Source organism: Nocardia sp. NPDC051929, from assembly GCF_044548645.1.
In the GTDB taxonomy this organism is placed as follows: Bacteria; Actinomycetota; Actinomycetes; order Mycobacteriales; family Mycobacteriaceae; genus Nocardia; species Nocardia sichangensis.
Genome location: NZ_JBIUCG010000022.1, coordinates 1 through 56,172, shown reverse-complemented (window position 1 = coordinate 56,172; position 56,172 = coordinate 1). Strand labels below are relative to the sequence as shown.

General features: G+C 68.2%; 57 protein-coding genes (1 of these 57 only partly in view). 30 read left to right on the top strand and 27 right to left on the bottom strand.

Annotation, left to right across the window (positions count from 1 at the left end):
* The 12 genes from ACIHAX_RS27855 to hpf all read left to right on the top strand — a co-directional run.
* On the top strand, nt 1–837 hold the 3' portion of the coding sequence (locus ACIHAX_RS27855; RefSeq protein WP_355077149.1) for an alkane 1-monooxygenase. It extends 423 nt beyond the left edge of the window; only the last 837 of its 1,260 coding nucleotides appear in the window; its start codon lies beyond the left edge, outside the window; it ends in the stop codon at nt 835–837.
* A complete protein-coding gene (locus ACIHAX_RS27850; protein ID WP_355077148.1) occupies nt 834–1,007 on the top strand; it encodes a rubredoxin in 174 nt (57 codons plus the stop codon). Before ACIHAX_RS27855 ends, ACIHAX_RS27850 begins: the two co-directional genes overlap by 4 nt.
* Nucleotides 1,004–1,186 (top strand): rubredoxin, encoded by a 183-nt coding sequence (locus tag ACIHAX_RS27845; protein WP_355077147.1) that lies wholly within the window; start codon nt 1,004–1,006, stop codon nt 1,184–1,186. The genes ACIHAX_RS27850 and ACIHAX_RS27845 overlap by 4 nt, the downstream gene beginning before the upstream one ends.
* 40 nt (nt 1,187–1,226) lie before the next feature.
* Nucleotides 1,227–1,847 (top strand): TetR family transcriptional regulator, encoded by a 621-nt coding sequence (locus ACIHAX_RS27840; RefSeq protein WP_355077145.1) that lies wholly within the window; start codon nt 1,227–1,229, stop codon nt 1,845–1,847.
* A 190-nt stretch (nt 1,848–2,037) separates the two neighbouring features.
* Complete coding sequence (locus ACIHAX_RS27835; RefSeq protein WP_364432484.1) at nt 2,038–3,174, top strand: alkane 1-monooxygenase; 1,137 nt, start codon at nt 2,038–2,040, stop codon at nt 3,172–3,174.
* A gap of 105 nt (nt 3,175–3,279) precedes the next feature.
* A complete protein-coding gene (gene ahcY / locus ACIHAX_RS27830; RefSeq protein WP_355077141.1) occupies nt 3,280–4,758 on the top strand; it encodes an adenosylhomocysteinase in 1,479 nt (492 codons plus the stop codon).
* A gap of 136 nt (nt 4,759–4,894) precedes the next feature.
* The gene (locus ACIHAX_RS27825) at nt 4,895–5,542 is read left to right on the top strand and encodes a dTMP kinase (protein WP_364432479.1); all 648 of its coding nucleotides are present in this window, start codon (nt 4,895–4,897) and stop codon (nt 5,540–5,542) included.
* A gap of 78 nt (nt 5,543–5,620) precedes the next feature.
* Complete coding sequence (mtrA, locus tag ACIHAX_RS27820; RefSeq protein ID WP_039800350.1) at nt 5,621–6,298, top strand: MtrAB system response regulator MtrA; 678 nt, start codon at nt 5,621–5,623, stop codon at nt 6,296–6,298.
* The gene (gene mtrB / locus ACIHAX_RS27815) at nt 6,295–8,295 is read left to right on the top strand and encodes an MtrAB system histidine kinase MtrB (protein WP_364432476.1); all 2,001 of its coding nucleotides are present in this window, start codon (nt 6,295–6,297) and stop codon (nt 8,293–8,295) included. Before mtrA ends, mtrB begins: the two co-directional genes overlap by 4 nt.
* Nucleotides 8,292–10,115, top strand: coding sequence for an MtrAB system accessory lipoprotein LpqB (gene lpqB, locus ACIHAX_RS27810; RefSeq protein WP_356967352.1), 1,824 nt, complete (start codon nt 8,292–8,294; stop codon nt 10,113–10,115). The genes mtrB and lpqB overlap by 4 nt, the downstream gene beginning before the upstream one ends.
* Before the next feature lie 216 nt (nt 10,116–10,331).
* Nucleotides 10,332–10,976: a ComF family protein gene (locus ACIHAX_RS27805; protein WP_364432472.1), complete on the top strand. Its 645-nt coding sequence runs from the start codon at nt 10,332–10,334 to the stop codon at nt 10,974–10,976.
* A 300-nt stretch (nt 10,977–11,276) separates the two neighbouring features.
* Nucleotides 11,277–11,885 (top strand): ribosome hibernation-promoting factor, HPF/YfiA family, encoded by a 609-nt coding sequence (gene hpf / locus ACIHAX_RS27800; protein WP_397280485.1) that lies wholly within the window; start codon nt 11,277–11,279, stop codon nt 11,883–11,885.
* Here the strand turns inward: hpf and ACIHAX_RS27795 are convergent.
* The 4 genes from ACIHAX_RS27795 to ACIHAX_RS27780 are packed head-to-tail and all read right to left on the bottom strand — an operon-like array spanning nt 11,861 to nt 14,736.
* Nucleotides 11,861–13,018, bottom strand: a complete 1,158-nt coding sequence (locus ACIHAX_RS27795) for an MAB_1171c family putative transporter (RefSeq protein ID WP_397280398.1) — start codon at nt 13,016–13,018, stop codon at nt 11,861–11,863. The genes hpf and ACIHAX_RS27795 overlap by 25 nt on opposite strands.
* Entirely contained in the window at nt 13,015–13,539 is a 525-nt protein-coding gene (locus ACIHAX_RS27790; RefSeq protein ID WP_355077130.1) for a hypothetical protein, read from the bottom strand. Before ACIHAX_RS27790 ends, ACIHAX_RS27795 begins: the two co-directional genes overlap by 4 nt.
* Nucleotides 13,540–13,586: 47 nt before the next feature.
* A complete protein-coding gene (locus ACIHAX_RS27785; RefSeq protein ID WP_397280396.1) occupies nt 13,587–14,024 on the bottom strand; it encodes a hypothetical protein in 438 nt (145 codons plus the stop codon).
* A gap of 10 nt (nt 14,025–14,034) precedes the next feature.
* Nucleotides 14,035–14,736 (bottom strand): helix-turn-helix transcriptional regulator, encoded by a 702-nt coding sequence (locus ACIHAX_RS27780; RefSeq protein ID WP_355077127.1) that lies wholly within the window; start codon nt 14,734–14,736, stop codon nt 14,035–14,037.
* 305 nt (nt 14,737–15,041) lie between these two features.
* On the opposite strand from ACIHAX_RS27780, the gene ACIHAX_RS27775 reads away from it, so the two are divergent.
* On the top strand, nt 15,042–16,334 hold the full coding sequence (locus tag ACIHAX_RS27775) for an acetyl-CoA C-acyltransferase (protein ID WP_364432462.1): 1,293 nt from the start codon (nt 15,042–15,044) through the stop codon (nt 16,332–16,334).
* Nucleotides 16,335–16,365: 31 nt separating this feature from the next.
* On the opposite strand, the gene ACIHAX_RS27770 is transcribed toward ACIHAX_RS27775, so the two are convergent.
* The 7 genes from ACIHAX_RS27770 to ACIHAX_RS27740 all read right to left on the bottom strand — a co-directional run bounded on the left by ACIHAX_RS27770 (nt 16,366) and on the right by ACIHAX_RS27740 (nt 23,492).
* Nucleotides 16,366–16,536: a hypothetical protein gene (locus ACIHAX_RS27770; protein ID WP_356967360.1), complete on the bottom strand. Its 171-nt coding sequence runs from the start codon at nt 16,534–16,536 to the stop codon at nt 16,366–16,368.
* Nucleotides 16,537–16,672: 136 nt separating this feature from the next.
* On the bottom strand, nt 16,673–17,293 hold the full coding sequence (gene bluB / locus ACIHAX_RS27765; RefSeq protein ID WP_364432698.1) for a 5,6-dimethylbenzimidazole synthase: 621 nt from the start codon (nt 17,291–17,293) through the stop codon (nt 16,673–16,675).
* A gap of 103 nt (nt 17,294–17,396) precedes the next feature.
* Nucleotides 17,397–18,653 carry a fatty acid desaturase gene (locus ACIHAX_RS27760; RefSeq protein ID WP_364432458.1) on the bottom strand — a complete coding sequence of 419 codons (1,257 nt, stop codon included), beginning with the start codon at nt 18,651–18,653 and terminating at the stop codon, nt 17,397–17,399.
* 99 nt (nt 18,654–18,752) lie between these two features.
* Nucleotides 18,753–20,189 carry a fatty acid desaturase gene (locus ACIHAX_RS27755; protein ID WP_355077119.1) on the bottom strand — a complete coding sequence of 479 codons (1,437 nt, stop codon included), beginning with the start codon at nt 20,187–20,189 and terminating at the stop codon, nt 18,753–18,755.
* A gap of 45 nt (nt 20,190–20,234) precedes the next feature.
* Nucleotides 20,235–21,389: a ferredoxin reductase gene (locus ACIHAX_RS27750; RefSeq protein WP_397280393.1), complete on the bottom strand. Its 1,155-nt coding sequence runs from the start codon at nt 21,387–21,389 to the stop codon at nt 20,235–20,237.
* 125 nt (nt 21,390–21,514) lie between these two features.
* Complete coding sequence (locus tag ACIHAX_RS27745; RefSeq protein ID WP_379254974.1) at nt 21,515–22,060, bottom strand: DUF6912 family protein; 546 nt, start codon at nt 22,058–22,060, stop codon at nt 21,515–21,517.
* Between the two features lie 10 nt (nt 22,061–22,070).
* Nucleotides 22,071–23,492 carry a wax ester/triacylglycerol synthase family O-acyltransferase gene (locus ACIHAX_RS27740; protein ID WP_355077116.1) on the bottom strand — a complete coding sequence of 474 codons (1,422 nt, stop codon included), beginning with the start codon at nt 23,490–23,492 and terminating at the stop codon, nt 22,071–22,073.
* A 392-nt stretch (nt 23,493–23,884) separates the two neighbouring features.
* On the opposite strand from ACIHAX_RS27740, the gene secA reads away from it, so the two are divergent.
* On the top strand, nt 23,885–26,749 hold the full coding sequence (secA, locus tag ACIHAX_RS27735; RefSeq protein WP_364432450.1) for a preprotein translocase subunit SecA: 2,865 nt from the start codon (nt 23,885–23,887) through the stop codon (nt 26,747–26,749).
* A gap of 56 nt (nt 26,750–26,805) precedes the next feature.
* Nucleotides 26,806–27,276: an NUDIX domain-containing protein gene (locus ACIHAX_RS27730; RefSeq protein ID WP_397280390.1), complete on the top strand. Its 471-nt coding sequence runs from the start codon at nt 26,806–26,808 to the stop codon at nt 27,274–27,276.
* A 20-nt stretch (nt 27,277–27,296) separates the two neighbouring features.
* Here ACIHAX_RS27730 and rsgA read toward each other — a convergent pair whose 3' ends face one another.
* The 3 genes from rsgA to ACIHAX_RS27715 form a co-directional block, all read right to left on the bottom strand.
* On the bottom strand, nt 27,297–28,178 hold the full coding sequence (rsgA, locus tag ACIHAX_RS27725; RefSeq protein WP_379254937.1) for a ribosome small subunit-dependent GTPase A: 882 nt from the start codon (nt 28,176–28,178) through the stop codon (nt 27,297–27,299).
* A gap of 116 nt (nt 28,179–28,294) precedes the next feature.
* The gene (aroA, locus tag ACIHAX_RS27720; RefSeq protein WP_364432447.1) at nt 28,295–29,587 is read right to left on the bottom strand and encodes a 3-phosphoshikimate 1-carboxyvinyltransferase; all 1,293 of its coding nucleotides are present in this window, start codon (nt 29,585–29,587) and stop codon (nt 28,295–28,297) included.
* A 787-nt stretch (nt 29,588–30,374) separates the two neighbouring features.
* On the bottom strand, nt 30,375–31,883 hold the full coding sequence (locus tag ACIHAX_RS27715; RefSeq protein ID WP_355077108.1) for an aldehyde dehydrogenase family protein: 1,509 nt from the start codon (nt 31,881–31,883) through the stop codon (nt 30,375–30,377).
* Between the two features lie 165 nt (nt 31,884–32,048).
* Here ACIHAX_RS27715 and ACIHAX_RS27710 point away from each other — a divergent pair, with 165 nt between their 5' ends.
* On the top strand, nt 32,049–32,828 hold the full coding sequence (locus tag ACIHAX_RS27710) for an SOS response-associated peptidase (protein WP_397280386.1): 780 nt from the start codon (nt 32,049–32,051) through the stop codon (nt 32,826–32,828).
* 471 nt (nt 32,829–33,299) lie between these two features.
* On the opposite strand, the gene ACIHAX_RS27705 is transcribed toward ACIHAX_RS27710, so the two are convergent.
* Both ACIHAX_RS27705 and ybaK read right to left on the bottom strand, forming a co-directional pair.
* Nucleotides 33,300–33,599, bottom strand: coding sequence for a hypothetical protein (locus ACIHAX_RS27705; protein WP_356967379.1), 300 nt, complete (start codon nt 33,597–33,599; stop codon nt 33,300–33,302).
* A gap of 72 nt (nt 33,600–33,671) precedes the next feature.
* Nucleotides 33,672–34,166 carry a Cys-tRNA(Pro) deacylase gene (ybaK, locus tag ACIHAX_RS27700; protein WP_397280383.1) on the bottom strand — a complete coding sequence of 165 codons (495 nt, stop codon included), beginning with the start codon at nt 34,164–34,166 and terminating at the stop codon, nt 33,672–33,674.
* Nucleotides 34,167–34,463: 297 nt separating this feature from the next.
* Between ybaK and ACIHAX_RS27695 the strand changes: the two genes are divergently transcribed.
* Both ACIHAX_RS27695 and rsrA read left to right on the top strand, forming a co-directional pair.
* Nucleotides 34,464–35,096, top strand: a complete 633-nt coding sequence (locus tag ACIHAX_RS27695; RefSeq protein WP_051021205.1) for a sigma-70 family RNA polymerase sigma factor — start codon at nt 34,464–34,466, stop codon at nt 35,094–35,096.
* A 20-nt stretch (nt 35,097–35,116) separates the two neighbouring features.
* Complete coding sequence (rsrA, locus tag ACIHAX_RS27690; protein WP_355077366.1) at nt 35,117–35,383, top strand: mycothiol system anti-sigma-R factor; 267 nt, start codon at nt 35,117–35,119, stop codon at nt 35,381–35,383.
* Between the two features lie 142 nt (nt 35,384–35,525).
* Here rsrA and ACIHAX_RS27685 read toward each other — a convergent pair whose 3' ends face one another.
* On the bottom strand, nt 35,526–35,600 hold the full coding sequence (locus ACIHAX_RS27685) for a 50S ribosomal protein bL37 (protein WP_022597109.1): 75 nt from the start codon (nt 35,598–35,600) through the stop codon (nt 35,526–35,528).
* 90 nt (nt 35,601–35,690) lie between these two features.
* Here ACIHAX_RS27685 and ACIHAX_RS27680 point away from each other — a divergent pair, with 90 nt between their 5' ends.
* Both ACIHAX_RS27680 and ACIHAX_RS27675 read left to right on the top strand, forming a co-directional pair.
* Nucleotides 35,691–35,906 carry a biotin/lipoyl-binding carrier protein gene (locus tag ACIHAX_RS27680; RefSeq protein ID WP_355077100.1) on the top strand — a complete coding sequence of 72 codons (216 nt, stop codon included), beginning with the start codon at nt 35,691–35,693 and terminating at the stop codon, nt 35,904–35,906.
* A gap of 22 nt (nt 35,907–35,928) precedes the next feature.
* A complete protein-coding gene (locus tag ACIHAX_RS27675; protein ID WP_364439052.1) occupies nt 35,929–37,443 on the top strand; it encodes a histidine kinase N-terminal domain-containing protein in 1,515 nt (504 codons plus the stop codon).
* 529 nt (nt 37,444–37,972) lie between these two features.
* Here the strand turns inward: ACIHAX_RS27675 and ACIHAX_RS27670 are convergent.
* Together ACIHAX_RS27670 and ACIHAX_RS27665 are read right to left on the bottom strand one after the other, a co-directional pair.
* Nucleotides 37,973–38,227: a WhiB family transcriptional regulator gene (locus ACIHAX_RS27670; RefSeq protein WP_011211115.1), complete on the bottom strand. Its 255-nt coding sequence runs from the start codon at nt 38,225–38,227 to the stop codon at nt 37,973–37,975.
* Between the two features lie 256 nt (nt 38,228–38,483).
* Nucleotides 38,484–39,428, bottom strand: coding sequence for a diacylglycerol kinase family protein (locus tag ACIHAX_RS27665; protein WP_355077097.1), 945 nt, complete (start codon nt 39,426–39,428; stop codon nt 38,484–38,486).
* Nucleotides 39,429–39,621: 193 nt separating this feature from the next.
* On the opposite strand from ACIHAX_RS27665, the gene ACIHAX_RS27660 reads away from it, so the two are divergent.
* Nucleotides 39,622–40,041, top strand: a complete 420-nt coding sequence (locus ACIHAX_RS27660) for a hypothetical protein (RefSeq protein WP_039800324.1) — start codon at nt 39,622–39,624, stop codon at nt 40,039–40,041.
* Here the strand turns inward: ACIHAX_RS27660 and ACIHAX_RS27655 are convergent.
* The 5 genes from ACIHAX_RS27655 to ACIHAX_RS27635 form a co-directional block, all read right to left on the bottom strand.
* Complete coding sequence (locus ACIHAX_RS27655) at nt 40,020–40,727, bottom strand: endonuclease V (RefSeq protein WP_397280380.1); 708 nt, start codon at nt 40,725–40,727, stop codon at nt 40,020–40,022. The two genes, ACIHAX_RS27660 and ACIHAX_RS27655, sit on opposite strands and share 22 nt — an antisense overlap.
* A gap of 5 nt (nt 40,728–40,732) precedes the next feature.
* The gene (locus ACIHAX_RS27650) at nt 40,733–41,206 is read right to left on the bottom strand and encodes a GNAT family N-acetyltransferase (RefSeq protein ID WP_397280481.1); all 474 of its coding nucleotides are present in this window, start codon (nt 41,204–41,206) and stop codon (nt 40,733–40,735) included.
* Nucleotides 41,207–41,268: 62 nt separating this feature from the next.
* The gene (locus ACIHAX_RS27645; RefSeq protein WP_397280378.1) at nt 41,269–41,874 is read right to left on the bottom strand and encodes an acid phosphatase; all 606 of its coding nucleotides are present in this window, start codon (nt 41,872–41,874) and stop codon (nt 41,269–41,271) included.
* A 277-nt stretch (nt 41,875–42,151) separates the two neighbouring features.
* Nucleotides 42,152–43,378 carry a hypothetical protein gene (locus ACIHAX_RS27640; RefSeq protein ID WP_364439042.1) on the bottom strand — a complete coding sequence of 409 codons (1,227 nt, stop codon included), beginning with the start codon at nt 43,376–43,378 and terminating at the stop codon, nt 42,152–42,154.
* Between the two features lie 27 nt (nt 43,379–43,405).
* On the bottom strand, nt 43,406–45,157 hold the full coding sequence (locus tag ACIHAX_RS27635; RefSeq protein WP_397280478.1) for a DEAD/DEAH box helicase: 1,752 nt from the start codon (nt 45,155–45,157) through the stop codon (nt 43,406–43,408).
* Between the two features lie 408 nt (nt 45,158–45,565).
* Between ACIHAX_RS27635 and ACIHAX_RS27630 the strand changes: the two genes are divergently transcribed.
* The 3 genes from ACIHAX_RS27630 to ACIHAX_RS27620 are packed head-to-tail and all read left to right on the top strand — an operon-like array spanning nt 45,566 to nt 48,263.
* Nucleotides 45,566–46,423 (top strand): hypothetical protein, encoded by an 858-nt coding sequence (locus tag ACIHAX_RS27630; RefSeq protein ID WP_397280376.1) that lies wholly within the window; start codon nt 45,566–45,568, stop codon nt 46,421–46,423.
* Nucleotides 46,424–46,478: 55 nt separating this feature from the next.
* Entirely contained in the window at nt 46,479–47,534 is a 1,056-nt protein-coding gene (locus ACIHAX_RS27625) for an alpha/beta hydrolase (protein WP_397280374.1), read from the top strand.
* A gap of 27 nt (nt 47,535–47,561) precedes the next feature.
* The gene (locus ACIHAX_RS27620) at nt 47,562–48,263 is read left to right on the top strand and encodes a ferritin-like fold-containing protein (protein ID WP_355077085.1); all 702 of its coding nucleotides are present in this window, start codon (nt 47,562–47,564) and stop codon (nt 48,261–48,263) included.
* A 1-nt stretch (nt 48,264) separates the two neighbouring features.
* Here ACIHAX_RS27620 and ACIHAX_RS27615 read toward each other — a convergent pair whose 3' ends face one another.
* A complete protein-coding gene (locus ACIHAX_RS27615; RefSeq protein WP_355077084.1) occupies nt 48,265–49,104 on the bottom strand; it encodes a helix-turn-helix transcriptional regulator in 840 nt (279 codons plus the stop codon).
* A gap of 102 nt (nt 49,105–49,206) precedes the next feature.
* On the opposite strand from ACIHAX_RS27615, the gene ACIHAX_RS27610 reads away from it, so the two are divergent.
* Nucleotides 49,207–49,746, top strand: a complete 540-nt coding sequence (locus ACIHAX_RS27610; protein ID WP_355077082.1) for a YceI family protein — start codon at nt 49,207–49,209, stop codon at nt 49,744–49,746.
* 67 nt (nt 49,747–49,813) lie between these two features.
* A complete protein-coding gene (locus ACIHAX_RS27605; RefSeq protein ID WP_355077360.1) occupies nt 49,814–50,041 on the top strand; it encodes a DUF3107 domain-containing protein in 228 nt (75 codons plus the stop codon).
* 82 nt (nt 50,042–50,123) lie between these two features.
* On the opposite strand, the gene ACIHAX_RS27600 is transcribed toward ACIHAX_RS27605, so the two are convergent.
* Nucleotides 50,124–50,780, bottom strand: coding sequence for a TetR/AcrR family transcriptional regulator (locus ACIHAX_RS27600; RefSeq protein WP_039800303.1), 657 nt, complete (start codon nt 50,778–50,780; stop codon nt 50,124–50,126).
* A 437-nt stretch (nt 50,781–51,217) separates the two neighbouring features.
* On the opposite strand from ACIHAX_RS27600, the gene ACIHAX_RS27595 reads away from it, so the two are divergent.
* The 4 genes from ACIHAX_RS27595 (at nt 51,218) to ACIHAX_RS27580 (ending at nt 55,888) form a co-directional block, all read left to right on the top strand.
* Nucleotides 51,218–52,237 (top strand): DUF3152 domain-containing protein, encoded by a 1,020-nt coding sequence (locus ACIHAX_RS27595; protein ID WP_397280371.1) that lies wholly within the window; start codon nt 51,218–51,220, stop codon nt 52,235–52,237.
* 157 nt (nt 52,238–52,394) lie between these two features.
* Nucleotides 52,395–53,579: an adenylyltransferase/sulfurtransferase MoeZ gene (gene moeZ / locus ACIHAX_RS27590; RefSeq protein ID WP_364439028.1), complete on the top strand. Its 1,185-nt coding sequence runs from the start codon at nt 52,395–52,397 to the stop codon at nt 53,577–53,579.
* A gap of 51 nt (nt 53,580–53,630) precedes the next feature.
* Nucleotides 53,631–54,482, top strand: coding sequence for a TIGR02569 family protein (locus ACIHAX_RS27585; protein WP_364439025.1), 852 nt, complete (start codon nt 53,631–53,633; stop codon nt 54,480–54,482).
* A 236-nt stretch (nt 54,483–54,718) separates the two neighbouring features.
* A complete protein-coding gene (locus ACIHAX_RS27580) occupies nt 54,719–55,888 on the top strand; it encodes a CHAP domain-containing protein (protein WP_364439022.1) in 1,170 nt (389 codons plus the stop codon).
* 72 nt (nt 55,889–55,960) lie between these two features.
* Here the strand turns inward: ACIHAX_RS27580 and ACIHAX_RS27575 are convergent.
* Nucleotides 55,961–56,172, bottom strand: a 212-nt coding sequence (locus ACIHAX_RS27575; protein WP_356967402.1) for a hypothetical protein, incomplete at its 5' end; no start/stop codon positions are given.

Sequence of the window (56,172 nt, the reverse complement as noted above, 5' to 3'; positions counted from 1 at the left end):
CTGGCGATCACGGTCGGCATGATCGGCGGCATCGGCATCAACACCGCACACGAACTCGGCCACAAGAAGGTGGACCTGGAGCGCTGGCTGTCGCGGATCGCGCTGGCCCAGTCCTTCTACGGGCACTTCTACATCGAGCACAACCGCGGCCACCACGTGCGCGTCGCGACGCCCGAGGACCCGGCGAGTTCCCGTGTGGGCGAGACGTTCTGGGCCTTCTGGCCGCGCACGGTATGGGGCAGCCTGAAGTCGTCCTGGCAGCTGGAGAAGGCCCGGCTGGACCGGCTCGGCAAGAAGCCGTGGAGTCTGCGCAACGAAGTACTCAGCGCCTGGCTGATGTCGGCGGTGCTGTTCGCGACCTTGGTCGCGGTGTTCGGCATCGAGTTGCTGCCATACCTGATCCTGCAAGCCGTGGTGGGCTTCAGCCTGCTGGAGGCGGTCAACTACCTGGAGCACTACGGCCTGGTGCGGCAGCGCACGGCGAGCGGCAGGTATGAGCGGCCCGCCCCGGTGCACAGCTGGAACAGCGACCACATCGTCACCAATATCTTCCTGTACCACCTGCAGCGGCACAGCGATCATCACGCCTATCCGACCCGCCGCTACCAGACGCTGCGCAGCTGGGACGGCGCGCCCAACCTGCCGAGCGGCTATGCCAGCATGATCATGCTCGCCTACTTCCCGCCGCTGTGGCGTCGCGTCATGGACAAGCGCGTACTCGCGCACTACGACGGCGACATCACCCGGGCCAACATAGATCCCGGCAAGCGGGAGAAAGTGCTGGCGCGCTACGGCTCGGGTCGGGCGGAAAACGCTGCCGGAAAGGACGCGGCGTGAAAGCGTATCGCTGCCCCGTCTGTGACTACGTCTTCGACGAGGCGAAAGGTGAGCCGCACGAAGGTTTTCCGCCGGGCACCCGGTGGGAGACGGTGCCGGACGACTGGTGCTGCCCGGATTGCGGCGTGCGGGAGAAGATCGACTTCGAACCGATAGGGGCCACGAAATGAACGAGTACAAGCTTTATCAGTGCATCCAGTGCGGCTTCGAATACGACGAAGCCGAGGGCTGGCCGGAGGACGGCATCGCGCCGGGAACCCGCTGGGACGACATTCCCGACGACTGGACCTGTCCGGACTGCGGCGCCGCCAAGGCGGATTTCTTCATGGTCGAAATCGAGCGGTCGTGAGATTTTGACTGCGGCAGGCGCCCGTGACAGTGTCGCGGGTATGCCGCGCACCGGAACCAGGATTCCCTACCAGGAGGCCGCGCGGGACCTGCTGCGGACGTCGGTCCTTGACGCGATGCGCGAGCTGCTCACCGAGCGGGATTGGTCCAAGATCACGCTCGGCGACGTCGCGGCCAGGGCGGGCGTGAGCAGGCAGACCCTGTACAACGAGTTCGGTTCACGCGGCGGCCTCACCCAGGCCTACGCCCTGCGCCTGGCCGACTTCCTGGTCGATCACGTCGACGCCGCCATCAACGGCAACGTCGGTGACGTCCGCGCGGCGTTCCGCGACGGCATGGCGAACTTCTTCTTCGACGCGGCCTCCGACCCGCTGGTGCAGTCGCTGGTCGCGGGCGAGGTGAAGCTGGATCTGCTGCGCCTGATCACCCTGGACGCGGGGCCGTTGCTCGAGCACGCGACCGCGCGGCTGTCGCGCGCCTTCCAGTACAGCTGGGTGGCGTCGACGGCGGCCGAATCGGACGTCATCGCGCACGCGCTGGTGCGGATCGCCCTCAGTTACATCCCCACTCCGCCCGGTCCAGGGCGGGACGCGCCCGCGGAATTGAGCGCGCTGCTGAGTCCCTACGTCGAAGCGATCCTGGCCGCGCGGGTGCAGAGCTGAGCCCGCGCGGGCAACCGGCGCGCGACTGGCGCATATGCAGCACATTGAAAACCGACTGCGTAGCTTGTAATAGCGATCATGTCTCAACCCACCACTTGGTTGTAACAGACAACAACTCAAGAAGTATTCTCATGCGACGGTGTTCGGGTCTTCTTCGAGTGGGGCAAAAGTGCAAACGGTTGGCAAACCCGTGGGATCGCCCGATCCCAAACGCCATCTGTGGGTCCTCGGCTTGCTTCCGCCTGCGTCCGCGTTGCTGCCCTCGCAGTTGGTGCTGCACACCGGCGTCCCGATCTTCTGGTGGATCGGCCCGATCATCGTGCTGGTCGTGATCCCGGTGCTGGACTGGTCGATCGGCGTGGACGGCAACAATCCGAGGGACGAGGACTACGAGCGGCTCTCCAACGACCGGTACTACCGGTGGTGCACCTACCTGATGCTCCCCGTGCAGCTGATCGGCTTGGTGATCGCGAGCTACATGTGGGCCGGGGACGAACTGAGCGTGGTCGACAAGCTGGGTCTGGCCGCCACTCTCGGATTCGTCAGCGGTATCGGCATCAACGCCGCCCACGAGCTCGGGCACCGGGTCGAGCGCCTGGAGCGCTGGCTGGCCAAGATCGCGCTCGCCCAGTCCGGATACGGGCACTTCTTCGTCGAGCACAATCGCGGCCATCACGTGCGGGTGGCTACTCCGGAGGATCCGGCCAGCGCGCGCCTCGGCGAGTCGCTGTGGGAGTTCTTGCCGCGCAGCGTGTCCGGAAGTTTCCGCTCGGCGATCGTCTTGGAGCGCGAGCGGCTCGCACGCAAGGGCAAGGGTTGGTGGAGCGTGCAGAACCACATCCTGCAGGCCTGGTCGATGACGCTCGTGCTGTTCGGCGCCTTGGTCGCGGCGTTCGGCTACCAGGTGCTGCCCTGGCTGCTGCTGCAGGCCGTGATCGGCTTCGGCCTGCTGGAGACGGTGAACTACGTCGAGCACTACGGCCTGCTGCGGGCGCGCCGCCCGAACGGCATGTACGCCCGCTGCTCGCCGCGCGACAGCTGGAACAGCGACCATCTGGTCACCAACATCTTCCTGTTCCACCTGCAGCGGCACAGCGATCACCACGCCAACCCGGGCCGCCGCTACCAGACGCTGCGCACCTCCGAGCAGGCCCCGCAACTGCCCGCGGGCTACGCCGCCATGATCGTGCTGGCCGCCGTCCCGCCGCTGTGGCGGCGGATTATGGACGGCCGCGTGCTCGCCCACTACGGCGGCGACATCACACTGGCGAACATTCAGCCGCGTAAGCGGCGTCGCATCCTGGCGGCCCGCGGCGTCACGGCGTGAGCCGAATCCGAGGCCGGTCCGCCCGTCGGAGGGACGGCCGCGTAAACCGCACCCCGTCGTGAGCGACTAGCCTTGCCTCGGTACTTGCCGAACCAGGAGAGGCTGATGACCACCTCAGAACTTCGCACGTCGTTGACCGCCGATGTCCGCAACGGCATCGACTACAAGGTGGCGGATCTGTCGCTGGCCGATTTCGGCCGCAAAGAGATCCGTCTGGCCGAACACGAGATGCCCGGTCTGATGGCGCTGCGCCGTGAGTACGCCGAGGTGCGGCCGCTGCAGGGCGCGCGCATCTCCGGCTCGCTGCACATGACCGTGCAGACCGCGGTGCTGATCGAGACCCTGACCAGCCTCGGCGCCGAGGTCCGCTGGGCCTCCTGCAACATCTTCTCCACCCAGGACCACGCGGCGGCCGCCGTGGTCGTCGGCCCCAACGGCACCGTCGAGGAGCCGAAGGGCACCCCGGTGTTCGCCTGGAAGGGCGAGACCCTGGAGGAGTACTGGTGGGCCGCCGAGCAGATGCTCACCTGGCCGGGCGAGCCGGCCAACATGATCCTCGACGACGGCGGCGACGCCACCATGCTCGTGCTGCGCGGTGCGCAGTTCGAGAAGTCGGGCGTGGTGCCGCCGGAGGACGAGGACCACTCGGCCGAGTACAAGGTCTTCTTGAACCTGCTGCGCGAGCGCTTCGAGTCCGATCGCGGCAAGTGGAGCAAGATCGCCGAATCGGTGCGGGGCGTCACCGAGGAGACCACCACGGGCGTGCTGCGGCTCTACCAGTTCGCGGCGGCGGGCGAACTGGTGTTCCCCGCGATCAACGTCAACGACTCGGTCACCAAGAGCAAGTTCGACAACAAGTACGGCACCCGCCACTCGCTGATCGACGGCATCAACCGCGGCACCGACGTGCTCATCGGCGGCAAGAAGATATTGATCTGCGGCTACGGCGATGTCGGCAAGGGCTGCGCGGAATCGCTTGCCGGACAGGGCGCCCGGGTGCAGGTCACCGAGATCGACCCGATCAACGCGCTGCAGGCGCTGATGGACGGCTACGACGTGGTGACCGTGGAGAAGGCGATCGGCGAGGCCGACATCGTCATCACCGCGACCGGCAACAAGGACATCATCACCCTCGACCACATGAAGGCGATGAAGGACCAGGCCATCCTCGGCAACATCGGTCACTTCGACAACGAGATCGACATGGCGGCGCTGGAGCGTTCCGGCGCAACGAAATTGACGATCAAGCCGCAGGTCGACCTGTGGACGTTCAAGGAGACCGGCCGCTCGATCCTGGTGCTGTCGGAGGGGCGTCTGCTCAACCTCGGCAACGCGACCGGCCACCCGTCGTTCGTGATGTCGAACAGCTTCTCCAACCAGGTGATCGCGCAGATCGAGCTGTGGACCAAGCCGGAGGAGTACGACAACGAGGTCTACCGGCTGCCGAAGCACCTGGACGAAAAGGTCGCGCGCATCCACGTCGAAGCGCTCGGCGGCGAGCTGACCAAGCTCACCAAGGACCAGGCCGAGTACATCGGCGTCGACGTCGAGGGCCCGTACAAGCCGGATCACTACCGCTACTGAACGCGCTGCCGGTGTCCCCGCCGACGGTCGGCGGGGACACCGGCGCCCGTCACCTCGCGCCCGCCCGCAGCGCCCGGCATCCACGCTGGTCAGCCGCTGCGGGCGTCCGGTGTGCGGCGGGGTAGTGTGCCTGGTCATGGGAGTGCTGATAGCGGTCGAAGGGCTCGACGGCGCGGGTAAGCGGACGCTGATCGAGCGGGTGGTCGCCGATCTGCGTGGTCGCGGACTGCGCGTCGCGACGATGGCCTTCCCGCGCTACCGCGTCTCGGTGCACGCCGATCTGGCCGCCGAGGCGCTGCGCGGCGCGCACGGCGACCTCGCGGGCTCGGTCAGCGGCATGGCTCTGCTGTTCGCGCTGGACCGCGCGGACGCCGCGGACGGGCTGTCGAAACTGTTGGCCGACAACGACGTTGTGCTACTCGATCGCTATGTCGCTTCCAACGCCGCCTATTCGGCCGCCCGGCTGGGGCAGTCGGCGGACGGCGAAATCGTCACATGGGTGGGCGAATTGGAGTTCGGCAGATTCGCTCTGCCCGAGCCCGCGCTGCAAGTGTTGCTGGACGTGCCCACCGAGCTCGCCGCCGAGCGTGCCCGCAGGCGTGGCGAACTCGACGCCGAACGCGCGCTCGACGCCTACGAACGCGACGGCGGTCTGCAGCATCGCACCGGCGCGGTGTACCGTGAGCTGGCCGAACGCGACTGGCGCGGACCCTGGTGGACATACCGATCCGACGACGGTCCGGCGGCGCTGGCCGCGCGCATCGCCGAAATCGTTGGTCGATAAGGTTGGTTGTGCCGCGGGTTCACACCAGTGTTGGCGTGGCGGCCCGATCCTGGCCTGGGAGATGACAACATAGTAGTTATGAAGCCGAAGATTCTGGTCGTCGACGACGATATGGCACTCGCTGAGATGCTCACGATCGTCTTGCGCGGGGAAGGGTTCGACCCGCACGTGGTCGGCGACGGCACACAGGCCCTGGCGGCGGTTCGCGAGATCCGCCCCGATTTGGTGCTGCTGGACCTGATGCTGCCCGGCATGAACGGCATCGACGTGTGCCGTGTGCTGCGGGCCGATTCCGGAGTTCCGATCGTGATGCTCACGGCGAAGACCGACACGGTCGACGTCGTGCTCGGTCTGGAGTCCGGTGCCGACGATTACATCGTCAAGCCCTTCAAGCCGAAGGAGCTGGTCGCCCGGGTGCGGGCCCGTCTGCGCCGCACCGAGGAGGAGCCCGCCGAGCTGCTGTCGATCGCCGATATCGTGATCGATGTGCCCGCGCACAAGGTCAGCCGTGGTGGCGCGCAGATCTCTCTGACGCCGCTGGAGTTCGACCTGCTCGTCGCCCTGGCCCGCAAGCCGCGCCAGGTGTTCACCCGTGAGGTCCTGCTCGAGCAGGTCTGGGGTTACCGGCACGCCGCGGACACCCGCCTGGTGAACGTCCATGTGCAGCGGTTGCGGGCGAAGGTGGAGAAGGATCCCGAGAACCCGGAGATCGTGCTGACCGTCCGCGGTGTCGGTTACAAGGCCGGACCGCCGTGATCCATGGCGTCTTCGCGCGTCTGGAACGATCGCTGGCTCCGGTGGTGGCCTGGTTCCAAGCGGTCGGCATTGCCCTAGGCCACCTGTGGCGTCGTTCGCTGCAGTTGCGCGTCATCGTGTCAACGCTGACGCTGTCGCTGATCGTCATCACGATCCTCGGTGTGGTGCTGACCAGCCAGATCACCGACCGGCTGCTGGACGCCAAGATCAACGCGGCGGTCGAGGAGATGGACCGTGCGCGTAACACGGTCGAGAGCCAGCTGGCCGGTGTGCACGACATCGGTGCTCAACCGCAGCGACTGGAAGAGGCTCGCAACGCACTGTCCAATCGCGGCGGCAGCGGCCAGTCCACCGGCGCCGCGGGCAGCTTCGTCTCGGCGCTGAGCGTCATCGGCGGGATGCCGCCGCAGCAGATCCCTCGCGGCCCGATCCAGGAGGTGCCCGACGAGCTGCGCCGGTTCGTGCAGCGCAACCAGGTCAGCTACCAGTTCGCCACCGTCGAGGACGCGGATGGCTACAGCGGTCGCGCGCTGATCATCGGCAGCCCGAGCGCCGAGGTTCCGACCCTGGAGATCTACCTGATCTTCCCGCTGGCCAACGAGGAACGCAGCCTGTCGCTGATGCGCGGCACCATGCTGGTCGGCGGCATCGTGTTGCTGGTCCTGCTTGCCGCGATCACCGCGCTGGTCACCAGGCAGGTGGTGCTTCCGATCCGCTCCGCGGCCAGGATCGCCGGCCGGTTCGCCGACGGCAGGCTCAAGGAACGCATGCTGGTACGCGGCGAGGACGACATGGCTCGGCTGGCTCAGGCGTTCAACGAGATGGCCGAGAGCCTGTCCAACCAGATCACCCAGCTGGAGGAATTCGGCAATCTGCAGCGCCGGTTCACCTCCGACGTCAGCCACGAGTTGCGCACACCGCTCACCACCGTGCGCATGGCCGCCGACCTGATCCACGGCAGCAGCGACGACCTCGACCCCGCCTTGGCCCGCAGCGCCGAGTTGCTGGTCAACGAGCTGGACCGGTTCGAGGGCCTGCTCAACGACCTGCTGGAGATCAGCAGGCACGACGCGGGCGTCGCCGAACTCCAGGTCGAATCGCTGGACGTGCGGATGTGCGCGCGGGCCGCGATCTCGACCGTGCGCCACCTCGCCAAGGACGCCGGGGTGGAGATCATCAGCGACATGCCGGAGGATCCGCTCGTCGCCGAGGTCGATCCGCGCCGGGTGGAGCGGGTGCTGCGCAATCTGCTCGCCAACGCGATCGACCACAGCGAGGGCAAGCCGGTGCTGATCCGGATGCGGGGCGACGTCGAGAGCAACGCGGTCGCCGTCGTCGTGCGGGACCAGGGCGTCGGCCTGCGCCCCGGCGAGGAGAAGCTGGTCTTCAACCGGTTCTGGCGTTCGGACCCGTCGCGCATGCGCCGCTCCGGCGGCACCGGCCTCGGTCTGTCGATCAGCGTGGAGGACGCGAACCTGCACGAAGGCAGACTCGAAGCCTGGGGTGAGGTCGGGATCGGCGCCAGCTTCCGCCTGACGCTGCCGCTGGTGCGCGGTAAGAAGCTCGGCCCGAGCCCGCTGCCGCTGGAGCCCGCGCGCAAGACGATGCACGTGGTGGAGCCGGAACCGCCCGCCGATCGCGACACGACCGATACGGCGCTGCCGGTCGCCGCCGAGCCGGGCGCCGCGCAGGTGACCGACGCCGCGCCACAGGGCGCGCACGCGGGCACATCCGATCCGGTCGGCGTGCGTGCGGAGGGCGCGAGCGAGGCGGCCGAGACCGACAGCGATGAGCTGGACGGCACGGACGTCGAAGGCGGCGCGGCCGCGGAGCCGAGCGTGAGCGAGTCGTCCGGAGCGGCCGACGGTACGGCGACGCCCACCGACAGCGCCGCGGCCGAAGAGCCGCTCGCGTCCGGGGCGAACGGATCGCCCGCCTCGGAGTCGGCGCAGACCGGGGGCGGCGCGGCGCGCGAACCGGGGGACGTACAGTCATGAGAATGCGTGTCGGATCTGCGCGGATGCGGCGGCTGACCGTACTGACAGCGGCGGTCCTCGCGGTCGTGATGCCGCTCACCGCCTGTGCCAGCCTCCCCGAGTCCTCCGCGCCGGAGGCGCTCGGCACCATCAATCGTGAGCCCACCTCCGAGGGCCCGCCGGCCCCGCTGGCCAACCGCGATCCGGATCTGCTGCTGCGCGATTTCCTTCAGGCCACCGCCGATCCGGCCAACCGGCATCTGGCCGCAAGGCAATACATGACCCCTGCGGCCTCCACCCAGTGGGACGACGCGGCGGGCACGGTCATCGTCGAGAAACCGGACACCCTGCGGGAGTCGCGTTCCGGGGACAAGGCCAACTATCTGATCCGCGCGCGCAAGGTCGGCGAGCTGTCCGCGGACGGCGGGTACCGGCCCAACGACGACATTCCGTTCGTCGAGAACAAGATCGAGCTGACCAAGATCAACGGCGAGTGGCGCATCGACGAGTTGCCCGACGGCGTGGTCATGGACTCCACCGCGTTCTTCAAGTCCTACCGCCGCTACGCGCTGTACTTCATCGATCCGGGCGGCAATATGGCCGTGCCGGACCTGCGCTGGCTCGCGGTGCCGAAAGCGCAGCTGACCCAGCGATTGATCAGCTCGCTGCTGGAGGGGCCGCAGCCCGCGCTGGCGTCGGTGCTGCACAGTGAGCTGGCGCCGCCGATCGCGGTGCGCGGGGCGATCACCAAGGCCAACGGTGATCCCGACGGCGTCGGCATCGGGCTCGGCGGTGTCCGGATCGATTTCGCGGGCGCGTCGGCGCTGAATCCGCGCGAGCGCGAACTGCTGGCCGCGCAGGTGGTGCTCACCTTGTCCAGCGCCGACATCCTCGGGCCGTACATGCTGTTGGCCGACGGCAAGCCGCTGGACGAGCGCTTCGCCGCGAACGGCTGGAGCGTGGCGGACGTGCAGCAGTTCAATCCGGCGACCGCCGCGCGCAACCAGGTCGGGCTGCACGCTCTGCGCGGCGGCGGGCTGGTGCAGATCGCCGACAACGGCGGTATCACTCCCGCTCCGGGCTACTTCGGCGGAGTGAACAACCTGCAGTCGGCGACGCTGTCCGCGGACGGTCAGCTCGTCGCCGCGGTGGCGGAAGCCGGACGACCGCCGGGCGCGCCGTCGCGGATCTTGATGGTCGGCACTTACGGCGGCAACGCTTTTCCGGTGGCCGATGGCTTCACCATCACCCGGCCCTCGTGGACGGCGGACGGCAGCGCGGCATGGGCGGTGGTCGACGGTGACCGGGTGATCCGCGCGGTCAACGACCGCGGCACCGGAAACGTCTCGATTCAGAACGTCGACATCTCGAGGTTGACGGCGGCATCCTCGGCCACGGCGCCGCGGCTACCGATCACCGAACTCCGGATCTCCCGGACCGGGGCGCGGGCGGCGATGATCGCCGACGGCCGGGTGTACGTCGCGGTCGTCGCGCCGCAACCGGACGGGAAGCTGGCGCTGACCTCGGCGGTGCCCGTCGGTGTCGGACTCAGCACGGCCGCGGTGTCGGTGGACTGGCTGGACGCGGACACGATCATCATCGCGCGCGAGGGGAATGTGGACCCCGTGAGTACGGTGTCGGTGGACGGCTCGGAGCCGACCCCGTTGACGTCGCAGAATCTCACCGCCCCGGTGCGCTCCGTGAGCGCGAGCCCCGACCATCAGTACGTCGCCGACTCACGTGCGGTGCTGGAGCTGACCTCCGCCCCGGACCAAGGCCAGCCCTACTGGCGTGAGGTGCCGGGTCTGGGCGCGAACGCCACGCCCGTCCTGCCCGGCTGAGCGGCGACCTGTCGCGAGTACGCGAGGCCGGCCGCATGTCGGCACTTCGGAAGGCTCGCTCACACTCGGAAGAATCCGGCGCGGGCGCGCATGGCGGTTCGAGCAGGGAGCGAGCGCAGCGTAAAAGACTTCGCCGCAAGGGCATAGCGTTCTGCCAGGTGCATGCTGTCGACATGATCGAGCGATTCTGTCAGGGGGCGGGCGCACACTCGGTCGATGCGAACCCTGCTCGATCTGGTGTTGCCCGCCGCCTGTGCGGGCTGCGGACGTTCCGGAGCCGATTGGTGCGCCGATTGCGCCGTCACGTTGGCCGGTCCGCCGGTGCGGGTGTGGCCGCGCAACGACCCGGGCATTCCGTGCTGGGCGCTGGGGCCGTACGCAGGGCCCGCGCGGCGGGCGGTGCTCGCCGCCAAGGAACGGGGACGACGGGATCTGGCGCTGCCACTCGGAAAGGCGTTCGCGGGCGCGCTCGCCGAACTGCGTTCGCCGGGTGTTCCGTTGGTACTGGTGCCCGCGCCGAGCCGACGCGTGGCGGCGCGGCGCCGGGGCGGCGATCCGGTGCTTCGCTCGGCGTCGGTAGCTACCCGATGGCTGCCCAACTGCCGAGTGGTGCCGGTGTTGCGAGTGGGGCAAGGGGTGCGCGATTCGGTGGGCTTGACACCCGCCGAGCGCGCTCGCAACCTGAAGGGGCGGGTGACCACGACGCCCGGCCCTGCCGCGGACTGGGGAGTACCGGCGAATGCCGAGGTAGTGCTGGTCGACGACGTGCTGACCACCGGTGCGACGGCCTTCGAGTCGGTGCGCGCGCTACAGCGCGCCGGGTTGCCGACACGTGGCGTTCTGGTTACTTGTGCTGCTTGACTCCGGGAAATTTGCGTGAACACTGGCGATCAGCCCGTCGGCGGACTAGCGTCGCGGACACACACCCGAACCGCAAGTTTGGAGGTGGCGCCTCGGACGTCTAGTGCCGAGCAATCGTCGTTCGGCACGGTTCAATCCCGCCGCACTGGAATCGGTCGGTGCGGCCAGATCCGGGAGGTACGCGTGACGACTTCTTCACGACCTTCAGTGAAAGATCCCGCTGCTTCGGTGCTGGAGCCCAGCACCCAGGAAGCACTCGAGCAACCCACTGCGGAACGACCACGAGCGCCGCGCGGCGACATCGTGGTGAAGGGCCGCAACGTCGAGGTGCCCGATCATTTTCGTATCTACGTCGCGGAAAAACTCTCCCGATTAGAACGCTTCGACCCGTCGATCTTCCTCTTCGACGTCGAGCTGTTCCACGAGCGCAACCGTCGTCAGCGCAAGAACTGTCAGCGCGTCGAAATCACCGCGCGCGGAAAGGGTCCCGTCGTGCGGGCCGAGGCCTGCGCGGACAGCTTCTACGCCGCATTCGAGTCGGTTACCGCGAAGATGGAGAGCAGACTGCGCCGCACCAAGGACCGGCGCCGGGTGCACTACGGCGACAAGACGCCGCTGTCGGTCGCCCAGGCCACTGCCGATCTGGTGGACGACTCCCTGTTCGACCGGCTCGCCGAGTCCGGCGCCGCCCACGCGCACCAAGAGCGGGAACCGGAATACGAGGAGGGTCCCGGCCACATCGTGCGCACGAAGGAGCACGCGGCGACGCCGATGTCCGTCGATGACGCCCTGTACCAAATGGAGCTCGTCGGCCACGACTTCTTCCTGTTCCAGGATAAAGAGACCGACCGGCCTTCGGTGGTCTACCGTCGTCACGCCTTCGACTACGGCCTGATCCGCATGGCCTGACGAAACGGAAACCACCCGTCCCCACTTCTCCGGGCATTCGGCTCACCGGCCGGATGCCCGGAGATTTTCGTCGATGCGCCCTCGGCGGGCCAGCGGCGGGCCAGCGCGAGCAGCAGCCGCAGATCCGAGTCGATGTCGCCGACGGGCAGCCGCACGGGCTGGTCGAACTGCCGCGGGGTCACGGCCGCGCCGTTCGTCTTCGCGGCGATGGCCTGCACGATCTGTTCCACGTAGTCCGGCCGGCTCGTCTCCCCGGGCAGGTAGTGCCGCAGGTGCATCAGGGCATCGCGGATCTCCACCGTCATCCGGATCAGCCGCGCTTCGGATCCGAGGGGGATGTCCGGCTCGAGCACGACCTCGGGCACGGCCGCGGTGAGATCGCGCCACAGCGGCCGCAGGCGACGGCAGTACCGTCCGGCGCGGTCCCAGCCCGCGCGGGCCCGCAGCCCGGCGAGCAGTGGCACGGCGAGCAGCGCCGCGCCGAGCGTCGAGGCGGCGAAAGTCGGTGCCGCCCAGCGCACCATGGCCGGGTCCGCGGCCGTACCAGGCGCCGCCAGCCGCACGGCGGAGACGACCAGGCCCGCGGAACCGACGACCAGCGTCGCCAGCAGGGTCGCGTAGACGATCCGTTCGGCGGCGGTGGATTCGGCCGAGCGCAATTCGCGCAGTGCCGCGCGCCAGGCCAGCCGACCGGCGGCGAGCAGCGGAAGCCACAGGATCGACCAGACCACTACCGTCGGCCAGTCCGATGCTTGCCCCAGCAGCCTGCCCTCCTGTCGGGCCGGAGTGCCGACGGCAAGGATGATCGCGCCACCCACCAGTCCGGTGAAGTCGTAGACCCGCTGCCGAGCCGATGCGGAGACCGGGTCGGCGCCCGACCACAGCCGGGCCGCACCGTACAGACCGGCCACCTCCATCAGCAGTGTGACCATCGAAAGCTGGTGCAGCAGACTGCCGATCCCCGGAGCGACGCCGCGCTCGAGCAGGACCAGCGTGGCCGTACCCCACAGCAAGGCTCGATTGAGCAGCCGGTCGACGGCGGCGTGGTGCAGCACGATCAACCGTCCGAGGACGACCACCGCGACGAAGACGATCAGCGGTATCGCGATCGGCGCGGGGATCGGCGAGTTCACCGCCGCCGGTCGCGGAAGAACGTGCGGTGCAGCAGCGAATCGCGACGCGGTGGACGCATGGCGTGCAGCATCACCATGTCGGCGAAGGTCTCCGCGTCGCGCTCGCGCAGGGTGCCGTAGTCGGTGCGGCCGAGCACGTGGGCGATCGACTCGGGCGAGATCGAGGGCAGCAGGTCGGCGACCGCCGCCACCGTCGGCGTGCCCGCGGGCGGCTCACCGGGCCGGTGCTGCTCCGGGCCGTGCCCGAGCAACATGTGCCCGAGTTCGTGCACGATGATGTGCTCGGCATGCCATTCGGTGGTGTCCGCGCCGTAGACGATGACGTCGCTGTCCTGCTTCGCGATCCACAGGCCGCTGCCCGTGCCGCAACCGGTGCCTGCGAGCAGCGCGGTATCGATCGGCAACAGGCTGATGCTGCGACCACGGTGCGCCGCGACGGCATCGAGGTAGGTCTGCAGATTCCATGGGTGGGGTATCGGGAGGTCCCGGGTCAAGCTCCGGAACCGGGCCTGGATGGCCATGTGATCGGTCTCCTACAAAAGCTCAGTGGCCCATGTAGGGAAGCATGTTACCGACTCGGCGGCATCGATCCTTCTGTGCTCTGGATGATCCTGGCGAGCATGGCCCGATCGATGTTCGAACCGCGCAGCGCGACGCTGGCGACGTTCGCGTCTCGCATGGTGGCGAGGAGTTCGAGTTCCCGGTCGATCGCGTCCGCCGCGGGTCCGCGGGTGAGCAGATAGTCGGCCGCCACGCCGAAACTGCGCGCCACCGCCGCGAGGATCTCGACATCCGCTGTGGCGCCCGCGTTCCGGTCGTCGAACTCGCCGTCGCGCAGGCGCTCCAGGTAACCGCGCGGCACCGTGCGACCGAGGAATTCGCCGATCTGCTCGGCGACGGATTCGGTGCTGCGTTCCGGTGCGTTGCGCGGATGCACGACGGAGAACAGCCGATTGATCTTGTGGCTGAGGGTCAGCTCCGGGCGATTCGATCCGTGGTCGGTCATGGCTGCCTCGTCACTCGCCGTTTCGAACCGCTGTCGTGGCCAGGTTGGCCGCCAGCCAGCGTGCGCGGAATCGGGCTTCGGTCGCTGCATCGATATCCTCCGATCGACCGGCCAGCCAGCGGCGGTACCGGCGTTCCTGTAGCTCGTCGGGGTCGCTGGACTCCGCGGGGACCGCGAGCAAGTGCGCGAAGGCCATTTCCACCAGCGGATGCAACTGCTTGCCCGGTCCACCGTTGCGTTCGAGCATGGCGGTCGCGTATCGCGCCGACAGCTTGGAGACCACCCGGTTGAGTTCCGCGATCGCGGCGACCACCTGCGGGTCGGTGGTGCGGCCGTGCTCGACGGCGTCGTTGAGACTGCCCGATGCCGCGAGAAGGCCGGTCAGGTCGGAGATTTCGAAGCGGATCGCGTCCGGCCCCGCCACCACCGAGTCGCCCGCGCCGCGCGCGGAGTTCGCGGGTTCGTCGGCGGCGGGTACGCCGCCCGCGTAGGTGCGTGCGGCACTGCCCGGCAGCCATCGCAGCGGCGCGTCGAGCTTGTTCAGCGTCTGCATGCTGATGGTCGCTTCGCCGTCCTCGATCTTCCTGATGGTCGGCGCCGAAGGTCCCCCGAGGTCGCCGATCTGTAGCTGGGTGAGGCCGAGCTCGTCCCGGCGTTCTTTGATGATTCGCCCGAATCTCTTCTGCCGCGACAGCTCCGAAGGGCTATGCATAGTGCGTTCATGGTAAGCCGATGGGAGGCTCAAGGCAAACAAATAGAAACTATTTGGAAAGTTAGTCGAAAGTTTGTTACGGTTCTTTGCGTCGGATGACGGAGTGCATACGACGGTTCCGGGACGGGCAGGGGCGTTCGCCGGGACGGGCGTCTCGGTCCGTCGCGCAACGGCGCGCGGCGGACCGGTTCAGCGGCGGTGGAGGGGATCGTCGCTGCGTCGGGGTTCACCGTCGGCGAAGGGGGTCGACGGTGAACTTACTTTGAAGTAAGTTTGGTGGTCCCAGGCTTTCGAAAGGAAATCGCATGGCCACCAGAGCTGCTCGCCGTGCTGTGATCGTGTCCGGTGCGCGCACGCCGTTCCTGCGTGCGTTCACCGGATACACCCGGATGGACTCCATCGCGCTGGCCGATGCCGCGGTCCGTGGACTGCTGGAGCGCACCGGGCTGCCCGGTGCGGAAGTGGAGGCGATCGTGTGGGGCGGGGTCATCCTGCCCAGCGCGGCGCCGAACATCGCCCGCGAAGTCGCGTTGGACCTGGCGCTGGACCCGGGCTGTGAGGGCTACACCGTGACCAGGGCCTGCGCCTCCGGTCTGCAGGCGGTCACGTCGGCGGCGGCCGCGATCGAGCGGGGCGAATACGACGTCATGATCGCGGGCGGCAGCGATTCCACCTCCAACGCCGAGGTCAAGCTGCCGCAAAAGGTCGTGCACGCGGCGGCGCCGCTGGCGCTGGGCAAGCCGAAGCCGAAGGACTACTTGTCCGCGGTCGCGCGCTTGGCGCCGTTCACCGACCTGCTACCGAGCAGGCCCAAGATCGCCGAGCGCACCACCGGCGAGGTGATGGGCGAGTCGGCCGAGAAGATGGCTCGTATCCACGGCGTGAGCCGCGCGGACCAGGACGAGTTCGCCGCCCGCTCGCATCACCGCGCGGCGGCCGCCATCGACTCCGGCCGGTTCGATGACGAGGTGCTGCGGATCCGCACGCCCGAAGACGCGGAGATCCGGCGCGACGGTCTGGTGCGCGGCGACACCAGCGTCGCGAAACTGGCCGCGCTGAAACCGGTTTTCGCCGCCGACGGCAGCGTGACCGCTGGCAACGCCAGCCCGCTCACCGACGGTGCCGCCGCGGTGCTGCTGATGAGCGAAGAGAAAGCGCACGCCCTCGGATATCGGCCGCTGGCGGCGTTCCGGTCGTGGAGCTACGTGAGCGTCGACCCGGCCGATCAGGTGCTAATCGGGCCGGCCATCTCGATGCCACGCGCGCTGGAGAAAGCCGGAATGTCCTTGGCCGACGTCGATCTCGTGGATATCCACGAGGCCTTCGCCGCCCAGACCTTGGCGGTGCTTACCGCACTGGCCAGCGACGAATGGGCCAAGACCAGGCTGGATCGCGATACCGCCGTCGGCGAGGTGGACGTCGACAAGCTGAACGTGCACGGCGGCTCGATCTCGCTCGGTCACCCGTTCGGCGCCACCGGGGCGCGCATGGTGACCACCATGGCCAACGAACTGACTCGCACGGGCAAGAACGCGGCCCTGCTCGGTATCTGCGCCGCGGGCGGCATCGGCGCATCGGCGGTGCTCGAACGCGTCTGAGGCGACGTATAAGTGGCCCTGCCGGAGCCTCTCAGGCCTTGCCTGTGAAGCCCCGGCGCTTGCGCCCCTCGTCCGCGAGGATGCGCAGACAGGTCTGGTGCTTGGTCTCGCCGGGGACGCCTTCTCGACGCAGGCGCAACGTCGCCTGTGCCAGATCGATGCCCAGCTCGCTGGACAGCCGAACAGCATCGACATTGGCCATTGCACAAACCTCCTGGAACCGACGAAAACCACGATGAAGCGCACTGCGTAAGTGACAGTTTCGCCCTTGTCGTACCCAGTGGGGATCCGATTGAAGCATGAACGATCCGCACATTTGGGTAACGATGCGCGGAAGGTCAGCCCCGATAGGTCTCGCGGTGCACCGCGTCCGTGAGGGGTCTGCCCGCGCGCCAGCCGAAGCGCTCCAGATCGGGAATGCGCTGGAACTCGCGCACCGGCCCGACGCACAGCCAGGCGACCGTGCGGACGCCCTCCGGGAGGCCGATCAGATCGGACAGGAAACCGGGATCGTAGAACGACACCCACCCCACGCCGATGCCTTCGGCGGTGGCGGCCAGCCAAAGGTTCTGGATGGCGAGAACCGCGGAGTAGATACCGGTTTCGGGCACCGTGGCCCGGCCGAGCACCTGCGGCCCGCCGCGATCGTGGTCGTAGCAGACCACGATCCCGGTACCGCTCTCCGAAATGCCCTCGATCTTGATCGGCTCGAAGGTGGCGGCGCGCTCGGGTGGCAGCGCGTCGCGGAACTCGATGCGCTTCTGTGCCACGTGTTCGGCGAACTCGCGCAGCGTCGCCGGCTCGCGGACCACCACGAAATCCCAGGGCTGCGAATTCCCGACGCTCGGCGCCCGGTGCGCGGCATCCAGCAGCCGCCACAATGTCGCATCGTCGACGAGTTCGCCGGTGAACTCCGCGCGTACGTCACGACGGCGCCGGATGGCCTCGTAGACGCTCAGAACTTCAGCATGCACCGTCCGAGTCAATCAAACCCGGCGAACTCGCCGCACACGGCGTTGGCTCCTGCGTCGCCGACCGACCGCGGCGTGGCGGGAGTGGAAGTCAGCCTGCTGCGGACACGCGGCGCCGGGCCAGCCGCCGCCGTCCCCCGGCGAGCGCGGTGCGCAGACCGCGGCGGCGGCCCGTCACCGGATCGATGGAGGCGGCGGTGTGGCCCCCGAACTTGCGTTCCGAGGCGGTCTCGGGCGCATCGTCGGCGGTGGCCCGCAGGTACTTGTTCGGCAACGCCAGTTTGAGGATGGTGCGCCACGCCTTGAAGTACTGCACCGGCAGCGAGCCGGTGGTGTAGGGCAGGTCGTACTTGTCGGCCAGCTCGCGCACCCGCACGGCGATGTCGGCGTACCGGTTGCTCGGCAGATCGGGGAACAGGTGGTGTTCGATCTGGTGGCTCAGATTGCCGGTCATGAAGTGCATGACCGGGCCGCCGGAGATGTTGGCGCTGCCGAGCATCTGGCGCAGGTACCACTGGCCGTGCGTTTCGCCGTCGATGTCGGCCTTGGTGAACTTCTCCGCCCCGTCGGGGAAGTGCCCGCAGAAGATCACCGCGTTGGACCAGATGTTGCGGATCGCGTTCGCGGCCAGGTTGGCCGTCAGCGTGGAGAAGAACGCGGGACCGGTGAGGGCGGGGAAGACCACGTAGTCCTTGAGGACCTGCTTGCCCATCTTGGTGAGCGCCTCGTCGCGCTTGCGCTCGAACTCGGCCCGTTCGGGGGAACCGGGCTTGTACCGGCCCGCCACCAGTTTGCCCAGCTCCAGGTGCTGGATGGCGACGCCGTACTCGAAAAACAGCTGCAACAGCAGGTTGTAGACCGGGTTGCCCAGGTTGAACGGCTTCCAGCGCTGGTCGCGGGTCACCCGCAGCAGGCCGTAGCCGATGTCGTCGTCCATGCCGAGCACGTTGGTGTACTTGTGATGCAGGTAGTTGTGGGTGTGCTTCCAGTGCTTGGCCGCGCCGGTGTTGTCCCACTCCCACGAGCTGGAGTGGATCTCCGGATCGTTCATCCAGTCCCACTGCCCGTGCATGACGTTGTGCCCGATCTCCATGTTCTCGATGATCTTGGCGGTGGCGAGCAGTGCGACGCCTGCCAGCCACGCGGGGCGCTTCGGGCTCGCGAAGAGCACCGCACGGCCGCTGATCTCGAGAACGCGCTGCAACCGGATGACGTTGCGGATGTACTTCGCGTCGCGTGCGCCGCGCGAGGCTTCGATTTCCCGCCGGATCGCGTCGAATTCCGCGCCGAGTGCTTCCACGTCGGCCTCGGTGAGGTGCGCGTATTCCTTGACATCCGAGATCGCCATGCGGGTTACTTTACCGTAAGTTACGAAACCGTAGGTTGCGAGGTGCGCCGCACGGATGTGTCAAATACCTTATTGCGATCCCGGCTGTCGAATGGTAGGTTAGCGCGCCCTGCCCGGAAAGCGAAAACGCCTGTCCCGCTTCGCTTTTTCGCGCAGCGCCGCTTGTTCATGACGGGCCCGTTCCTGGAACGCGAGCTTGGCCTCGCGCAGCACCTGCCGCTCGTGTTCGGCCTTCTCCTGTAGGGCCGCCTTGGCCTCGCGGAGCATCTCCTTCTCCTGCCGCGCCTTCTCGCGCAGCGCGATCTTCGCCTCGTGCAGCGCCGAACGCAGGCCGCGCCGCTCGCCGGTCTCCGGATCGACGCGCAGCCAGTGCGTGGATTCCGCGCCGAGCGACGGCAGCGTGATACCGGCGAACTTGCGCTCGGAGGAGGTCTCCGGCGCGTTGTCGGCGGTGGCCTTGAGGAACCGGTCCGGCAGGGCCAGCTTGTGGATCGTGCGGAAGGCCAGCAGATACTGCTTGCCCAGCGACCCGGTGGTGTAGGGCAGGTCGTACTTGTCGCACAGCTCGCGGACCCGTACCGCGATCTCCTGATACCGGTTGCTCGGCAGGTCGGGGAACAGATGGTGCTCGATCTGGTAGCAGAGGTTGCCGCTCATGAACGCCATGGCGGGCCCCGCTTCGAAGTTCGCGCTGCCGAGCATCTGGCGCAGATACCACTCGCCGCTGGTCTCGTTCTCCAGCTGTTCGACGGTGAACTTCTCCGCGCCGTCGGGGAAGTGCCCGCAGAAGATCACCGCGTACGCCCACAGATTGCGCACCAGGTTCGCCATCGCGTTGGCCTTCAGCGTGTGCTTGAACGCCGGACCCGTCAGCGCGGGATGGATGAGGTAGTCCTTGGCCACCTGACGGCAGATCTTGCGGGCGAACTCCACGTTCGGACCGGAGGCGACCTCCCAGCGCGGGGTGTCCGACAGCTCCTTGTCGATGCTCCAGTCGTGCAGCGCGATGCCCCACTCGAAGGTCGCGGCGAGCAGCAAGTTCGCCAGCGGCTGCACCAGATGGATCGGCCGCCACTGCTCGTCCCGGGTCATCCGGAGGATGCCGAAACCGAGGTCCTCGTCCTTGCCCAGCACATTCGTGTAGGTGTGGTGGGAGTAGTTGTGCGCCCGGCGCCACTGCGCGGAGGGGCCGGTCATGTCCCACTCCCACGAACTGGAGTGGATCTCCGGGTCGTTCATCCAGTCCCATTGCCCGTGGCTGACGTTGTGCCCGAGCTCCATGTTCTCGATGATCTTGGCCACCGACAGCATCGCGGTGCCTGCCAGCCAGGCCCAGCGGTTGCGGCTGCCGAACAGCACCACCCGGGCGGCTACCTCGAGACCGCGTTGCGCCGCGATCGTGCGCCGGATGTACTTCGCGTCGCGCTCGCCGCGCGACAGCTCCACCGAACGCCGGATGGAATCGAGTTCCTGCCCCAGTGTCTCGATATCGGCCGCCGTGAGATGCGCGAACGTCTTGATGTCGGTGATGGCCACCGGGGTCCTTTCCCTACTCGATACACCTCGAGGGTACCTGCCGGACTAGACGTCCAGGGTGCAGTCGCCCGCCGCCGCCGAGATGCAGGTCTGCACCTTGTCGCCTTCGCGGCGCTCCTCACCGTTGCGCAGGTCGCGCGCGTGTCCGGAACTCAAGGTGACCACGCAGGTCTGGCAGATGCCCATCCGGCAGCCGAACGGCATCTGAACACCGGCGGACTCACCGGCCTCGAGCAGGCTGGTCGCGCCGTCGGCCGCGACGCTGCGACCGGTCTTGCCGAAGGTGACCGTGCCGCCCGCACCGACCGCGGAGCGTTCGATCTCGAAGCGCTCCACGTGCAGCCGGTCCGACAGCCCCGCGTCGCGCCAGTGGTTCTCGATCTCGTCGAGCATTCCGGCCGGGCCGCACGCCCAGGTCTGGCGTTCGCGCCAGTCGGGGACCTCGGTGTCGAGATCGGCGAGGGCGAATTTGCCCCGCTCGGCGGTGAGATGCAGGCGGGTGTCGAAGCCGGGATTGCGGTCGCGCAGCGCGCCCAGCTCCGCGCCGAACATCACGTCGTCGGAAGTGCGCGCGGAGTGCAGGTGCACCACGTCGGTGAACACCTCGCGGCGGTCCATCGCGCGCAGCATGGCGATCACCGGCGTGACGCCGCTGCCCGCGGTGAGGAACAGCACCTTCTCCGGCGGCGGGGACGGCAGTACGAAACCGCCCTGCGGGGCGGCGAGCCGGACGACGGTGCCGACCGGCACGCCGCTGACCAGGTGGCTGGACAGGAAGCCTTCCGGCATCGCCTTCACGGCGATGGAGATCAGTCGCTTGCCGCCGTGGCCGGGGTCGGACCAATTCGGCGGACAGGTCAGTGAATACGAGCGCCAATGCCAGCGGCCGTCCACCAGGATGCCGATGCCGATGTACTGGCCGGGCTGGTATTTGAAGTCGAAGCCCCATCCCGGCTGGATCACCAGCGTCGCGGAATCGGCGGTCTCCTTGCGTACCTCGACGATGCGTCCCCGCAGCTCGCGAGCCGACCACAGCGGGTTGGCCAGGTGCAGGTAGTCGTCGGGCAGCAGCGGTGTGGTCACGCGCGCAAAGGCTCCGCGCAGCACGTTCAGCTTGCCGCCGCGCTCGGCGACGCTCGCGGCGGGCGCCTCCAGCCACGCACGGACGCTTCGCACGGAGCTCCCAATTTTCGAACCCATCGCTGCCGTTGGTCTCCCTGTCGTCGGATGCGCGGGCCGCCGTCTCGCCGATCGGAGGCCTCGCCAGCAAGGTTACGGCATCGTAGGTTACGGCGGCAGGTCAGTGGGGCGCCCGCTGCGGCGATTCAGAGGAGCTCGAGCAGAAACGGCAGCTCTTGGGCCGCGTACCAGGCCAATTGATGGTCCTCGGCGTCGCCGAGGACGAACTCGGCGTCGGTGTCGCCGAGATCGGCCGCGTCCACCACGTCGACGGCCTTGGCAACCTGTGGTTCGGCGTCGGCCAGGTCGACGTGCACCGAGGCGATCTGCTGGTAGCCGATCGGGCCCGCCAGCCGGACCACCGCGTCGTCGAGGTCGGGCCGCAGCTTCGCGCCGGTCACGTCGGCGGCGATCACCGCACGGCGGTAAACCGGGTTACCGCCCGCCGCCGGCGCGGCCTCGTCGTCGGAGTCCTCCGATCCGATCGCCTCGCGTTCGGCGGCCAGCAGTCGCAGCGAGGCGCGCGCGGCCTCGTTCATGGCGACTTCGCCGAGTTCCTCGTCGTCGCCGGAGGCGTAGGCCTCGCGCAGCGCGGGCGTCACCGCGAACGCGGTCCCGCCGACGGGGGCCAGCTCACGGTTGCCGACCAGATCGCGCAGCATCGGCACCGTGGCCGGGATGTAGACCCGCAGCTTCTTCTGATCAGACGCAGGCACCGAGCATCTCCTCCATGGAATCGCGCACCGCCGTGGCGAGCACGCCGATGTCGGCCATCGCGTCGCGGTCGGCGTTGAGACCGTAGAAGACACGCCCGTCGTAGGACGTGATCCCGATACTCGACGCCTGATTGCGCAGCAGTGGCGACACCGGGTACATCTCCAGCATCCGCGCGCCGCCGATGTACATCGGCGCCTGCGGACCCGGCGCGTTGGTGATCACCAGATTGAACGTGTGTTCTGCGAACGTACTCGCCGCTCGCACACTCATCGCATGCAGGCTGGCCGGAGCGAAACCGGCCAGGTGCACGAGCGTACGCGCGCGGACGCCGCGCCGCTGACGACCGTTGAGTTCGGAGGCGTGCGCGATGTGCGACAACCGCATCACCGGGTTCGGTTCGCCCACCGGCAGATCGATCAGGAACGACGACACCTCGCTCGCCGAGTGCGTCTGGTCGCCCTCGTTTCCCTCGACGTACACCGACATCGGCACCACAGCTCGCAGCGTGGTGGACTCGGTGAGCGCTTCCCCGCGCGACAGCAGCCAGTTGCGCAGAGCGCCGGTGACCACGGCGAGGATGGCGTCGTTGGTCGAGCAGCCGAACCGCTTGCGGATCGTCCGGTAATCCGCCAGGTCGGTGCGCACCACATCGAAGCGCCGGTTTCGCGAGGTCCGCGTGTTCAGGGGGCTGGCGGGCGCACCGGTCGCCGCGGTGCGCACGGCGGCGACCACCGACTCGACCGCCTTGCCCGCCGTCCCGACCACCGCGAACGCGCCCGCGCTCGCCTCCCGGGCGACCTCGAGGGCTTTGCGCGGCTGTGCGGCGAGGTGTGCGAGCGCGCCGACCAGCAGTTCCATCTCACCGGGTTCGCGCGGCGCGATCCAGTCGTCGCAGGCCAGTTCGCGGGGAGCGGGCCCCGCGTCGAGGATCACATGGCCGATCTCGAGCGCGGTGTCCCCGTCCACCAGGGCGGAATGCGTCTTGGTGAAGATGGCGCAGCGGCCGTCGGACAGCCGTTCGATCAGGTACATCTCCCACAGCGGCCGGGCCGGGTCCAAGGGGTGGGAGACGAGGCGGGCGACCAGGTCGTGCAGCTGTTCGTCGGTGCCGGGACCGGGCAGCGCCGAACGCCTGATGTGGTAGGTGATGTCGAAACGGCTGTCCTCGACCCAGACCGGCCGCCCCAGCGACAGCGGGATCTCCCGCACTTTGCGCCGGTATCTCGGTACCAGCGAGAGCCTGCTCTCGACGAGATCGACCAACCGGTCGTAGTCCAGGATCGGCGCGCCCGAGCTGTCGCCGGGATCGGTGTTCCGCACGATCGCGAGAGAGCCGATATGGATCGGATTGCTGCTCGACTCGAGCCGGTAGAAGGCCGTGTCTTGCGGCGTCAGTCTCGTGATCACGCTGCCCGGTACTCCTTTTCCCGATGCCGCCCCCGCTTCATTGTGCTGCCGCATCAACCGTTGGCCCGGCCGTTGTGGCATTTCTGATGAATTCCGTACACGTTTTTCCGCGCCGGGGGCCCATGACACGCTGGTCGACTCGAGTTCTGCGAACCGATTCGATCACAGGGCGGACCCGGATGCATGGCCGAACCGTCCGGGTGGCCCGCCGGGCACCTTTTCCAGCCGGGCGCGACCACTTAGCGGCAGGTCCACGCAGCGCCGCAGGCGCTGCACATCCAACAGACCATTACCATGGGGCATGCAGCGGATTCCGCGCAACCGCGTGGGCCGCACCGGCCCGGGGGCCGACGACACGATTTGACACACCGACCAGAGGACTGACGAGACCCGTGCCTGCGCTGACACTGACGAGGTTGCTACGGATTGGTGAGGGTCGCATTGTCAAGCGGCTCTCGCATTTCGCCGACCAGGTCCTCGCCCTCGAACCGGAGTACGAGGACCTCAGCGACCTGGAGCTACGGGCCAAAACCGACGAGTTCCGCGAGCGGTACGCCGAGATGGTCGAGGACGGCGAGACCGATCCGCTCGGCCAGCTGATGGCCGAGGCGTTCGCCGTCGCGCGGGAGGCGTCCTGGCGGGTGCTCAGCCAGAAGCACTACAAGGTGCAGATCATGGGCGGCGCCGCGCTGCACACCGGCAATATCGCCGAGATGAAGACCGGTGAGGGCAAGACCCTCACCTGTGTGCTGCCCGCCTACCTGAACGCGCTCAGCGGCGACGGCGTGCACGTCGTCACGGTGAACGACTACCTGGCCAAGCGCGACGCGGAGTGGATGGGCCGCGTGCACCGCTTCCTCGGCCTCGAGGTCGGCGTGATCCTGTCCGGCATGAGCCCCGCGCAGCGGCGGGTGGCCTACAACGCCGACATCACCTACGGCACGAACAACGAGTTCGGCTTCGACTACCTGCGCGACAACATGACGCACTCGCTCGACGACCTGGTGCAGCGCGGGCACAACTTCGCCATCGTCGACGAGGTCGACTCCATCCTCATCGACGAGGCGCGCACCCCGCTGATCATCTCCGGGCCCGCCGACGCCTCGTCGAAGTGGTACGCCGAGTTCGCGCGGATCGCGCCGCTGCTGAAGAAGGACCTGCACTACGAGGTCGACATCAAGAAGCGCACGATCGGCGTGCACGAGGCCGGCGTCGAGTTCGTCGAGGACCAGCTCGGCATCGACAACCTCTACGAGGCCGCCAACTCGCCGCTGGTGAGCTACCTGAACAACGCCGTCAAGGCCAAGGAGCTCTACACCCGCGACAAGGACTACATCGTCCGCGACGGCGAGGTGATCATCGTCGACGAGTTCACCGGCCGCATCCTGGTCGGCCGCCGCTACAACGAGGGCATGCACCAGGCGATCGAGGCCAAGGAAGGGGTGGAGATCCAGCCGGAGAACCAGACCCTGGCCACCATCACCCTGCAGAACTATTTCCGCCTCTACGACAAGTTGTCCGGCATGACCGGTACCGCCGAGACCGAGGCCGCCGAGCTGCACCAGATCTACAGCCTCGGCGTGGTGCCCATCCCGACCAACAAGCCGATGATCCGCGCCGACCAGTCCGACCTGATCTACAAGACGGAAGAGGCGAAGTTCTCCGCCGTGGTCGACGACGTCACCGAGCGGCACGAGAACGGCCAGCCGGTGCTGATCGGCACCACCAGCGTCGAGCGCTCGGAGTACCTGTCCAAGCAGTTCACCAAGCGCGGCATTCCGCACAACGTGCTGAACGCGAAGTTCCACGAGAAGGAAGCGGAGATCATCGCCGAGGCGGGCCGGCCGGGCGCGGTGACCGTCGCGACGAACATGGCAGGCCGCGGTACCGACATCGTGCTCGGCGGCAACCCGGACATCATCGCCGACATCCTGCTGCGCAAGCAGGGGCTGGACCCGGTCGAGACTCCGGAGGACTACGAGCGCGCCTGGCTGCCCACCCTGGACCAGGTCAAGGCCCAGACCGCCGAGGACGCCGAGTTGGTGCGCGAGGCGGGCGGCCTCTATGTGCTCGGCACCGAGCGGCACGAGTCGCGCCGCATCGACAACCAGCTGCGCGGCCGCTCCGGCCGACAGGGCGACCCGGGGGAGTCCCGCTTCTACCTGTCGCTGGGCGACGAGCTGATGCGCCGATTCAACGGCGCCGCGCTGGAAGCGATCATGACGCGGCTGAACCTGCCCGACGACGTGCCGATCGAGGCGAAGATGGTCTCCAAGGCCATCAAGAGCGCGCAGACGCAGGTCGAGCAGCAGAACTTCGAGATCCGCAAGAACGTGCTCAAGTACGACGAGGTGATGAACCAGCAGCGCACCGTCATCTACGGCGAGCGCGATCGGATCCTGCGCGGCGAGGACATGGAGGGCCAGGTCCAGAGCATGATCACCGATGTGATCACCGCCTACGTGGACGGCGCCACCGCCGAGGGCTATGTCGAGGACTGGGATCTGGAGAAGCTGTGGACGGCGCTGAAGACGCTGTACCCGGTGAGCCTGGACTACCGGGACCTGACCGGCGAGACCGAGGTCGGCGAGGCGGGCGAGCTGACGCGCGAGGAGTTGCTCGAGGCGCTGCTGGACGACGCGCACGACGCCTACGAGCGCCGCGAGGCCGAGATCGACGGCCTGGCGGGCGAGGGCAGCATGCGCAATCTGGAACGACAGGTGCTGCTGTCGGTGCTCGACCGCAAGTGGCGTGAGCATCTCTACGAGATGGACTACCTCAAGGAGGGCATCGGCCTGCGGGCCATGGCGCAGCGTGACCCGTTGGTGGAGTACCAGCGCGAGGGCTTCGACATGTTCACCGCGATGCTCGACGGCCTGAAGGAGGAGTCGGTCGGCTTCCTGTTCAACCTGCAGGTCGAGGTGCAGCAGCCGCAGCCGGAGGGCGTCGCCGTCGGCCAGGGTCTTCGTTCGCCGGTCGGAGCGATGACCGCCCCGCGCCCGCTGCCCACCGAGGAGGCTCAGGTCGCCAACGGCCACGCCGCACCGGCGGCCCTGCGCGCCAGGGGTATCGATGACACCGCCCCGCGCGGTTTCAGCTACTCCGGCCCCGACGAGGGCGGCCGCGCCGCGGTGCACAGCGACGCCGAGGAATACGGCGTGGACGGTGGGCCGCAGCCCACCCGTCGCGAGCGCCGCGAGGCGGCCCGCGCGGAGGCGAAGGGCCGCCGCGGCCCGAAGTCGCGCCGCCGTCACTGATCCGCTGAATCACGAAGGCGCTCAGGGTTTTCCTGGGCGCCTTCGTTGTTTTCCGTATGCCGAAGCGTCTTCGCAAGGGGGATTTTACCGTCGTGTCTGCGCGTGTCCGGCGAGAGAAAGTTGTGTGCTACATCGTTCGGGACGAGAAGTTGCTGGTGTTCCGCCACACCGAGTTCTCTTGGGAGGAAGTCGGGATTCAGGTTCCCGCGGGCAGCATCCAGGCGGGCGAGTCTCCGGCAGACGCTGCCCTCCGGGAAGCGTGTGAGGAGACGGGGCTGACCGAGTTCACGGTGGTCCGCGAACTCGGTAGAGACCAATTCGACGTCCGCCCAAATCGTTTCGAGACGCACCGGCGTCACTTCTTCCAGCTCGCATTACACCGAACCACACCCGAACGGTGGGCGAGTCAGGAGGACCACGACGGCCTGGCCCCGCCGACGAAGTTGGAGTGCTTCTGGATTCCGCTGACCGCCGCGCATGTGCTGCAAAGTGGGCAGAGCGCGATGATCGGTCGGCTTTTCGACTGAGTCTCGGACGGCCGAGGCGATTACCAGGGATCGTTGGAGTTCAGGGCGACCAGCAGGCGGCGGATGGCCGCCACCCGGTGTTCCTTGCCCGGCAATTGGTCCAGCGCGCATTCGGGATCGGCGGGCGGACCGAGATGGGTGCAGCCCCGCGGACAGTCCTCGATGGCGTCGGCGAGGTCGGTGAAGGCGGCGATGACGTCGTCCGGCGTGATGTGCGCCAGACCGAACGACCGCACGCCCGGCGTGTCGATGACCCACCCGCCGCCGGGTAGCGGGAGCGCGACCGATTGGGTGGAGGTGTGCTTGCCCTTGCCCACCCCGGATACCTCGCCCACGGCCCGCTCCGCCTCCGGCACAAGGCGATTCACCAGCGTGGACTTGCCCACGCCGGAGTGGCCGATCAGCGCGGTGAGGTGATCGGTGAGCAGATCGAGTACCGGATCGAGCGGATCGTCGATGCCGCCGTAGACGATGGTGAGGTCGAGATCGTCGAAAGCGGCGGCGAATTCGGAATCGGCCGCCAGATCGTGTTTGGTCAAGCACAGAACCGGTTGCAGCCCACCGGCGTACGCGGCGACCATGGCGCGTTCCACGAAGCCGGTGCGCGGAGGCGGGTCGGCGAGCGCGACCACGATGAACAGCCGCTCCGCGTTGCCGACCACGATGCGCTCGAACGGATCGGTGTCGTCGGCGGTGCGGCGCAGCACCGTCCGGCGGTCGGCGACCCGGACGATGCGCGCGAGGGTATCCGGTCGCCCGGACAGGTCGCCGACCACGTCCACCTGGTCGCCGACCACGATCGGAGTGCGGCCCAGTTCCCGGGCGCGCATCGCGACGATGCGGCGATCCGGATCGCCGCCGAGCACACATCCCCACCGGCCCCGGTCGACCGAGACCACCATGGCCGGCTCGGCTTCGCTGTGCTGCGGCCGGGTCTTGGTGCGGGGACGGGAGCTACGCCCCGGACGAACCCGGACATCGGATTCGTCGTAGCTGGCCGCGGATCGTCGTCCCCGGCTCAGTGCGCCGCTCCTTCGTCGGATAGCGCGGGCGCGAGCATCTGCTCCCACAAAGCGACGAAGTTCGGCAGCGTCTTGGCCGTGGTCCCGATGTCCTCGATCTCGACGCCGGGCACCCGGAGGCCGAGAATGGCTCCCGCCGTGGCCATCCGGTGATCGGCGTAGGAGTGCCACCTGCCGCCGTGCAGTTCGGTGGGCACGATCTCCAGTCCGTCCTCGGTCTCGGTCACCTTGCCACCGAGGCGGTTGATCTCGGTGGACAGCGCGGCCAGCCGGTCGGTCTCGTGCCCGCGCAGATGGGAGATGCCGCGCAGCACGGACGGGGAGTCGGCCAGCGCGGCCAGCGCGGCGACGGTGGGCGTCAGCTCACCCACGTCGTGCAGGTCGATATCGATGCCTGCGAGCCGGTCGGGGCCGTGCACGGTGAGCACGCCGTCGAAGATCCGCGCTTCCGCACCCATCCGCACGAGGATCTCGCGGATGACGTCGCCCGGCTGCGTGGTCAGCCGCGGCCAGTGCGGGATGCTGACCGTGCCGCCCGTGATCGCGGCCGCGGCCAGGAACGGGGTGGCGTTGGACAGGTCCGGCTCGATCTCCCAGTCCACGGCGCGAATCGGCCCGTGCTCCACGGTCCAGGTCTGCGCCTTGAAGCTGTCCGCGGGCGCCTGCACCCGCACGTCGGCGCGCCGCAGCATCTCCACGGTCATCTCGATGTGCGGCATCGAGGGCAGCGCCTTGCCATCGTGGTGCACCACCAGTCCCTCGTCGAAGCGCGCGGCCGACAGCAGCAGGCCCGAGACGAACTGCGACGACCCGGACGCGTCGATCGTCACGGTGCCGCCGCGCAGCGCGCCCTCGCCGTGCACGGTGAACGGCAGTGCGTCGCCGTCGATATCGGCGCCGAGCGAGCGCAGCGCGTCCAGGATCGTGCGCAGCGGCCGGATCCTGGCCTGTTCGTCACCGTCGAACGCGACATCGCCCGACGCCAGGGCGGCGACCGGCGGCAGGAAGCGCATCACCGTGCCCGCGAGCCCGCAGTCGACCGTGCCGCCGCCCAACGGCGCCGGGGTGACGGTCAACGTGTCGCCCGCGCCCTCGATGTCCGCACCGAGCGCGCGCAGCGCGGCGATCATCAGGTTCGTGTCCCGGCTGCGCAGCGCACCGGTGATGGTGGACGGACCGTCGGCCAGTGCGGCCAGGATGAGCGCCCGGTTCGTGATCGATTTCGATCCGGGCAGGGTCACGGTCGCGTGTACAGGGACCTCGACATGGGGCGCTGGCCAGAAGTTCACTCATCCATCATCACACGGTGCTAGTTTTCCAGCGCTTGCGGCGCTGGGTGTTCGCGGCCCTCTTGTGGCTCGCGTGTGCGCGCCCGCCGCTTGCTCCTTCGTCGCGTACGCGGCGGCCGCGCACACGCGAGCCGGGCCGCGAACGGCGGATGCTCGGTCTCGCTTCGCTCGAAACCGGGAGTTGCGGTGCGCTGGGAGCGTAGGTGTCGGAGCTTGCTATCGAGTGCATGCCGTTTGTTGTGACCCGGCACCGGCTCAGTCCGACTGCCGCTTGTTCCTTTGTCGCCTGCTGTGCTGGTGTTCGCGGCTGCCTGGTGGCTCGCCGGCACCGATCGGCGGGTGTTCGGTTGCGCTGCGCTCGAAAGACGTGGTTGCGGTGCGCTGGGAGCTTCGGTGTCGACGCTTCACTTACTGGTGCACGGTTTGTAGTGGCTGGTCGTCGGCTCGGCGACCGACGCATGCTATTTGTCGCCTGCGCGGGGGTCACTCGGATGTGGGCGAGGCGGCGAACGGTGCGTGCCAAGTCTCGATCACTCGGACCGGAGTTAGCGATAGTTGTTGCGCGGGAAGAAGTATGCCGGAACGGACACGCGGCGCGTAGCTGTGCCGGTCGAGTGCCCCGGGTTGCGCGGTCAGCCGGGGCCGCGGACGATGCCCGACCGACTTCGTCATAGTGCCTCGCCGTCGCGATTCGCGGCGCGTTCACTGGCGGATTGCCGCTGATCTCACCTACGGCACGGGCCGGGTGCTCGACGAGGTCGAGTGCCCGGCCCGTGCCGTGGGATTCCTACTTGTGCCGTCCGTGCAGGAACGGGACGAGCTTGCGCAGCAGCTTCATCGTGGAGTCGGTGCGGCTGTAGCTCAGCAGCGCCATGCCAGGAACGGTGAAGCGCTGCACCGCGATCGAGTGCGGACGGGTGAACTCGCGCAGACCCGGTTCGCCGTGGATGCGGCCGATGCCGGAATCGCCGACGCCGCCGAAGGGCAGGCCGGGGATGGCGGCGAAGGCGAGCACCGAGTTCACCGAGGTGGCGCCGACGCGCAGCCTGCGCGCGATGTCCAGGCCGTTCTTCTTCGAGTAGACCGCCGAGGACAGGCCGTACTTGGAGTTGTTGGCCAGTTCCACCGCCTCGTCGACGCCGTCGACGGTGCGGATGGTGATGGTCGGGCCGAAGGTCTCCTCGGCCACCGCCTCGGAGTTCTCGTCCACGTCGACCAGTACGACCGGTTCGATGAACGGCGCCTTGACCGACTCGGGGCCGCCGAGCACCGCGGTGCCGCCGTTCTTCAGCGCGTCGTCGATATGGCGGCGCACGATGTCGATCTGGCTCGGCATGGTCATCGGGCCGTAGGCGGCCTTGTCGCCGGAGCCGGGCTTGATGTCGGTGAGGATGCGCTTGACCTCCGCGACGAATTCCTCGCGCACCGAGCGGTCGACGTAGACCCGCTCGACGCCCGCGCAGGTCTGACCGCTGTTGGCGGTGGCGCCCCAAGCGACCGCGTCCGCCGCGGCCTTGATGTCGGCGTCGGCGGCGACGATCACCGCGTCCTTGCCGCCGCACTCCAGCAGCACGGGGGTGAGCCGTTCGGCGGCGGCGGCCATGATCCGCTTACCCGTGGCGGTGGAGCCGGTGAACGCGATCTTGTCGACGTCCGAACGGACCAGCGCCGCACCCGTGGCGCCATAGCCGTTGATCGTGCTGAACACGCCCTCGGGCAGTTCACGATTGGCTTCGGCGAACGCGTCGGCGAGGAAATTGCCGATGCCGGTGGAGTACTCGCTCGGCTTGAACACGACGGTGTTGCCCGCGGCGAGCGCGTAGGCGATGGAACCGTTCGGTGTGTAGACCGGGTAGTTCCACGGGCCGATCACGCCGACGACGCCGAGCGGGCGCTGCTCGAGCCGGGCGCTGAAGTTCGACATCAGCGCGCCAGGGGAGACCCGCTTGGGGCCGAGCACCTTCTTGGCGTTCTTGGCCGCCCAGGAGATGTGCTCGAGCGCGAGCATCAATTCCAGGAAGGCGTCGTCGAGCGGCTTGCCGTTCTCCGCGTGGATCAGGGCGCAGAATTCCTCCGATTTCTGCACCAGCTTGCTCGACCAGCGCAGCAGATGCGTGCGCCGCTCATCGAAACTCAGCGCGCCCCAGGTGGCGGCCGCTGCGCGAGCCTTGGCGACCGCGGCGGCCACTGCGGCGTCGTCGGCGATGACGTGCGTGCCGATCACCTCGCCTGTCGCCGGATTGACCGACGTCAGTGCCGTGTCGTGATCGGCCGGTTTGGTGTCGGTGGATGTCACAGTGGTTCTCCTCTTGCCGTCTGCGGTCGACGGTCGATGCGCATGTCCGAGTGGACGGGCAGCCCGTCCTCCGATGAGAGAATGCTATGCCACAACTCTCAACAGGTCACCAGCTATGCACCAATTGTCCCCGACGCTGTCGGTGGCGAGTGGGACTATCGGGATATGTGCGGACGATATGCGACCACGACCAATCCCGGCAGGCTCGCGGTGGAGTTGGATGCGCTCGACGAGACCGGCGCGGCCGACGAGAGCTCGTTCACCAATTACAACGTCGCTCCGACGACGCAGGTGCTCACCGTGGTCGAGCGGCACGACCGAGACCACGAAGACGACGACCCGAAACTGCGTATCCGGCGCATGCGCTGGGGCCTGATCCCGGTATGGACCAAAGCGGCCGAGCCCGGTGTACCGGTCAAAGGCAAACCGCTGTTCAACGCCCGCGCCGACAAGGCCGCCACCACGCCGTCCTTCCGTGACGCGGTGAAGTCCCGGCGCTGCCTGGTGCCGATGGACGGCTGGTACGAGTGGGTCGTCGAGCCGAACGGCGAGAAAGGCAAAGCCGCCAAGCGTCCCTACTACATGGCCAACGCGGACGGTTCCCGTCTCTACATGGCCGGCCTGTGGTCGGTCTGGCGCGACCGGTCGCAACCGGAGAGCCGACCGCTGCTGTCGTGCACCATCCTCACCACCGACGCGGTCGGCGAACTCACCCGCATCCACGACCGGATGCCGCTGCCCATGCCACGGGAACATTGGGACGCGTGGCTGGACCCGGATCACCCGGCCCCGGCGAGCCTGCTGGAGACGCCGTCCGAGGAGACGGTCGCCGCCATCGTGACCCGCCCGGTCCCATCCCTGGTCAACAGCGTGCGCAACAACGGCCCCGAACTGCTCGCCCCGGTGGACGATCAAAAGGAAGCAGAGCAGATCACCCTGCTGTGAGCGCCGGCTGCCCCACCGCCGGATCCCGCGCCGCCGCAGGCACACGGGGCGTGCCGTGCTGGATCGGCGTGCAATCGGACATCCGCACCGCTTGAATCTCCACCACGAACGAGCGCCCGGGTCCGACAACGGAATGGCTTGCTGCGCCCTGGTGATGGCGGCCGTGGCTCGTCCGCAGTCGGCTCAACGCGTCCGAGCGGCTGCCGCGTTCGCAAGGAGTTGCGTTGCATACACGGTCTCGAGTGTGGTCCAGCCGTTGGCGGCTGGATCGGGTGCCGGACCAACCGCCTGACGCAAACGGCGTCGGCCCAACCCCCGGTTTCGAGCGAAGCGAGACCGAGCATGTTCCGTTCGCGGCCCGGCTCGTGTCCGAGTGGCCGCCGCGTAGGCGACGAAGGAGCAAGCGGCGGTCACTCGGACACGAGCCATAAAGGGGCCGCGAACACGCAGCGCCGAAGGCGCTGCAAAAAATCACAGACTGCACTTCACGCTGGGTGAAGCGATATTCAAGCCGCACTTGATGATTCCGGCGACCAAGTCGATCAGCTTGGTGGTGACATTGCCGCTCAGCTTCTCGGCTTTCCCGGACTTGTCGTCACTCTTCGAACCCTGGCCGCCGAAGTCGAACACGGAATCGCTGACCTGCGTGATCTGCGGGCTGTCCGGCGCGGCGGCTGCCTCGGGGGCGAGGAGCGTTGCCGAACCGAGAGCCAAGACGAGAGCTCCGAACAACGCGACGATCACGGTGCGCACACGCTGCTGCGTAGACATTCGCATCACATCCTCGAGTCGGGTCTATCTGGCCAGTTCAGTAACGCACAGATCGCGGTGATCGTGGCGGAATTACGCGGATGTCACGGGCGCGGTCACCGCGGCGGTCAGCCGGATCAGGTCGGCGGGCGCCAGCTCGATCTCCAGTCCGCGCCGTCCGGCGCTGCACAGCATCCGGTCCCAGGTCAGCGCCGAGTCGTCGATCACGGTGGGCAGCCGTTTGCGCTGACCGAGCGGTGAGATGCCGCCGAGGACGTATCCGGTCGTCTTCTCCGCTCGCGTCTTGTCCGCCATGCTCGCCTTCGGCGCGCCGAGCGCCGCCGCCGCGGCTTTGAGCGACAACGTGTTCGGCACCGGAAGCACGGCCACCGCGAGCGCGCCGGTGGCCAATTCGATGACCAGGGTCTTGAAGATCTGCTCGGCCGCGACTCCGAGTTCGGCGCCCAGCGCGTCGACCGCCTCGGTGCCGTAGGAGTCGGAGCGCGGATCGTGCTTGTAGGCGTGCACGCGATGGGACACCTTCGCCTGGGTCAACGCGCGGATCGCGGGAGTCGAGCCTGCTGCCATGGGCCAAACCCTAACGGCGGCTGTGACCCTGCCCGCAACGGGATTTCCTGCGAATTCGCCGGGAGCCGGTGGCTGGTGGGAACACCGGACGGGTCGCGCATGTTGTAGCCGGTACACCGCGCTCGGAATGATTTCCACCGCGTGAGCAGGCCCTATGGAGACGTGAAGGAGATGCCTGTGCCCGTGCTGCTCGATGACCGCCCGGTAGGGACCGACGTGTCCCCGACCGACGGCGGATTCTCCTTCGATGTGCCGATGCCGGTAGATTTGGCAGGTACGGCGATCGAAGGGACAGGTGTGACGAGCGACGATGACGTGGCGGCCGACGATGTCGCCGCCGTCGACGATGCCGAGCTGGCACAGCGGTTCGAACGGGACGCGCTCCCGCTGCTCGACCAGCTCTACGGCGCCGCGCTGCGCATGACCAGGAACCCGGCGGATGCCGAGGACCTGGTCCAGGAGACCTACGTGAAGGCCTACCAGGGCTTCAAGTCGTTCCGGGAGGGCACCAATCTGCGTGCCTGGCTGTACCGGATCCTGACCAACACCTACATCAACTCCTACCGCAAGAAGCAGCGCCAGCCCGCGCAGTATCCGACCGACGAGATCACCGACTGGCAGCTGGCGGCGACCGCCGAGCACACGTCGCAGGGGCTGCGCTCGGCCGAGGTCGAGGCGCTGGACGCGCTACCGGACGACGACATCAAGGCCGCGTTGCAGGAACTCCCTGAGGAGTTCCGCATGGCGGTGTACTACGCCGACGTCGAGGGTTTTCCGTACAAGGAAATCGCCGACATCATGGGCACTCCCATCGGTACGGTGATGTCCCGGCTGCACCGTGGCCGGAAGCAACTGAAGGGTTTGCTCGCCGATGTCGCGCGCGAGCGTGGATTCAACCGTTCGGGGGAACGCCAGGAGGTCAAGCAGTGAGTACCGAGCGGGACCCCGACATGGAGCTCGACTGCACGGCGGTGCTCGCCGACGTGTGGCTGATGCTGGACGGCGAGTGCGACGACGCGACTCGGGAACGATTGCAGCACCACATGGAGCACTGCAGTCCGTGTATCGAGGCCTACGGCATCGAGGAGAAGGTCAAGAGCCTGCTCAGCCGCAAATGTGGCGGTGATCGCGCGCCCGAGTCGCTGCGTGAGCGCCTGACCATCGAGATCCGCCGGACGACCGTGACCACGGAGACTTCGGTCGAGACCTCCGACTGATGGGTGCCGTCGGACGTAGTCCGTCCTCAGCCTGCGCATGGCCGGAGCGAAGGCGGAGGTACGCATAGCCCGCGAAACGCGAGCGGCACGCCTTCCTGCTGGAAGTGCGTGCCGCTTCGTGCTTGCGGGCCGAGCGTAGCGCTCAGGCGTTGGGCCGCTTGCCGTGGTTGGCCGCGTTCCCCTTGCGGCTACGCTTCTTACGTCCGCGCTTACCCATGAGTAGTCTCCCTTCTGATTGAAGGCCATTCTTTCACGTGTGGTTGGCTGTACCGTCAGCGGATGCAGGCCAACGAGGATATGGGGTGTCATGGCTGAGCAAGTACTCGCCGAGCTGGTGTCGGTCGTCTACCAGGTGGTCGCCGAGGAAGGCGACGAAGTCCAGGAGGGCGACACCCTGGTGATCCTCGAGTCGATGAAAATGGAGATCCCGGTGGTCGCGGAGTCCAGTGGCACGGTGACCTCGATCGGTGTCAAGGAAGGCGACGCGATCAAGGCGGGCCACCTCATCGCGGTCATCTCCTGATCGATTGCGGCGGTAGATCTGCATGGCGACACTGAGCGAGCTGCTGGCCGAGCACACCGACCTACCCGGCGTCGCCGTGGATCATCTGCAGCGCGTGGTGGGCGATTGGCAGTTGCTGTCCGATCTGTCCTTCGCCGATCTGCTGCTGTGGGTCGGTGCGGGACCGGTGACGGACGGCGCGGACATCGTCTGCGTCGCGCAGTGCCGTCCCACCACCGCGCCCACCGTGCACCAGGAGGACCTGGTGGGCACGGTCGCGCTGCGGACCGACCATCCGCAGGTGTTCGAGGCGCTGCTCACCGGCGAGACCGTACGAGCCGACAGTGAGGGCGAGGCCTCCGGCGTCTATCACCCGCATCCGGTGCCCGCGGTCCGCGAGGCCATACCGGTGCGCTGCGGCGACGACGTGATCGCGGTGCTGAGCCGGGACACCGATCGGCAACGCTCCCGGGTGCGCAGTCAGCTGGAGAGCGCCTACGTGGCGTGCGCGGACGATCTGTGCCAGATGATCGCCGACGGCACCTTCCCGACCACCGAGGATCGCGCGGCCACCCATTCCAGCCCGCGCGCGGGAGACGGATTCATCCGGCTCGACACCGAGGGCATCGTCGTCTACGCCAGCCCGAACGCGCTGTCGGCCTACCACCGGATGGGTTTGCAGGCCGACTTGGCGGGCCAGGATCTCGCCGTCACCACCCGTTCGCTGATCACCGACCCGTTCGATGCCCAGGAAGTGGTCGGCGACATCCAAGCCGCCCTGGCCGGGCGGACCGGACGCCGGATGGAGGTGGAGGCGCGTGGAGCCACCGTGCTGCTGCGCACCCTCGTGTTGCGCCCGCACGGTGAGCTGGCCGGCGCCGCGGTGCTCGTCCGCGACGTCACCGAGGTCAAGCGGCGCGATCGCGCGCTGCTGAGCAAGGACGCCACCATCCGGGAGATCCACCACCGGGTCAAGAACAACTTGCAGACCGTCGCCGCGCTGCTGCGCCTGCAGGCCCGCCGCACCGAGAACGAGGAGGCGCAGGTCGCGCTCACCGAATCGGTGCGCAGGGTCACCTCCATCGCCTCGGTGCACGAGATGCTGTCGATGTCGGTGGACGAAGAGGTCGATCTCGATGAGGTCGTGGACCGGCTGCTGCCGATCATGGCCGACGTGGCCACGGTGCACACCACGCGCATCAAGGTGCGCCGCGCCGGTTCGCTCGGCGTCTTCTCCGCCGAACGCGCCACCCCCTTGGTGATGGTGCTCACCGAACTGGTGCAGAACGCCATCGAGCATGCCTTCGACTCGGGCGAAAACGGCACGGTGACAATCCGTTCCGAGCGTTCGGCCCGCTGGCTCGACGTGATCATCAGCGATGACGGCCGCGGTCTGCCGCCCGGGTTCAGCCTGGAGTCCTCCGATCGGCTCGGCCTCCAGATCGTCCGCACCTTGGTGACGGCCGAACTCGGCGGCTCCATCGGCCTGCACCCCGGCGCCGACATCGGTACCGATGCCGTCCTTCGCGTTCCGCTTGGCCGTCGTTCCGGCCGCTGACCAGCGCTTTCGGGCCGTGAGCCGCAGCTCACGAGGATCACCGCGTCAAGTCGCGCTCGGCAGCGCCGCAGTTTCCCATCGCCGCGAGCAGGCGGTGCCGGATCCGTCGCCCGCGCTATCGGTCGTGCCCGCTGCGCGCTGTTGCTCGGAGGTCGCGGAATGGCCGCTTCTCGGGCGCGGTGTGCGGCTTGCGGCACGGTTACTTCCCGAATGTCCGCAACGAGTGGAATGCGAGGTGTCGCACTGATTCGCGACCGTCCCAACCCGATTGGAAACCAACCACTTTCCCACAAGTTCCGCTCGTCCGCGAGTCGAACCGCGGCCCGCGCCGCGCTCTGATCCGCGCTGCCGATATTGCCGTCCGGCGAACCGCATTGGTCGGCTTCCGGATTCGTCGCGAAGCGAGACCGGTCATTTCCAGTTCGCGGACGAGCGTGCAAAAACAACACAGCCCGGCACCTTTGGGTGCCGGGCTGAAATGCGTTACCGGGCCGGGCTGAATGGCCCGGTAAGGCCGGTCGTCTGGAGATCAGACGACGGTGCGGGTGCGGGTGCGCGCGTTGCGACGCTTGAGCGCGCGGCGCTCGTCCTCGCTCATACCACCCCACACGCCGGCGTCTTGTCCGGACTTCAGGGCCCAGGACAGGCAGTCGGCGGTTACGGGGCAGCGAGCGCAGACCAGCTTGGCATCGGCAATCTGCGCGAGCGCCGGACCACTGTTACCCACGGGGAAAAACAGCTCGGGGTCCTCATCGCGACAGATGGCCTTGTGGCGCCAGTCCATTCCTCTGCTCCTTTGCTGGGCGCCGCGCAGGGCGCCGATGGTTTGTGGTTCGTTCACTTGTGCGACTCGAATGTTTCCGCACGGTTGCTTGTGAATGCTTTCACGAACACCGTAGATGTCAATAGGCACGCGGTGCACCGTGGGGAAGCTCACGCTCTGAAGGCCCCCGCTGTGGGGAAGCCTGCCCGGTCCTTTGTACTCGCTCTATCCGGATTTCGCAGCACTAACCGCGATGTTTTTCCCGGTGTTTCGCCGCTCAGCGCGGTCTCGGCGCGACGACGGCCAGGACATCGGGCACGGCAGTGAAATCCACCACGTTGCGCTTCCCGATGAAGTCGCCATCGATTTGCAGGCCGATCGGTTCTTTGGACTCGATTCGTACGGCGGGAACGTCGTCTTCGCGAAATAAATTGCGGGACTTGGGATTCCCGTTGGCCGCCAGGAGCTGGCGCGCGAGCAGGAGCGTCGGGAGGACCGCCATGGAGCGCACCGCAAACACTCCGAGGCCCGTTTCGAACCGGGTGCCGGGGTTGGTGTGCACCGGCGTGGCATTCAGATATGTCCACGGTGTGGTGTTGGTAACGAAGGCGTAATGCACCTCGTCCACGGGCTCCCGGCCGGGAATTTCGACCCGAACGCCGGGTTCCTTGCGTTTTGCCCGGAAGAATTGTCGCACAGTTGTTCGAACATAACGTGCCGGAGTGGCGGCGCGTCCGCGGGCGCGGCTCGCGTCGATCGCCTCGCAGACGTCGGCGTCGAGTCCGACGCCTGCGCTGAAGCAGAACCAGCGGTCGTCGGCCAGCCCGAGACCGATCCGGCGATCGGCGTCCAGCGTGAGCAGGTCGATGAGCTGGTTGGTCGCGGTCACCGGGTCGGGGGAGATGCCGAGCGCCCTGGCGAAGACGTTGGCCGAGCCGCCCGGGATCACACCCAGGCGTGGCAACCAGGCTTGACCGTCGTCGAGGACGGGCAGCGGCAGGAAGCCGTTGATGGTCTCGTTGACCGTCCCATCGCCACCGTGCACGACGATCAGGTCCATCTCGTTCGTGGCTGCCCATTGGGCCAGTTCCGCGGCGTGGCCGCGATGCTGGGTATGCGCAACGGTCAGCTGAGTGCGGCTCTCCAACGCGTGCGCGAGTAGGTCCCTGGTCGCCGGTGTGGTCGAGGTGGCATTCGGGTTCACGATCAGCAGCGTCCGCACGATGGCAGCCTAGTTGGCGGCCGACCGGCCCTGGAAAAGCGGCGAGCGATGCGCCGGATGCCGTTGCCCGGCATACGCCAGGACGATGACGCGGACCAGCGGGGCCGTAGGCTTGCCGCGTGAACGAGCGTCAGCAAGGGAAGCGAGGACACCGTGCGCTGCGGCGCACGACGGAGCCGAGCGAGGCGCGATCGTGAGCGACAAGAGCGCGGCCGCGGGAACGGCGCCGACGACGGTGCGGGCGGCCGGCGGATTGGTGACGCTCGAAGGCGTCGTCGCCGTCGGCTTCGCGATCGTGCTGGTGGTGCGGGGGCTGCTCGGGCACGACCAGTCCGCGACCAGTGGCTACGGCACGGCGGCCTGGTTCGGCATCCTCGGCGGGGCGGTGCTGGCCGCAGGCATCGGGCTCCTGCTGGGAAAACGCTGGGGTCGCGCCATCGCCGTCATCGCGCAGCTGCTGTTGCTCCCGGTCACCTGGTCGCTGCTCACCGACTCGCATCAGCCGGTCTACGGCACGGTGCTCGGGGTGGTCGCGGTCGCCGCGCTGGTGCTGCTGTTCGCGCCGCCGTCCACCCGCTGGATGGCGCAGGACTACGGCGTCGAACCGGAATAGTTCCCGGTGGCCGTGCGCAGCGCCGCGCGGCAGAGGTGGTCGGCGTGCCGGGTGGTCTCCGGTAGCCGGTAGCGCGGGGTCAGCGCCAGCACCTGTGCGCAGGCGGTGTCGAGGTCGATGCGGTGCCCCACGGAGACGAACACCGGCTTGACGCCGGTTCTGGTGCGCAACGCCCGCCCCACCACCGCTCCGTCGATGGTGATGTCGGTGGCCGCGCCGCGTTGCGGGCCCGGTTCGGCGTAATCGCCCCATACCGTCTTCGCCACGCCGATCGTCGGCACGCCGGTGAGCAGTCCGAGGTGGCAGGCGAGGCCGAAGCGGCGCGGATGGGCGAGTCCCTGGCCGTCGCAGACCAGCAGATCCGGTGCGCTGTCGAGCTTTTCGAGCGCGGCGAGGGTGGCCGGGATCTCCCGGAAAGCCAGCAGGCCGGGCACGTACGGGAAATCGGCGACGCCGTGCGCGACCGCGGAGGCGACCGGTCGCAGGGTGTCCGCCGTCAAGACGACGACGGCCGTGGCCACGGCGCCGGTGTCGTCGTAGGCCGAGTCGAGTCCGGCCATCGTGCGGAATCGGGTACCGGGCGGGGTGACCGGAGTGACCAGCGGCCGCAATTCGTCCTGCAGGGCCATGGCCGATTCGGCAGTGGTGGGCCAGGACGCGAGATCGAGCGGCGGGAACCAGGACATCCGCGCTACCGCGCGTCGGCGGCCAGCTTGCCGAGCGCGTCGCCGGCCAGCCGATAGCCCAGCCATTCGTCCTGGGCTACGGCGCCGATTGATTCGTAGAAGTCGATCGAGGGCTTGTTCCAGGTCAGCACCGCCCAGGAGACGCGGCTGTAGCCGTGCTCGACCGCTTCCTTCGCCAGGGCTGTGAGCAGGGCCTTGCCGTAGCCCTTGCCCCTGGTCTCCGGCCGGACGTAGAGGTCCTCCAGGTAGATGCCGTGCACGCCGTCCCAGGTGGAGAAGTTGAGGAACCAGATGGCGCAGCCGAGCAGCCTCGACTGGTCCGCCACCACGTGCGCGAACACCTTCGGTTCCGCGCCGAACAGCGCGGAGCGCAGCTGCTCGGCGGTGACCGTGCACTCGTGCCGTGCCTTCTCGTAATCGGCGAGGTCGTAGATGAGGTCGACCAGGCCCGGCACGTCGGACGGGACGGCGCGGCGCAGGACGGCGGCGCCGAGGTCGACGGCGCCGAGGTCGACGGCGGTGGGGTCGGTGGCGGGTCGGGTCACAGTGACGCTCCGTTGTGTACCAGGTTGTGCGTGCGAATCGTGCGCGCGTCGTGTTCGTAGCCGAGCACGGTCAGCGCGCCGGTCGACATGGCGAATCGGCGGCCCTCCCGGACGTCGAATTCGGCCCAGCGGGCGATCAGCGCGCGGGAGAAGTGGCCGTGCCCCACCAGCACGATATCCCGCTCCGGCAGCGCGGGCGCCACGTCGGCCAGCACCCGGTCGGCGCGCTCGCGCACCTGCTGTGCGGTCTCACCGTCCTGGACCGGGCCCGTCCAGATGGTCCATCCGGGCGCGGACTCGCGGATCTGCGGGGTGGTCAGTCCCTCGTAGGCGCCGTAGTCCCATTCGGCGAGGTCGTCGTCGACCACGGCGCCGGTGAGTCCGGCCAGCTCCGCGGTGCGCATCGCCCGTAGTCGGGGGCTGGTGCGCACCAACGGATTCCGCAATTTCAGCGTGGCGAGCAACTCGCCTGCCGTCCTGGCCTGTTCTTCGCCGCGCTCGGTGAGCGGGAGATCGGTGCGGCCGGTGTGCCGCCGCTGTGTTGACCAGCTGGTCTCGCCGTGCCGAAGCAGCACAACGCGGGCATCGTCGAGTGCGGACATGCCTCTATGATGGTCCACCGTTGATCATGGAGCGGCACGGTGGTCTCCCCGCGACGGTGACGAAGCGGACTACGATCCTGTCGGCCGCTCGATCTCGAGCACTGTCAGCGGCACCGGCCGCGAGACCTCGGCCTGGTAGTTCGCGAGCAACGGATCGCTCGCGGTCACCCATTGCGAGCTCGTTCGTAGTCGGCCCCCGGCCTTCCGCGCCGCGCACCGGCAGGTGGTCGATTGGTGACGTCGGAGCTCAGCGGCACCAATAGATTCGCCGCGTGCCTCAGCCGAAGGCGTGCAATTCTCCGTCGCGCAGTTCCAGCACGGTGCTCCCGATCACGGTGAGCGAGATCGGGTTTCCGGTATAGCCGGGCCGGTCCACCGGAATCCGACCGGTTTCGGTTCCCGTGGCCGGGTCGAGGACGGCGAGCGCGCCGGTGGTCGGCAGCAGCAGTTTGCCCGCCATCAGCGCGGGCGACCCGAGCGCGCCGCCCGCGGTCCACAGCGGGTCGAAAGTGCTGCCGTTCAAAGCGATCACGCTGTTCCCGGTGAAGACCAGATAGGCCGATCCGATGCGCGTGGTCGTGGCCGTCTGGCTCAGCGGCGCCGAAAGCTGATGCACCACAACGGCGTTGCCGTTCCCGTCATAGACGGCCAAGCGGGGCGGTACCGGCTCGGCGCCGGTCGCGGCGGGGAAGTAGAGCACGATGCGGTTGTCGGAGACCGCGAGCACCCGTGCTTCCGTGGAATCCGATCCGGGACCGGTCAATACGTGCGAGCCGAACTCCTCCGGCACCGTGTTGTCCTTGGGAGCCGGGTTGAGCACCGTCAGCCGCTCGGCCGGGTCGGTGGGGCAGCGTTCCAGCACGGCGAGCCGAGACGGACTGGAACCCGACGACAGCAGCGTGCACCCTTTGCGCGGCTGCGTCCTGACGTTCACCGGGGCGTCGACGAAGCCGTACTCCACGGTGCGCACCAGATCCGAACGCCACATCTCCAGCCGCTGCGGCCCCTGCGCCAACAGGTAGGTGCCGTCGGCCGACAGCCGCACCTCCCGGTCCATGTAGCTGCTGCGCGCGGTGCGGCGGGCGCCGCTGTCGCCGGCCAGCATGGTGGCCTGGCTGCAGCCGCGCTCGTCGCGGTAGACCGCGATCACCATGCCGTACTGGCCCTCGACCCCGCACAGCGGCAAGTCCCGCCGGTACTTCCAGAGCTGATCGCCGGTGCGTGGGTCGCGGCCGGTGACCGTGTCGTCGTCGCCGGTCACCGCGACCCCGCCGGACACCAGCGCCCGCGTGATCGCACGGTCGGGCGCGTGCCACACCTCACGCAGCGCGGTCGGCAGCTGATCGGCCGCGACCGGGGTCGGCACCGTGGAGGACGCGGTCACCGATTCGGTGCCGTGCGCGTCGCCGCGCACCCACACCACGGCTGCCGCGATCACGACGAGAACCGCGATCGCGACTGCGGAGATGATATCGGCGCGCGTCCGCCGCTCGGGTGCGAGCACGAATGCGAGACTAGCCGATCCGGGCGGTCAGGCCGACGCGGCGGCCGCGGGCTCGGCCGCGCTCCCGGCGTCCTCCGCCGCGACGTCTCCTTCGCTCGACCGACGCCGCCTGCGCCTGCGGCGAGCGGGACGGTCGGTCGTGTCGGTCCCCTCGGCGGCGCCGTGGTCGTTCGAGGCCTCTGGGCTCGACTCGTCGGTGGCGGCGCTGTCGGTGGTGTCGCCGGTCGCCTTGCGCCGCCTGCGCCTGCGGCGGGCGGGCTTGTCGGCCGCGGCGGCCTCGGGGGCTTCCTGCTCCGTGTCGATGACCTCGTCGTCCACGGCGGAGTCGGTGTCGGCCGCATCGGTGACGTTCGGTGCGCCGTCGATCGGCTTACCGCCGCGGGTGCGCTTGCGGTTGCGCTTGCGCGGGGCGCGGGCCTGGCGTTCGACCACCACCGCGTCCGGGTCGCGTTCCGGCTTCGGCTTGCGGATCACACCGGTGATGCCCTCGGGAATGCCGAGGTCGGTGTACAGGTGCGGCGAGCGCGAGTAGGTCTCGACCGGCTCGGGGATACCGAGGCCGAGCGCGCCGTCGATCGCCGACCAGCGGTTGAGCTCGTCCCAGTCGATCAGCGTCACCGCGACGCCGGTGCGCCCGGCGCGGCCGGTGCGCCCGATCCGGTGCACGTAGGTTTTCTCGTCCTCCGGGCACTGGTAGTTGATGACGTGCGTGACGTCATCGATATCGATGCCGCGCGCCGCGACGTCGGTCGCCACCAGCACGTCGATGGTGCCCTTGCGGAACTTGGTCAGCGCCTTCTCCCGGGCGATCTGCCCCAGGTCGCCGTGCACCGCTCCGACCGCGAACCCGCGCTCGGCCAGTTCGTCGGCCACCTTCTGCGCCGTGCGCTTGGTGCGCGTGAAGATCATCGTCGCGCCGCGGCTCTCGGCCTGCAGGATCCGCGCGATCAACTCCCCCTTGTCCAGGGCGTGCGCGCGGTAGACGAACTGCGCGGTGCGGTCGTGCACCGCCGAGTCGTGCGGCTCCTCGGCCCGGATGTGCGTCGGCCGGGTCAGGAAGGTGCGCGCCAGGGTGATGATCGGCCCGGGCATGGTCGCGGAGAACAGCATGGTCTGGCGCTTGTCCGGGACCATGCCGAGAATGCGCTCGATATCCGGGAGGAAGCCCAGGTCGAGCATCTCGTCGGCCTCGTCGAGCACCAGCACGCCGATCTTGCCGAGGATCAGGTGCTGCTGGTCGGCGAGGTCCAGTAGTCGGCCCGGCGTGCCGACCACCACGTCGACGCCCGCGCGCAGCGCCGCGATCTGCGCCTCGTAGGGGCGGCCGCCGTAGATCGACGCCACGCGCAGCGGCCCCTGATGGTTGGTCAGGTACTTGCTCGCGTTCTCCAGGTCCTGGGTGACCTGGATGCACAGCTCGCGCGTCGGCACGATGACCAGCGCGCGCGGCGTGCCGTCCAGCGGCGTCGTGCCGGATTCCGCGGTGGCGATCCGGTGCAGCAGCGGCACGCCGAATCCGAAGGTTTTACCCATGCCGGTGCGGGCCTGACCGATGAGATCTTCTCCGGCGAGCGCCAGCGGGAGGGTCAGTTCTTGAATGGCGAAAGTACGTTCGATTCCGATCTCGCCGAGTGCGCGGACGATTTCCGCGCGCACGCCCAATTCGGCGAAAGTCGGGGCGGTATGCGTTGCGTCCAGTTCGGCCGTCAACAGGGTCTCCGCCAGACCTGGTTCCTGATCGACTGTGATCTTGCTCAGGGTTCGTGCCTTCCTCGTAATCACGTCCCGCGCGCACGAGGTGGGGCGGACCGGGCGGTCCACGACGACCACGACTCCGCAGGCGATACTTCACCCGGCCACGCTCCGGATGCCGGGCGCCTGCCACAAAAGCGGCGGCTACCTCGCAAAACATCGGCGCGGCGCACTGGTGACGCGGATTGGTGCGCGCACATTTTCCTGTCCAACGAAAACTTCGCACTCGAAACCGGTCGGCAGTCGCAGCGGCGTCCCCGCGGTGTGCGTGAGCGCGACGTCCGGCGACTCTGTCGAGCGAAACTTTCCGTTGTCCGCCGCGATTGTAGCGTGATATTGTGCCGCGTTCGAATTGCCACCACGGCGCGCTATCGAAAATGCTGCGGACCCGCAGCGCGCTTTCGCCGTGCGGGGCGCCCACGTACGCTGCGCCACATGGGAATTCATCCGGCGCGGCAAATCTGGGCGACGCTAGAACCGCTACACGATGTCGTCTATTTCGGCACCGGCGTCAAGGAGGCGGGCGTCGGGATCGGATTGCGCGGCTACTGGCAGACCTACTTCGCTTTCCGCGCCGCGCCGCTGGGCGCGGTGACGCCCGCTACCGTGCAGGCGGCTTTCGCCGGATTCCACCCCGGCATGGTCCGTCGCGCGCTGCCGGAGGCGTGGGAGCGGGCGACGCCGCAACGCTGCCTGGCCGCTCGGCTCGAGCTGGCCACCGGTCTGCTGCGCGGCGTCGGCGCGGGTGACGCGGTGTCGGCTCGCGCGGTCGAGCTGCTGGCGCCGGTGCAGCGTGCCGCCGATCCGACGGGGCGGGCGCTGTTCGCCGCGAACGCGGCCTTGCCGCTGCCCGCCGACCCGGTGGCCGCGCTGTGGCAGCTGGCCACCTCCCTGCGTGAGCATCGCGGCGACGGCCATGTCGCGGCCCTGGTCACGCACGGTCTCAGCGGACGCCACGCGCTGGTCGTGCAGGTGGCAGCGGGCAAGGCGCCCGAATCGGTGATGCGGCCCGCGCGCGGGGTGTCGGAGGCGGAATGGGTGGACGCTTTCGACGAGCTGCGGGCCCGTGGGCTGGTCGCGGGGGAGCCGGTCACTCCGACTCTCACCGGCAGCGGCGCGGAACTGCTGGCCGCGGTAGAGGCCGAGACCGACGAAGCGGCGTGGACCGGTGCGCTCGCGGTGTTGTCGGCCGACGCGATCACCGAGCTGGCCACCTCGCTCGCGCCGCTGGTGCGCAGCGTGCAGGAGTCGGTGGTTCCGCCGCTCAACCCCGTCGGCATGGGGCCGCGGTAGCGCGGCGGGCAGTTGCCTGTTACCGGCGGTACCGATATGTGAGACTCTCTTCGCTGTGAGCCTTGCCGACACTGTCACCATCGCCGCGCGCAACGCCTGGGCGCTGACCTTCGGCTCCGGCATCGAGGCGCCGGACCCGACCCCCGCGACGATCCTGTGGGACCAGCCGCACCGGCAACTGCGGCGGTTCGAGCGCGCGGAGGGGGATGCGGCGGAAGCGGATTCGGCCGTCCTGCTGGTCCCGCCGCTCGCCGCGCCCGCCACCTGTTTCGATCTGCGGCCCGACCAGAGCCTGGCGCGCTTCCTGCTGGAGATCGGCCGCAGCCCCTACGTCGTCGACTACGGCGAGATCACCTTCGCCGACCGGCGCATGGGCTTCGAGGACTGGATCGACGACATCCTGCCCGAGGCGGTGCTGCGCACCAGCGCCGACCGCGACGGGCGCGCGGTGGATCTGGTGGGCTGGTCGCTCGGCGGCACGCTGGCATTGCTGACCGCCGCGGCGCACGCCGAACTGCCCATCCGGTCCGTCACGGCCGTCGGCTCGCCGCTGGACTACGACCGGATGACCGGCGTGCCGCAGCTGCGCGCGGTCGCGAAACTCACCGGTGGCCGCGGCACCTCGACCGTCATCCGCGCGGCCGGTGGCGTTCCTGCGACACTGACTCGAATCGGCTACAAGGTCACCGCCTGGGATCGTGAGCTGACCCGGCCATGGTTCGTCGCGAGCAATATCGCGCGCACCGAGGCGCTGGCGAAGATGGAGTCGATCGATCGGTTCATGGCCGAGATGCCCGGATATCCGGGTCGTTTCTACGGTCAGCTGTGGGGCCGGTTCATCCTGAACAACGACATCGGTCGCGGTGTCGTGCGGCTCGGCGAGCGCCGGATCGAGTTGGCGAAAGTGACCGCGCCGGTGCTGCTCGTCGGTGGGCCGTCCGACGTGATCACCCCGGCTCGCGCCGTCGAGGGGGGTGTGCGCCTGCTCACGGGAGCGGCCATGGTCCGTTACGAGACCGCGCCCGGCAGCCACCTCGGCATCCTGGCCGCGCCGACCGCACGTGACACGACATGGAGTTACCTCGAGAAGTTCCTTGCCGAGACCTCCTGAGTCGCGGTGAGTATTACGCTGGGGCGCATGGGAGCACAGTCACCTGCCGCGTTAGGTGTTTCGTCGACCGACCCAGCAAGCCTTTCCATCCCCGCGAGCCATCCCGGCGTGACCGACCTGTTCGCGGTGCTCGCCTACGGCGAGATATCCGCGTTCTACCGGCTGACCGAGGAGGCCAAGCTGTCGCCGTCGCTGCGGGGCAAGGTGGCGGTCGCGAAGATGGCCGCGGCCGAGATGGAGCATTTCAAGACGCTGGAGTCCGCGCTGGCCGCGCGCGGCGCAGGCGTCTTCGACGCGATGGCGCCGTTCGTGCGCGCGCTGGACGACTACCACGCGTCCACCGACCCGTCGACGTGGCTCGAGTCGATGGTGAAGTTCTACGTCGGTGACGGCATCGCCGCGGACTTCTACACCGAGATCGCGGGCGCGCTGACCCCCGACGTCGCCGCGGTGGTCCGCGATGTGCTCGCCGAGACCAGGCATTCCGAGTTCGTCGTCGAGGAGGTGCGGCGGGCGGTCACCGAGAGCCGCTCCGAGCGCGACCGGCTCACGCTGTGGGGCAGGCGGCTGCTCGGTGAGGCGATCACCCAGGCGCAGTTCGTCATGGCGCAGCGCGACGAGCTGACGGATCTGGTGCTCACCGCCACCGGCGATCTCAACGGCATCGCCGCGTTGTTCGAGCGGATGCAGGACAGCCACGCCGAACGCATGGCGGTTCTCGGCATCTGAGCTATTCGTTCGCCGCGCGGTTGGGCACCAGCCGCAAACCGGGCGCGTGGATGCTCGCCCGGTCGATCAGCCAGACCACGACGCTCTGGTCCCTGCGGTCGGCTTCCAACATCTCGAACGGGACCTCGACCATGCCGTGTACGGGATGGTCGAGGTGCAGCGTGCCGGAGCCGGGCGCGCCGACCCGATGCGGCTTCCAGCGGCCGGCGAAATCGGGGAGTCCGCGCAGCGCCTCGATCGTCTCGAGCAGCGCCGCATCGCCGGGCCAATGGAGTTTGGCGCGGCAGAGGGCGGCGGTGAAGGTGTCGGCGGCTTCCTCCCAGTTGCGCAGGACGCGCCGCGCGGCGGGATGCACGAAGGTGTACCAGGCGAGATTGGGCTGATCCGGTCCGTCCAGCAGGCCCAGCGGGGCGACGAAATCGGCCCACGCCTGGTTCCAGCCCAGCACGTTCAGTCTGCGGCCGACCACGAAGGCCGGTGTCGGCTGCAACGCGTGCAGGATCGTCTCGATCGTCGGAGCCACCTGCTCCGCGGCGGATTCGCTCCCGGGGCAACGCGTTTCGTTGCCGGAGGTCATCGCGAGCATGCCGAAGTACTGGCGGTCGTCGCCGCGCAGCAGCAGCGCGTCGGCCAACGCGTCGATCACCGCGAGCGACGGATTGGTGTCGCGGCCCTGCTCCAGCCGGGCCAGGTAGTCCGCGCTGACGCCCGCGCGCACCGCGACCTCCTCGCGACGTAGCCCGGGTGTCCGGCGCCGGCCGCCCTCGGGCAAGCCGACATCCGACGGCCGCAGTTCGGCGCGCCGGGCGATGAGGAACTCCGCGAATCCGTTGCTTGCCATAGATCCCATCGTGCCCGGTCCGAGGACGGTTATCCGCGCCCTGTCAGGTCCAGGATAACGGCGGTCTGGCTACCGGACCGCGGTCCGGTCATTGTCGGAAGCATGACATCTACCTCGGAATCCACCACGCTGAAAACCGGTTCGTGGGCACTCGACGCCGCGCACTCCTCGGTCGCCTTCACCATTCGCCATCTCGGCATCTCCAAGGTCCGTGGCGGATTCAACCGGTTCGAGACCGAATTCGTGGTCGACGAATCGGGCGCGGCCACCGTCGGCGCGACGATCTACCTCGACTCCTTCGACACCGGAAACGCCGACCGGGACGCGCACATCCGCACCGCCGATTTCCTCGACGTCGCCAATCGCCCCACGCTGACCTTCCGCGCCGACCATCCCGTGGTCGTCGCCGAGACCTTCGAGGTCGAGGGGCAGGCCACGCTCGGCGCGATCACCAAGCCGGTCACGCTGGAGGTCGAGTGGGGCGGTGTGCAGGACTTCGGTCCCACCGGCGACCGGCACGCGGGTTTCTCCGCCACCGGCACCATCAAGCGCACCGACTTCGGCGTCGGTGGAGCTCTGCCCGGCATGCTGAGCGACACGGTCAAGATCGAACTGGAGATCCAGCTCGTCGAGCCCAAGTGAGCGCCCCCGGCGGCCCGCACTAGCCTTGGAACCGACAGCACAGGACTCTCAGGTTCGGAGGTTGGCCGTGGAGGTCAAGATCGGTATTTCGGATAGCCCGCGCGAGCTGGTGATCAGCAGCGCGCAGACCCAGGAAGAGGTCGAGGCGCTGGTGTCCGGTGCGCTCGGCGGCGACGATGGCGTCCTGACGCTCACCGACGAGAAGGGCCGCAAGTTCCTGATCCAGGCTTCGAAGGTCGCCTACGTCGAGATCGGCTCGACCACCGGCGGCCGCGTCGGTTTCGCCGCCGTCTGACTCCCGGCTTCCCGCCGAAACGCAGCGAGCCCCTGCCCCCGATCGGTCGGGGGCAGGGGCTCGCTCGTCGTCGTGACCGCGCTCAGTCGATCGGGTGCAGCGGCACGTGCTTCAGGCCGCCCCAGGCGAGCGAGACGGTGGTGTCGACCGCCTCCTCCTTCGGGATCGGCCGATCGGCCTCCAGCCAGTACCGTGCGGTGAACTGGCTCGCGCCGACCAGGCCAACGGCCAGGATGCGGGCCCGGTAGGGATCGAGGCCCGAGTCGTGCGCGACGAGGTCGAAGACCGCGTCCACACAGGCCTCGGTGGCCTGCTCGACGCGGCGCTGCACCTGCGGCTCGCTGGTCAGGTCGGACTCGAAGACCAGGCGGAAGCCTTGCATCTCGTTGTCCACGAAATCGAAGTACGCCTGCACCGCCGCGCGCACGCGCTGCTTGTTGTCGGTGGTGGAGCGCAGCGCCTGGCGCACGCTGGACACCAGCATGTCGACGTAGTTCTGCAGCACCGCGAGATACAGCTCGAGCTTGCTGGTGAAGTGCTGATACAGCACCGGCTTGCTCACTCCGGCGCACTGCGAGATCTCGTCCATGCCGGCGGCGTGATAACCGCGCTGCACGAAGACTTCGCTTGCCGCCGCGAGTAGCTGTAGACGTCGCTCGTCGCGCGGAAGCCGGGTACCGCGTTTGGCGGGCTCGGACGACGATCTACGGGACGTCATCCGGTCCACGAGGTCAGTCATTTCGGCTCTCCCAGTCGATTCCCCGGCAAAGGGGTGTGCACCGGGTTATCTCAAGAACGATACCCGGTTGTCGCCCGCCCGCGGATCGGGGCCGGGCAACTGGTGCCACCCGGAGACACATTGTCGCACCGACGGGCCCGCTGGTATGCCCGCAGGTGGGGATTCGCCGCTGTGAGACGCTGGTGAACGTGACCGACCGACCGGAAAGACCCCCCGGCGGGCGGCGCGGTGCGCGTCGCCCGGCTGGCTCCGGCGCGCCCGGTTCCGTAGGGTCGGACGGCGTGGCGAGAACCTGGCCAGTGGCGCGATCCGGTGAGGCGGCTCGGACCGGCGCAGCCAAGCGGTCCGGGGCGGGCGGCGGGTCGCCCGGCCGGGAGACAAGTAAACGCGTGCGCGGCAAACCGCCTGAACCTCCTGCGCCCCAGCCGGATTCAGCCTTGGCGCAGCTCGAACACGATGGCGCCGAGGTCTACGATCCGCTCGGTCTGTACTCGCACAAGGCCGAGCGATCACACCAACCGCTGCGCGCCCGCTGGGATCCCACCGCTCCCGACGAGGGCAGGACGAGGTCGCGTCCCGAGCGGGATGCCAAGAAGCAGAGCGCACTGGGCAGATTCGTCTCGACCTACGGCTGGCGGGCGTACGCGTTGCCGGTTCTTGTCGTGATCACCGTTCTGGTGGTGGTCGACGCGATCCGCGCCACCGACGACATCAACGCCGCGGGCTCGGATCCTGGGCTCGGTCGACTCAGTCCGGCCACCGCGACCGCGGGCATCATCGGCGCTCCGCCGGGTGACGGGCAGTTTCCCACCGACCTGCCGACCGGGGCTCTTCCGGAAGGCGGCGCCTTCGCCGAGTCGGGTGCGGGCGTCTGGCATGTAGTGCCCGGCACGACCGCCCAGATCGGCACCGGCACCGCGACCGCCTTCCGCTACACCGTGGAAATCGAGAACGGCGTGGACACTTCCGGCCTGGGCGGGGACGAGGCCGTCGCCAAGATGATCGATTCCACGCTGGCCAACCCGAAGAGCTGGACGCACGACCCCAAGTTCGCGTTCCGCCGGGTCGACCAGGGCGAGGTGGACTTCCGCGTCTCGCTCACCTCACGGGGATCCAGCCGCAAGGAATGCGGTTTCGACATCCCGATCGATACCTCCTGCTACAACGCCGACGATCGCCGCGTCGTGCTGTCGGAGGTCAGGTGGGTGCGCGGCGCGCTCGCGTTCGAAGGCGATATCGGGTCCTATCGGCAGTACCAGATCAACCACGAGGTCGGTCACGCCATCGGCTACCACCAGCATCAAGCGTGCGACACCGACGGCGGGCTGGCGCCGGTGATGATGCAGCAGACCTTCGGCACCCGCAACGACGACATCGCCGCCCTCGATCCGCACGGCGTGGTGCCGATGGACGGCAAGCGCTGCCGGTTCAACCCCTGGCCCTACCCCCGGGGATAGTGATTGCGCCGGACGGGGTGGTTGTCGCGGTGCGGCGGGTATACGGAACGATGGGCGGGAAGAACGGCCCGGTCGTCGGTGTTGCACAGTTGAACCAACCCGCCGAGGGCGTCATACCGCCGCAGCGATCGGCCAAGCGATTCGAGGAGTCCTGGACGTGTCATCACCCAAGTCCCTGCCGCCACTTGTCGAGCCGGCCGCGGAGCTGACCAGGGATGAGGTAGCCCGCTACAGCCGACACCTGATCATCCCCGATCTCGGCGTGGACGGGCAGAAACGTCTGAAGAACGCCAAAGTGCTGGTGATCGGCGCGGGTGGCCTCGGATCGCCCGCCCTGTTGTACTTGGCCGCCGCGGGCGTGGGCACGCTCGGCATCGTCGAGTTCGACGAGGTCGACGCCTCGAACCTGCAGCGTCAGGTCATCCACGGCGAATCCGACATCGGCCGCCCGAAGGCCGACAGCGCGCGCGACTCGATCCTGGAGATCAACTCCGGCATCGATGTGCGGTTGCACAAGATCCGGCTGGAACCGGAGAACGCGGTGGAACTGTTCCGCGAGTACGACCTGATCGTCGACGGCACCGACAACTTCGCCACCCGGTACCTGGTCAACGACGCCGCGGTGCTGGCGGGCAAGCCGTACGTGTGGGGCTCGATCTACCGCTTCGAGGGCCAGGTCTCGGTGTTCTGGGAGGACGCCCCGGACGGGCGCGGCATCAACTACCGCGACCTGTACCCGGAGGCCCCGCCGCCCGGCATGGTTCCGTCCTGCGCCGAGGGCGGCGTGCTCGGCGTGCTGTGCGCGTCCATCGGTTCGGTGATGGTCACCGAGGCGATCAAGCTGATCACCGGCATCGGTGAGCCGCTGCTCGGCCGTCTGATGGTGTACGACGCACTGGACATGAACTACCGGACCATCAAGCTGCGCCGCGACCCGGAGCGTCAGCCGATCACCGAGCTGATCGACTACGAGGCGTTCTGCGGCGTGGTGTCCGAGGAGGGCCAGGCGGCCGCGGCCGGGTCCACCATCACCGCGCGCGAGCTCGAGGAGCTGCTGGCGTCGGGCAAGGACATCGAGCTGATCGACGTGCGCGAGCCGGTCGAGTGGGACATCGTGCACATCGAGGGCGCGAAGCTCATTCCCAAGGACCGCATCCTGTCCGGTGAGGCGCTGTCCGAACTGCCCCAGAACCGTCCGATCGTGCTGCACTGCAAGACCGGAGTGCGCTCCGCCGAGGCCCTGGCCGCGCTCAAGCGCGCGGGCTTCTCCGACGCCACCCATCTGCAAGGCGGCGTGATCGCCTGGGCCAACCAGGTGGACAAGTCGCTGCCGGTGTACTGAGTCACGGCGCGCCGGAGGCGCGCCGAAATCGACGCAGCGTAGCGTACGGCCGTGACTTCTGTGGAACCTCCCGAGCATGTGCGTGCCACGTTCGGTCTGCGCGAAGTGACCCCGGTTTCGCTCGGCGACTGGGAAGGCGGCTGGCGCTTGGGCGACGTGGTGCTCAGTCCGGTCACCGATCACGCGCGTGCGGCGTGGTCGGCGAAGGTCCGTGAGGCGTTGAAGGTTGACGGCCTGCGGCTGGCCCGTCCGGTGCGGGCGACCGACGGTCGCTATGTGGTGTCCGGCTGGCGCGCGGACACCTACCTGGAGGGCATCCCGGAACCACGGCACGACGAGGTGGTCTCGGTGTCCCTGCGCCTACACAAGGCGACGGAGAAGCTGGAGCGTCCGCGCTTCCTCGCTCAGCCGCCGGTGGTGCCGTGGGTGGACATCGACGTGTTCGTCGCGGCCGATCGCGCCGCCTGGGAGCCGGTGCCGCTGCGCAGTCTGCGCGCGGGCGGCGCGTCGCTGTCGACCTCCCCGGACGGGCGGCGCAGCATCGAACTGATCGGCCAACTGGCCACCCTCCGCAAGCCGGTGCAGTCGCCTCCGCAGCTGGTGCACGGCGACTTGTTCGGCACCGTGTTGTTCGCGGGCGCGCAGACCCCCGGGCTCACCGACCTCACCCCGTACTGGCGGCCGGTGCCCTGGGCAGCGGCGGTGGTCGTGGTGGACGCACTCTCCTGGGGCGGCGCGGACGACGGCTTACTCGATCGTTGGTCTGACTTGCCGGAGTGGCCGCAGATGTTGTTGCGCGCGGTCATGTTCCGGCTCGCGGTGCATGCGCTGCATCCGCGCTCGACCCCCCAGGCGTTCCCCGGTTTGGCGCGCACGGCGGATATGGTGCGTCTGACCCTCTGAGGCTTTCCCAGGCAACGTAGTCCACCCCACAGCGCACGACTCGTGCGATTCGTCGGGGCAGCTCACCCAGGGTTCGGACGGACGTGTCGGCAATTTCCAATGTCGGGAATGCCCGATACTTGCGGTAACGCACGTGCGCCGCATGTGCCAGGAGACTCTCGCCGAGAGAGGTTACGGATGCTGTTTGTTGTCCCGCGGGGACGGGCCGTGGAGATCGCGCGGAGTGGAGGGCGTGCATGACGACCCTTGCCGACATAGACCTCCCCGACCTTCCGCATCCCGACTACGCCAGTGGCGGTCTCAACGCGGTGGTCGACGTGGCGAATGTGTACATGCAGAACGCGGTCATGCTGTTCGCGTCCGGCTGGGATGGCGGGCAGCCGGACATGATCGCTTGGCTGGGGGACAAGAAGCTGCTGAGCGCGGACGGCAAAAAGCTCACCAAGGATGGCGCCCAGACGCTCGAGTCCGGATCGTCGGTGCTGGTCGACAATTACGACAAGCAGCGCGGTGCGTTCCTGGACAAAACGTCACAACTGCAAGCTCAGAACGACGGCGTGAACGAACGGGCCATCGCGAGCTTCGACACCTCGAACAAGGCGTTCCAGGACGTCAAAGAGATCGTGAACGGGCTCAAATCCGAACTCAGCCGCGAACCCGGGGAGCACCAGTTGACCCGGCTGCCCGATGGCAACTTGCACCTGACCCCCGCCGAGGAGAACCGGCTGCTACAGCTGATCCTGGAGGGCGTGGACCGTGTGCACGACACGATCGAAGACGCGGACGACGGCATGCGACGGGACGCGGGCAACATCTACAAGATGATTCCGGACCTCCCGCGCAACCCCTACGGAAATGCGCCGGACGCGGGGAACCGGGCTGCGTGGGCGCTGCCCGCGAGCGATGCCACCTGGACCAACGGCACCGGGACCACGGACGATATCGTCGCGAAGGCTCGGGAGCAACTAAAACTCGGGGTATCCGAACGTAATGGCGACAACTCCCCGGTGTACTACGACAAGGATGGCGTGGCCCACAAGGTTCCGTACAACATCGGTGACGCGTGGTGCGCTGCCTTCTCCACCTGGGTATGGGATAAGGCGGGTTACAACGTCCATTGGACCAATCCGAACTACGTGCCCGCCGTCTGGAACGACGCCAAACACATGGGCTTGGCGGCGAATATCTCGAGCGCGCAAAAGGGGGACATGATCATCTTCGACTGGGAGGGCGACGGAACCCCCGACCATGTCGGAATCGTGGAGTCCGTGGATCCCAGAACCGGCCGGATCACCACCATCGAGGGCAATTCCAGTGATCAATTGAAATCCAACAGCTATTCCATGAACGCGGGATCGCTCGTCGGCGTGGTCAAGCCGCCGTCCAACCAGGCAAGAGCGTCCTGACGGTACCGGCGCACCGCGCACGGGCCATTGCGACAGCTTCGTGCGCGGCGCGCCGATCAATGTGCGGCAGGATCAGCTCGAGAGGTCGTTGACCGAGGCGGACTCATTGCCGGACAGCTTGATTCCCAAATTGGCGGCGGTGCGATCCACCTCGTCGTCGGCGTGCTGGAATTCGATGGCCGAGCCCGCCGACAGCACTTCGACGTTGAGGCACAGCGACTGGAGTTCCTTGAGCAGGACCTTGAACGATTCCGGAATGCCCGGCTCCGGGATGTTCTCGCCCT

What these genes read in the sequence shown, in the direction of transcription:
- ACIHAX_RS27790 (WP_355077130.1), bottom strand. Translation starts at nt 13,539, where the DNA reads ATGGCCATCCAGGCCCGGTTCCGGAGCTTGACCCGGGACCTCCCGATA.
- ACIHAX_RS27675 (WP_364439052.1), top strand. Translation starts at nt 35,929, where the DNA reads ATGGCGACACTGAGCGAGCTGCTGGCCGAGCACACCGACCTACCCGGC.
- rsgA (WP_379254937.1), bottom strand. Translation starts at nt 28,178, where the DNA reads ATGGTGGTCTCGGTCGACCGGGGCCGGTGGGGATGTGTGCTCGGCGGC.
- ACIHAX_RS27580 (WP_364439022.1), top strand. Translation starts at nt 54,719, where the DNA reads ATGACGACCCTTGCCGACATAGACCTCCCCGACCTTCCGCATCCCGAC.
- ACIHAX_RS27730 (WP_397280390.1), top strand. Translation starts at nt 26,806, where the DNA reads ATGCCGAAGCGTCTTCGCAAGGGGGATTTTACCGTCGTGTCTGCGCGT.
- ACIHAX_RS27655 (WP_397280380.1), bottom strand. Translation starts at nt 40,727, where the DNA reads ATGTCCTGGTTCCCGCCGCTCGATCTCGCGTCCTGGCCCACCACTGCC.
- ahcY (WP_355077141.1), top strand. Translation starts at nt 3,280, where the DNA reads ATGACCACCTCAGAACTTCGCACGTCGTTGACCGCCGATGTCCGCAAC.
- ACIHAX_RS27705 (WP_356967379.1), bottom strand. Translation starts at nt 33,599, where the DNA reads ATGTCTACGCAGCAGCGTGTGCGCACCGTGATCGTCGCGTTGTTCGGA.
- ACIHAX_RS27770 (WP_356967360.1), bottom strand. Translation starts at nt 16,536, where the DNA reads ATGGCCAATGTCGATGCTGTTCGGCTGTCCAGCGAGCTGGGCATCGAT.
- ybaK (WP_397280383.1), bottom strand. Translation starts at nt 34,166, where the DNA reads ATGGCAGCAGGCTCGACTCCCGCGATCCGCGCGTTGACCCAGGCGAAG.
- ACIHAX_RS27780 (WP_355077127.1), bottom strand. Translation starts at nt 14,736, where the DNA reads ATGCATAGCCCTTCGGAGCTGTCGCGGCAGAAGAGATTCGGGCGAATC.
- mtrA (WP_039800350.1), top strand. Translation starts at nt 5,621, where the DNA reads ATGAAGCCGAAGATTCTGGTCGTCGACGACGATATGGCACTCGCTGAG.
- ACIHAX_RS27630 (WP_397280376.1), top strand. Translation starts at nt 45,566, where the DNA reads ATGGGAATTCATCCGGCGCGGCAAATCTGGGCGACGCTAGAACCGCTA.
- ACIHAX_RS27775 (WP_364432462.1), top strand. Translation starts at nt 15,042, where the DNA reads ATGGCCACCAGAGCTGCTCGCCGTGCTGTGATCGTGTCCGGTGCGCGC.
- lpqB (WP_356967352.1), top strand. Translation starts at nt 8,292, where the DNA reads ATGAGAATGCGTGTCGGATCTGCGCGGATGCGGCGGCTGACCGTACTG.
- ACIHAX_RS27620 (WP_355077085.1), top strand. Translation starts at nt 47,562, where the DNA reads ATGGGAGCACAGTCACCTGCCGCGTTAGGTGTTTCGTCGACCGACCCA.
- ACIHAX_RS27610 (WP_355077082.1), top strand. Translation starts at nt 49,207, where the DNA reads ATGACATCTACCTCGGAATCCACCACGCTGAAAACCGGTTCGTGGGCA.
- ACIHAX_RS27750 (WP_397280393.1), bottom strand. Translation starts at nt 21,389, where the DNA reads ATGGGTTCGAAAATTGGGAGCTCCGTGCGAAGCGTCCGTGCGTGGCTG.
- rsrA (WP_355077366.1), top strand. Translation starts at nt 35,117, where the DNA reads ATGGAGCTCGACTGCACGGCGGTGCTCGCCGACGTGTGGCTGATGCTG.
- ACIHAX_RS27710 (WP_397280386.1), top strand. Translation starts at nt 32,049, where the DNA reads ATGTGCGGACGATATGCGACCACGACCAATCCCGGCAGGCTCGCGGTG.
- ACIHAX_RS27785 (WP_397280396.1), bottom strand. Translation starts at nt 14,024, where the DNA reads ATGACCGACCACGGATCGAATCGCCCGGAGCTGACCCTCAGCCACAAG.
- ACIHAX_RS27845 (WP_355077147.1), top strand. Translation starts at nt 1,004, where the DNA reads ATGAACGAGTACAAGCTTTATCAGTGCATCCAGTGCGGCTTCGAATAC.
- ACIHAX_RS27825 (WP_364432479.1), top strand. Translation starts at nt 4,895, where the DNA reads ATGGGAGTGCTGATAGCGGTCGAAGGGCTCGACGGCGCGGGTAAGCGG.
- ACIHAX_RS27645 (WP_397280378.1), bottom strand. Translation starts at nt 41,874, where the DNA reads ATGTCCGCACTCGACGATGCCCGCGTTGTGCTGCTTCGGCACGGCGAG.
- ACIHAX_RS27805 (WP_364432472.1), top strand. Translation starts at nt 10,332, where the DNA reads ATGCGAACCCTGCTCGATCTGGTGTTGCCCGCCGCCTGTGCGGGCTGC.
- ACIHAX_RS27670 (WP_011211115.1), bottom strand. Translation starts at nt 38,227, where the DNA reads ATGGACTGGCGCCACAAGGCCATCTGTCGCGATGAGGACCCCGAGCTG.
- ACIHAX_RS27600 (WP_039800303.1), bottom strand. Translation starts at nt 50,780, where the DNA reads ATGACTGACCTCGTGGACCGGATGACGTCCCGTAGATCGTCGTCCGAG.
- ACIHAX_RS27760 (WP_364432458.1), bottom strand. Translation starts at nt 18,653, where the DNA reads ATGGCGATCTCGGATGTCAAGGAATACGCGCACCTCACCGAGGCCGAC.
- ACIHAX_RS27615 (WP_355077084.1), bottom strand. Translation starts at nt 49,104, where the DNA reads ATGGCAAGCAACGGATTCGCGGAGTTCCTCATCGCCCGGCGCGCCGAA.
- ACIHAX_RS27680 (WP_355077100.1), top strand. Translation starts at nt 35,691, where the DNA reads ATGGCTGAGCAAGTACTCGCCGAGCTGGTGTCGGTCGTCTACCAGGTG.
- ACIHAX_RS27840 (WP_355077145.1), top strand. Translation starts at nt 1,227, where the DNA reads ATGCCGCGCACCGGAACCAGGATTCCCTACCAGGAGGCCGCGCGGGAC.